Source organism: Streptomyces sp. NPDC051133, from assembly GCF_040682635.1.
Taxonomy (GTDB): domain Bacteria; phylum Actinomycetota; class Actinomycetes; order Streptomycetales; family Streptomycetaceae; genus Streptomyces.
The window spans coordinates 1-55,619 of the sequence record NZ_JBFBBK010000016.1 but is presented as its reverse complement, the minus strand read 5'-3'; the positions used below and the strand labels follow the sequence as shown (position 1 = coordinate 55,619).

Sequence of the window (55,619 nt, the reverse complement as noted above, 5' to 3'; positions counted from 1 at the left end):
GGTCACCGCAGGCGTCGTCGTCACCGCGTGGGTGCTGCCGGAGGTCGTCGCCGGGTTCCTGCTGTACGCGTTCTTCCGGCGGGAGGGGACGCTGAACGCGATCCTGGACTGGCTCCATCTGCCGCGCCAGAACTGGCTGTTCACGCTGCCCGTCCTCGCCGTGTCCTTCGCCAACGTCTGGCGCGGTACGGCGTTCTCGATGCTCGTGTACTCCGCCGCGCTGGACGAGATACCGAGCGAGATCACGGAGGCCGCCGAGGTGGACGGGGCCGGCGGGTGGCGGCGGATGTGGCACATCACCCTGCCGATGATCCGGCGCTCCATCGGCACCAACCTCATGCTCAACACCCTGCAGACGCTCTCCGTCTTCGGGCTGATCTGGGTGATGACCCGGGGCGGCCCCGGGAACAGGAGCCAGACGCTGCCGCTGTTCATGTACGAGCAGGCCTTCCAGAACAGCATGATCGGCTACGGCACGGCGGTCGCCCTGCTCCTGCTGGTCGTCGGCTCGCTGTTCTCCGTGGTGTATCTGCGACTGCTGCGGACGGAGGTGTGACGCAGGCGATGCCCCGCAAGCGTGCCGCCCGGCGGATCGCCGCCGATGTCTCCCTGCTGGTCGTGGCCGCCGCCTTCGCGCTGCCGCTGGCCTGGGTGGTGCTGTCGTCCGTGGACGCGCACGCCGGCCTGCGGGTCAGGGTCCCGGACGGGCTCACCCTGGACAACTTCCACGCGATCCTGACCCCGGACATCACCTACACCCCGCTGCTCAACAGCCTGATCCTGTGCGGCGGCGGCACCGCGCTGACGGTGGTCTGCGCCGCCCTCGCCGCCTATCCGCTCTCCCGCTACCGCTCCCGGCTCAACCGGCCGTTCCTGCTGACGATCCTGTTCGCGACGAGCCTGCCGATCACGGCGATCATGGTGCCCGTGTACGCGCTGTTCGTCCGGGTGAACCTGATCGACACCCTGCAGGGGACGGTGTTCTTCTTCGCCGCCTCCCAGCTGCCCTTCGCCATCTGGCTGATGAAGAACTTCATGGACGGGGTGCCGAAGGAACTGGAGGAGGCGGCCTGGACGGACGGGGCGTCCTCGCTGCAGTCCCTGGTCCGGATCGTGCTGCCGCTGATGGGGCCCGGGCTCGCCGTCGTCACCGTGTTCTCGTTCGTGATGATGTGGGGCAACTTCTTCGTGCCCTTCATGCTGCTGCTCACCCCGGACCAGATGCCGGCCTCGGTCAGCATCAACGACTTCTTCGGCAACCGGGGCATGGTGGCGTACGGGCAGCTCGCCGCGTTCTCCGTCATCTACTCCACGCCCGTGATCCTGCTCTACGTCCTGGTGGCGCGCAGACTGGGCGGCGGTTTCGCCCTCGGCGGGGCGGTGAAGGGGTAACGTGGGGTAACCCCAGGTGACAGGGGTGACACCCAGTGCCACCGGGCGGCGTGGGATCAAGACGTACGAATCTACGATCCGTGATCTCGTTCGAACGGACCGTAGTCATCGACCCCGGACACCCCTACGTTGTGCCGGGTGCGCCCACCCTCTCCCCAGCCGAACCCCTCGGCTCCCCCGTTCAACGCCCCCGCCGCCCGCAGAATCCGTGCCGGGCTCGGCATGGGGCCCGAGCACGTCGCCTACGGCATGCGTGCCTCGTACGGGCTGCCGTACGTCACCCCCGATCTCGTGACCGCCTGGGAACGCGGCACCGTCGCCCCGAGCAACCCCGAACTCACCGCGCTCGCGGGCGTGCTGTGGTGTTCCGCGGGCGAACTCATCGGCCGGCCGCGGACGCTGCGCGAGCACCGCATCGCCCGTGCGCTCGCGCCCGAGGACGTCGCCCGTACCGTCGGACTCGACCTGCGCTCGTACCTGCGCATGGAGGAGAGCGGCAACTGGCGCGGCAACGACCGCCAGGCCGCCGCGCTCGCGGAGATCCTCGACCTGTCGCTGCCCGACTTCGTCGCCGTCACGGGCCGCGAGGAGAAGCTCGCCGAGCTGCTGCGCAGTGCGGTCACCACGCGCTGGCAGGCCTACGTCCGGCCGGTCGGGAAGATCGCCCCGGTGCCGCGGGAGCGCCTGGAGGAGGTGCTCCAGGAACTGCACCAGGACTACCAGGGCCAGATGGTGGCGAGCCTCAGCTGGGGCGGGAACAGCGCGGCCACCGCCTCCAGCGACGCCGGCCGCGAGTTCCTGGGGCAGATCGTGGAGGACTTCTGGGACCGGATCGAACAGCGCACGCCGTAGCGCCCGGCCCGGCCGGCGGCCGGTCCTGGGCCCTGCCCGGTCCTGGGCCCTGCCCGGTCCTGGGCCCTGCCCGGTCCTGGGCCCTGCCCGGCTCCGGGTCGTGTCGCCGAACGACGGGACCCTAGAAGACCGACTCCGCCTCGTCCATCCGGTCCTTCGGCACCGTCTTCAGCTCGGTGACCGCCTCGGCGAGCGGCACCATCACGATGTCGGTGCCGCGAAGCGCGGTCATCCTGCCGAACTCGCCGCGGTGCGCGGCCTCGACGGCGTGCCAGCCGAAGCGGGTGGCGAGGACGCGGTCGTAGGCGGTGGGTACGCCGCCGCGCTGGACGTGGCCGAGGATGACCGGCTTGGCCTCCTTGCCCAGGCGCCGCTCCAGCTCGTAGGCGAGCGCGGTGCCGATGCCCTGGAAGCGCTCGTGGCCGTACTGGTCGATCTCGCCCTTGCCGTAGTCCATCGAGCCCTCGGCGGGGTGGGCGCCCTCGGCGACGCAGATGACGGCGAACTTCTTGCCGCGGGCGAAGCGCTCCTCGACCATCTTCACCAGGTCGGCGGGGTCGAAGGGGCGCTCGGGCAGGCAGATGCCGTGGGCGCCGGCGGCCATGCCGGACTCCAGGGCGATCCAGCCGGCGTGCCGGCCCATGACCTCGACGACCATCACCCGCTGGTGGGACTCGGCCGTGGTCTTCAGGCGGTCCATCGCCTCGGTCGCGACGCCCACGGCGGTGTCGAAGCCGAAGGTGCGGTCGGTGGAGGAGATGTCGTTGTCGATCGTCTTCGGCACGCCGACGACCGGCAGGCCGGCGTCGGAGAGCATCCGGGCCGCGGTCAGGGTGCCCTCGCCGCCGATCGGGATCAGCGCGTCGATGCCGAACTCCTCGACCATGTCGGCGGCCCCCTCGCAGGCCTCGCGCAGCCGGTCGCGCTCCAGCCGGGAGGAGCCGAGGATGGTGCCGCCGCGGGCCAGGATGCCGCTGACGGCGTCCAGGTCGAGGGTGCGGTAGTGGCGGTCGAGCAGACCCCGGTAGCCGTCCTCGAAGCCGATGACCTCGTCGCCGTACTGCGCCACCGCGCGGTGCACGACCGACCGGATCACGGCGTTCAGGCCGGGGCAGTCGCCGCCTGCGGTGAGAACTCCGATGCGCATCGTGCTGTGTCTCCTGCTCGCTGTCGTGTACCGGTGAGCCGGTGTCGATTGTTTCACGTCCACTGGGGCACTGGGCCACTTGACGGGCGCTTTATCCGGAGCCAGGGGTATTGTCAAGAGGGTTCTGCTCACCTCGGTGAGCGATTTTTATGCCAAGCGATATTCATGATTCATGCCAAGCCGATGAGGAACGGAGTGGACACGTGACGCGCAGCGTGTACGTGACCGGGATCGACCGCGGGGACGGCCGCCAGGTCGTGGAGCTGGGGGTCATGGAGCTCCTGACCCGGCAGGTCGACCGGGTGGGGGTCTTCCGGCCGCTCGTCCACGACGGACCCGATCGCCTGTTCGAGTTGCTGCGGGCGCGTTACCGCCTCTCCCAGGACCCCGCGACCGTCTACGGCATGGACTACCACGAGGCGTCCGCGCTCCAGGCCGAGCAGGGCACCGACGAGCTGGTCTCCACGCTGGTCGACCGCTTCCACCTGGTCGCCCGGGACTACGACGTCGTCCTGGTCCTCGGCACCGACTTCGCCGCCACCCAGCTGCCGGACGAGCTGTCCCTGAACGCCCGCCTCGCCAACGAGTTCGCCGCCTCCGTGATCCCGGTGGTCGGCGGCCGCGGGCAGACCACCGAGTCCGTGCTCGCCGAGACCCGCAACGCCTACCGCGCCTACGACGGCCTCGGCTGCGACGTGCTCGCCATGGTCGCCAACCGCGTGGACCGCGAGGACCGCGACGAGATCGCCGAGAAGGCCGCCTCCCGGCTGCCGGTCCCCTGCTACGTCGTGCCCGACGAACCCGCGCTGTCCGCGCCCACGGTCGCCCAGATCGCCCAGGCCCTCGATGCCAAGGTGCTGCTCGGTGACGACTCCGGGCTCGCCCGGGACGCCCTCGGCTTCGTCTTCGGCGGTGCCATGCTGCCGAACCTCCTCGGCGCCCTGACCCCGGGCTGTCTGGTCATCACGCCGGGCGACCGCGCCGACCTGGTCGTCGGCTCGCTGGCCGCGCACAGCGCCGGCACCCCGCCGATAGCCGGTGTGCTGCTCACCCTGAACGAGGTGCCGAGCGACGAGATCCTCACCCTCGCCGCCCGCCTCGCCCCGGGCACCCCGGTCCTCTCCGTGACCGGCAACAGCTTCCCCACCGCCGAGCGGCTGTTCTCCCTGGAGGGCAAGCTGAACGCGGCCACCCCGCGCAAGGCGGAGACCGCGCTCGGCCTGTTCGAGCGGTACGCGGACACCGCCGACCTGGCCCGCCGGGTCTCGGCGCCGAGCAGCGACCGGGTCACCCCGATGATGTTCGAGCACAAGCTGCTGGAGCAGGCCCGCTCCGACAAGCGCCGGGTCGTCCTGCCGGAGGGCACCGAGGAACGCGTGCTGCACGCGGCCGAGGTGCTGCTGCGCCGGGGCGTGTGCGACCTGACCCTGCTCGGGCCCGAGGACCAGATCCGCAAGAAGGCCGCGGACCTCGGCATCGACCTCGGCGACACCCGGCTGATCGACCCGGCCACCTCCGAGCTGCGCGACGCCTTCGCCGAGAAGTACGCCCGGCTGCGGGCCCACAAGGGCGTCACGGTCGAGCTGGCCTACGACGTCGTCTGCGACGTCAACTACTTCGGCACCCTGATGGTCGAGGAGGGCCTGGCCGACGGCATGGTCTCCGGGTCGGTGCACTCCACGGCGGCCACCATCCGCCCGGCCTTCGAGATCATCAAGACCCGGCCGGACTCCTCGATCGTCTCGTCGGTGTTCTTCATGTGCCTGGCCGACAAGGTGCTGGTCTACGGCGACTGCGCGGTCAACCCCGACCCGGACGCGCAGGCGCTCGCCGACATCGCCGTCCAGTCGGCCGGTACGGCGGCGCAGTTCGGGGTGGAGCCGCGGATCGCGATGCTGTCGTACTTCACGGGCACGTCCGGCTCGGGCGCCGACGTCGAGAAGGTGCGCGAGGCCACCGAGCTGGCGCGCGCCCGCCGGACCGACCTGAAGATCGAGGGGCCGATCCAGTACGACGCGGCCGTGGAGCCGTCCGTCGCCGCCACCAAGCTGCCCGGCTCCGAGGTCGCCGGCCAGGCCAGCGTGCTGATCTTCCCCGACCTCAACACCGGCAACAACACCTACAAGGCCGTGCAGCGCTCGGCGGGCGCGATCGCCGTCGGACCGGTCCTGCAGGGGCTGCGCAAGCCGGTCAACGACCTGTCCCGGGGCGCGCTCGTCCAGGACATCGTCAACACCGTCGCCATCACGGCGATCCAGGCCCAGACGCCCGCCAACTGACGTCGCACAGAGAGCTTTCGAACACCGTGGCCAAGACTCGCGCGGCGAACCGCGTCCTCGTCCTCAACTCCGGCTCCTCGTCGGTGAAGTACCAGCTGCTCGACATGAGCGACCGGAGCCGGCTCGCGGTCGGCCTGGTGGAGCGCATCGGCGAGCAGACCTCCCGGCTCAAGCACACCTGCCTCGCCTCCGGCGACACCCGGGAGCACACCGGCCCGATCGCCGACCACGACGCCGCGCTCAAGGCGGTCGCCGAGGAGCTGAGCCGGGACGGGCTGGGCCTGGACTCGCCGGAGCTGGCCGCGATCGGTCACCGGGTGGTGCACGGCGGGATGTTCTTCACCGAGCCCACCGTCATCGACGACGAGGTACTCTCCGAGGTCGAGCGGCTGATCCCGGTCGCCCCGCTGCACAACCCGGCCAACCTCACCGGCATCCGCACCGCCCGGGCCCTGCGCCCCGACCTGCCCCAGGTCGCCGTCTTCGACACCGCGTTCCACACGACGATGCCGGAGTCCGCGGCGCGCTACGCGATCGACCCGAAGATCGCCGACCGGCACCGCATCCGCCGCTACGGCTTCCACGGCACCTCGCACGCGTACGTCTCCCGGGAGACGGCACGGCTGCTCGGCAAGGACCCGTCCGAGGTCAACGTGATCGTGCTGCACCTGGGCAACGGCGCCTCGGCGTCCGCGGTCCAAGGCGGCCGGTGCGTGGACACCTCCATGGGGCTGACGCCTTTGGAGGGGCTCGTGATGGGTACGCGATCCGGTGACCTGGATCCGGCCGTCATCTTCCATTTGGCACGAGTTGGCGGAATGTCCATGGACGAGATCGACACTCTTCTCAACAAGAGGAGCGGTCTGTTCGGTCTGTGCGGGGACAACGACATGCGGGAGATCCGCCGCCGGATCGACGAGGGCGACGAAGAGGCCGCTCTCGCCTTCGACATTTACATTCACCGGCTGCGGAAGTACATCGGCGCCTATTACGCCGTCCTCGGGAAGGTCGACGCGGTCGCCTTCACCGCCGGGGTCGGCGAGAACGCGGCGCCCGTGCGGGAAGCGGCGGTCGCGGGCCTGGAGACGCTGGGCCTCGCGGTCGACCCGGAGCGGAATGCGGTGCACAGCGGCGAGCCCCGGCTGATCTCGCCGGTGTCCGCGCGGGTGGCGGTGGCGGTGGTGCCGACGGATGAAGAACTGGAGATCGCCACGCAGACCTACGCACTGGTCGGAAAGAACAACTGAATAGCAGCACCTGAGCGGTGCGGCACTCATTTGTATCTTCCGCCAGACGGAATATTCCGTAGCGAAACAAACCGATAGGATCGCCCCATGCGCCGTTCGAAAATCGTCTGTACTCTCGGCCCCGCGGTCGACACCCACGAGAAGCTCGTCGCCATGATCGAGGCGGGCATGAACGTGGCCCGGTTCAACTTCAGCCACGGCTCCCACGCCGAGCACCAGGCGCGGTACGACCGCGTCCGTGCCGCGTCCAAGGAGACCGGCCGGCCCATCGGTGTCCTCGCCGACCTGCAGGGCCCGAAGATCCGCCTGGAGACCTTCGCCGAGGGCCCGGTGGAGCTCGAGCGCGGTGACGAGTTCGTCATCACGACCGAGGACGTGCCGGGCGACAAGCAGATCTGCGGTACGACGTACAAGGGGCTGCCGGGCGACGTCTCGCGCGGCGACCAGGTGCTCATCAACGACGGCAACGTCGAGCTGAAGGTCCTGGACGTCGAGGGCCCGCGGGTGAAGACGATCGTCATCGAGGGCGGTGTCGTCTCCGACCACAAGGGCATCAACCTGCCCGGCGCGGCCGTCAACGTGCCCGCGCTGAGCGAGAAGGACGTCGAGGACCTGCGCTTCGCGCTCCGCATGGGCTGCGACATGGTCGCCCTGTCCTTCGTCCGGGACGCCAAGGACGTCGCCGACGTCCACCGCGTCATGGACGAGGAGGGGCGCCGGGTCCCGGTCATCGCCAAGGTGGAGAAGCCGCAGGCGGTGGAGAACATGGAGGACGTCGTCGCGGCGTTCGACGCCGTGATGGTGGCCCGTGGCGACCTCGCCGTCGAGTACCCGCTCGAGAAGGTCCCCATGGTGCAGAAGCGCCTGATCGAGCTGTGCCGGCGCAACGCCAAGCCGGTGATCGTGGCGACCCAGATGATGGAGTCGATGATCACCAACTCCCGTCCGACCCGCGCCGAGGCCTCCGACGTGGCCAACGCGATCCTGGACGGCGCCGACGCGGTCATGCTGTCCGCCGAGTCCTCGGTCGGCGCCTACCCGGTCGAGACGGTCAAGACCATGTCGAAGATCGTCACCGCGGCCGAGCAGGAGCTGCTCTCCAAGGGCCTGCAGCCGCTGGTGCCGGGCAAGAAGCCGCGCACCCAGGGCGGTTCGGTGGCCCGCGCGGCCTGCGAGATCGCCGACTTCCTCGGCGGCCGGGGCCTGATCGCCTTCACGCAGTCCGGTGACACCGCGCGCCGCCTGTCCCGCTACCGCGCGACCCAGCCGATCATCGCCTTCACCACGGACGAGTCCACCCGCAACCAGCTCACCCTGAGCTGGGGCGTGGAGTCGCACATCGTGCCGTTCGTGAACACGACCGACGAGATGGTCGACCTGGTGGACCAGGAGATCGCCCGGCTGGGCCGCTTCGACGCGGGCGACACGGTCATCATCACCGCCGGCTCGCCCCCCGGCGTCCCCGGCACCACCAACATGCTCCGGGTCCACCACCTCGGCACCCAGGGCAACTGACACGCCCCGTAAGGGCGTTGTACGGCGCTGAGGGCGCCCCCTGCGACAGGGGGCGCCCTCAGCTGTGTGCGGCTCCCGGACGGGTCTGTGGGACCGGTCAGCCGGTCGTGTACACGTGCATGCCGGGCACGTGCAGGTTGCCGCCGAACTGGGCCGCCTGGGTCACCTTCACGTTGGTGAAGTAGATCAGCGGGATGTTCAGCGGGGGCGGGCTGTCGGGGCTGAACGTGACCGGGATCAGTCCGAGCAGGTTGCCCGAGATGCTCTCCGTGTACATCACGGTGTCGCCGCCGCGGATGGTGGACGTCGAGCCCTTGGACGCCTGCACGTGGTAGGTCTTCCCGGACTGCTTGTCGTTCACCGTCTGGTGCAGGTCGCCGATGTCCGTGCCGCCGGAGATGACGTACTTCAGCACCTTCTTGGTGGTGCCGCTGGCCGTCTTCACCTCGACGATGCCCTGGTAGTCGGCGCCCTTGAGCAGCAGGGAGCTGGCGTTCAGGTACCACGGATCGTCCGCCACCGGCACCTTGTTGTCGACGCCGCTCACGTCGTCCGTGGCCGCCGGGCAGTCGTCCGGGGCGGTGGACGAACTCGCGGAGGGGCTCGGCGTGACCGAGCCGGCCGCGTCCCCGGCCGCCTTCGCGGTGTCGTCGACCGTCTTGGACACCGTGTCGGTGGTGTTCTTCACCGTGTCCGAGACCGTCTTTCCGGCCTTCGACACCGTGTCCTTGACGGTGTCGGACACCGTGGACCCGGACGACGACGCGGACGTCGGGGAGTCCGGGGACGCGCTCGCCGACGGGGACGCGGAGGGCGCCGGGCTCGCGGACGAGGTGCCGGAGTCCTTGCCGCCGCCGAGGACGCCGCCGAGCGTGTCGCCGATGGTGTCCAGCAGGCCGCCGCTCTTGCTGCTCTCGGACGCGGACGGCGAGGGCGCGGCCGTGTCCCCGGAGCCCGCACCCGAGTCGGACGAGCCGGAGCCCGAGCCGGAGGTCGCGGTCGGCTTCGGAGTGGCCGTGTCGCCGGAACCTGAATCCGGCGAAGGGGCCGTGTCCGAACCCTTGCCGTCCTGGCCGCTCTTGGAGCCGTCGCTCGCCGACGGGGTCGGCGTGGCGGTGTCGCCCTTGCTCTCCGAGGCGGACGGCGACGGCGAGGCCGAGGCGTCCTTGGAGCCGTCCAGCGCCTTGACGCAGTCCTTGTACTCGTCGGCCGTCAGGCTCTTGGCCGTCGTCGACGGCGACGGGCTGCCGCCGCTGTCGGCGAGGGCGAGCGTGGACGTGAAGCCCATGCCCATGAGGACCGCGGTCGGCATCGCCACGGAGGCGATCGCCTTGCCGGCCGGCATGTGGAACCTGGTGAACAGCGGCTTTCTGGGTGCCGCGTGGCGGGGCCCGGTTCTCGTACGGGACTCGTCCACCTCGGTCCCGCAGGTCACCTCGTCAGCCGGCACTGTGCCTCCCGTTCGCCCCGTTGGCCGGGCTCGTTCCTGACAGGTCGTTCTTGCTCACCGGGTCCGTGCCCTGAGGGGGCAGCGGGACGGTCGCGGGAGCACCACCCTCGCCCGGTGCGGCCCCGGCCGGCGGCTGCGGCTGGGAAGACGCGCCCGGCGCCCAGGCCACGGCCATCGCTCCGCCGATGAGGGCGAGGAGAAAGCCCACGACGAAGCCGCCGAAGTTGGACACGGGGATGGACACCAGCGCCAGCAGGATCGCGGCGACGCCGGCGAAGACCCGTACGTGCTTCTGGAACCAGAGGCTGATGCCCAGGACGATGAGCAGCACGCCGATGATCAGGGATCCGGCTCCCGCGGTCGTCGACATCGCCAGCGTCAGATGCCCGAGCTGGAGGTGGGCGTACGGGAAATACATGATCGGAAAGCCGCCGAGCAAGACGAAGAGACCGGCCCAGAACGGACGCGTGCCCCGCCAGGCGCGGAACTGCTGCCTCCGGCGGGTGAACTGGCCGGGTGCGGCGGCAGAGATCTCGGCGCTCATGGAAAGCTCCCTGGTGCGGCGTTGCTGTGGTGGTGATGTGTGCCGCCTGTGAAATGCGGCCGGAGTATGGACGGGCGGGGGCGCCACCGGCTCCCCCGCCCGTCAGCGAGTGCCTAGTAGCACTCGTGCGTACCCGTCTGCAGCGACATGTGAAGTCCGCTGAGCTTGAAGGTACCGGCCGTGGTCGCCCAGGCCGTCTGCTTCACATCGGTCAGCGTGGCCGAGTCAGCCTGCTGGGCGAAGCCGTACGGGTTGGCCTGCTCCTTGCCACCCTTCATGCCGGGACCCTTGGAGGCGTCCTTGCCGGCCACACCGATGTCGATGTTGTTGAAGGTGGCGTCGGCGTTCAGGTCGGCGACGTCGATGTAGAGGTTGTCCGCCTCGACCGGCTTGTCCGCCCCGGCCTTCAGGACCAGGCTGACCGACCCCAGCACCGGAATGTCCGGCGTGACGACGGACTGGCACATGTTGTTGATCGTGGCCTTCTTGAAGGCCGACACCGCGACGGGGTGGGCGGTCTGCTGACCGCTCATGGTGTACCCGCTGTCGATGGCGCCGTACTGCTCGAAGCCCTGACCGACGAGCTTGTCGGCCGAGACCTTGAACGACTGGCCCGACACGCTGAACGACGCGGCGAGAGCGCCCTGCGCGAGGGCGACACCTATGCACGCCGTGGCGGCCACGCTGGGCACCATGACCACAGCGAACCGCTTCCATCTGGTCCCGCCACGCACCTGGGACTCCATATTTCCTCCTTCTCGGACGTACATCTCCTGGCCCGGGCTCGCCCCAGTCGGCGGCTCAGCCGGGCAGGGATGGGAGAAGTGCTACGTCCTCGGGAAGGAGAGCGCCCGAACTCGGAGGCGCGAAATGCGCCCGAATCACCGGCGATCACCCCCGAGCGACAACCACTGGTCGCGCCTGACACGCATCACGCACAACCTTGCTGGACAGGCTTCGCCGGGTGGACGAAGACCCCCCTGCCCAAGAGACGGCGCCACTGCCGCCGGCTCTGCTCGGTGGGGACCCAGAGTCTCCCGTGACCCGACCGGCTGTCGGGGTGCGGGAATGGACCGAGCGTCGCCGATCGTGGTGCATTCTCGCGCCCGGCACAAGGGGGTTCGTTACTGGCTAGTAACGGCCGGATAACCGAGCGACGACCCGCCGGTCTCGGAGCGCGACGCTGGGTGGCAACAAGGGGCAGAGCAAAGCCGTTGATCCCTGGACGAAACCAGACAGATCAACGGCCTCGATTTACTCGGAGTAACAGCAGCCGCGATTACCAAGATTTGGTAAAGCGCGACCGCCCTGACGTCTCGTCGGCAAATCTTTCACCTCGGCATCACAAGCCGTGGCGTTTAACGACTGGTCAGAACAGAGCGCGTGCCAGGGCCCTGCGCGCCCCCACCACACGCGGATCCTCGGATCCGACGACCTCGAACAGCTCCAGCAGCCGCAGCCGCACCGCGTCCCGGTCGTCACCCACCGTGCGCCGCACGGTTTCGATCAGACGCCCGAAGGCGTCCTCGACATGACCGCCCACCAGGTCCAGGTCGGCGGCGGCGATCTGCGCCGTGGCGTCGGCCGGCTTCTCGGCCGCCTCCTGACGCACCTTCTGCGGGTCCATGCCCTGCACCCGCTCCAGCAACTCGGCCTGCGCCAGGCCCAGCTTCGCCTCCGGGTGGGCGGGGTCGTCGGCCAGCACGTTCTTGTAGGCCTGGACGGCGCCGCCCAGGTCGCCGGCGTCCAGCGCCTCGGCGGCGGCGTTCAGGAGCGCCTCGTACGGGCCCACCGGGGCCTGTTCGGCCTCCTGGCCCGGCTGCGCGTCCGGGTCGACGGTCAGACCGGTCAGACCGAAGCGCTCCTCGGCGACCTGCACCAGCTGGTCCAGGGTCTGCCGGATCTGCTGCTCGCCGGCCGCCCCCTGGAACAGCGGCAGCGCCTGGCCCGCGACGACGGCGAAGACCGCCGGGATGCCCTGCACCCCGAACTGCTGCATCAGCATCTGGTTGGCGTCGACGTCGATCTTGGCGAGGAGGAAGCGCCCGTTGTACTCGACGGCCAGCCGCTCCAGGACCGGGCTCAGCTGCTTGCAGGGCTGACACCACTCGGCCCAGAAGTCGATGACGACCGGGACTTCGGCGGAGCGCTGCAGGACGTCGCGCTCGAAGCCCGCCTCATCGACGTCGATGACGAGATCGGCCGGGGAGACTGCTCCCGCGCCGCCGTGCCGGGCGGCTTCGGCGCGCGTCTGCTCGGCCTTGGCCTTGGCCTCCTGGGCCGCCTTCACCGCGGCGAGGTCGACGACGCCGCTCATGGACATGTTCCGTGGCTGCATGCGTCTATCCTCCCCCGTTCCCGCGTCTGAAGGAAAAAGCTCCGTGTGTGGGCGCCGGGTCCCCACCCGCGCCGCGTGATCGCCGCCCGTGTACGTCCCTCACGAGCTTTCGCTACGACTCGTAGCGTAATGCCAGCGGGACCCCTCGCGACACCACCTCCCGGTGATCTCCCTCACGACGGCGCAGATTGCGCCGGTTATGGTCGAGGGATGCAGAGCCGCACCCCCGCCAGCCGTACCGGGCGCCCGCGCAGCGCCGCCGCGGACGCCGCGATCCTGGCCGCGACGCGGCAGGCGCTGGTGGAACTGGGCTGGTCCAAGCTCACCCTGGGAGACGTGGCAACGCGGGCCGGGGTTGCGAAGACGACCCTGTATCGCCGCTGGGCCGGGAAGAACGAGCTGGTCGTGGACGCGGTGGCGGAGCTGTTCGACGAGCTGGAACTCCCCGACCGGGGCAGCCTCGGCGCCGACATCGAGGGCGTGGTGCTGCAGTTCGCCGCCATCCTGGCGCGGCCCGAGTGCAAGAGCGGGCTGATGGCGGTGGTCGCCGAATCGACCCGCGACGACGCCCTGCGCGAGCGCGTCCGCGCCTCGGTCGTGGAGCGTCAGAAACGGCTCGTTCTGGAGGGCAGGGCGCGGGCCCAGTCGCGCGGCGAACTGCCGCCCGAGCCCGACCCGCAGGAGGCGGCCCGCACGGTCGACCTCATCTTCGACGTGGTCGCCGGCGCGGTGGTCCACCGCACCCTGGTCAGCGGCCAGCCGGCGGACGAGGAGTGGGTACGCCGCTTCACGGAGGTCCTCCTGAGCGGACTCGGCGGCACACAGCCGTAGTCGGACCGCACGTCACCGATGCCTGGCATGGTCCGGCCCCGACGCCCGACCCGGGCGAGCCCGATGCCAGGGCGCGGGGCGGCCCTGGTGATCAGCACTGGGCGAGCCCGATGCCCGATGCCGGGTACGGGGGCCCGACACCCGGTTCAGGGCGAACCCGATGCCCCGCACTGTGCAAGCCCCCTGCCCGAAGCCGGCGCGCCCGATGCCCAGTACCGAGTGAGCCCGATACTCAGCGCGGGCGGGCCCGACACCCGGTGCGGGGCGAACCCGATACACGACGCGGACCCGCCCTGTGCCCGGCGCGGACGCACCCGATACCCGACGCGGCCGAGCCCCATACCCCGTACGGAGCACGCTCAATGACGAGGACGGGGCGCGCCCGATGCCCAGTACCGAGCGAGTCCGGATGCCCCGCGCGGGCGCGTCCGATGCCCGATGCGGGCGCGCCGGTACGCGGTACGGGGCCAACCCGAATCCCGCCAGGCGTGCCCGCTATCCGATACGGGCGCGCCCGATGCCCAGTGCGGGGCGAACCCGGTGCCGACGCGAGCGCGCCCGGTGCCCAGTGCGGGGCGAACCCCGTGCCGTCACGGGCGAGCCCGATGACCAGCGCGAGCGCGCCCGATGCCCAGTGCAGGGCGAACCCCGTGTCGGCGCGGGCGGGCCCGATGGCCGGCGCGGGCGCGCCCGGTGCTTGGCGTGGGGCGCGCCCGGGGGCCGGTGCGGGCGGGGGTGTTCAGAAGCCGGCGGGCTCCGTGTATACGCCCCACTCGTCCCGCAGGACCCCGCAGATCTCGCCCAGGGTCGCCTCGGCGCGTACGGCGTCCAGCATGGGCTCGATCATGTTGGAGCCGTCGCGGGCGGCGGCGAGCATGCCGTCGAGCGCGGTGCGCACGGCCGTCTCGTCCCGGGCGGTCCTGCGCTCGGCGAGGACGCGGACCTGCTCCCGCTCCACCTCGTGGCTGACCCGCAGGATCTCCAGGTCCCCGGTGACGGAGCCGGTGGCCACGTTGACGCCGACGACCCGCTTCTCGCCCTTCTCCAGCGCCTGCTGGTAGCGGAAGGCGGACTCGGCGATCTCGCCGGTGAACCAGCCGTCCTCGATCCCGCGCAGGATCCCGGAGGTGATCGGCCCGATCGGGTGCTGCCCGTCCGGGTGCGCGCGCAGGCCCCGCTCCTTGATCTGCTCGAAGATCTTCTCCGCGTCGGCCTCGATCCGGTCGGTCAGCTGCTCGACGTACCAGGAGCCGCCCAGCGGGTCGGCCACGTTGGCGACCCCGGTCTCCTCCATCAGCACCTGCTGGGTGCGCAGCGCGATCTCGGCGGCCTGCTCGCTGGGCAGCGCGAGGGTCTCGTCCAGGGCGTTGGTGTGCAGCGAGTTGGTCCCGCCGAGCACGGCGGCCAGCGCCTCCACGGCCGTACGCACCACGTTGTTGTACGGCTGCTGGGCCGTCAGCGAGACACCGGCGGTCTGGGTGTGGAAGCGCAGCCACTGCGCCTTGTCGGACGTGGCGCCGTAGACGTCCCGCATCCAGCGGGCCCAGATCCTGCGGGCCGCCCGGAACTTGGCGATCTCCTCGAAGAAGTCGAGGTGCGCGTCGAAGAAGAAGGAGAGGCCGGGCGCGAAGACGTTCACGTCGAGCCCGCGCGAGAGCCCCAGCTCCACATAGCCGAAGCCGTCCGCCAGCGTGTACGCCAGCTCCTGCGCGGCCGTCGAGCCGGCCTCCCGGATGTGGTAGCCGGAGACGGACAGCGGCTTGTACGCGGGGATGCCGGCCGCGCAGTACTCCATCAGGTCGCCGATCAGGCGCAGGTGCGGCTCGGGCTGGAAGAGCCACTCCTTCTGGGCGATGTACTCCTTGAAGATGTCGGTCTGGAGCGTGCCGTTGAGGACCGAGGGGTCCACGCCCTGCCGCTCGGCGGCGACCAGGTACATGCAGAAGACGGGGACGGCGGGCCCGCTGATGGTCATGGAGGTGGTGACGTCGCCGAGCGGGATGTCCTTGAACAGGACCTCCATGTCGGCGGCCGAGTCGATGGCGACACCGCAGTGGCCGACCTCGCCGAGCGAGCGCGGGTCGTCGGAGTCGCGGCCCATCAGCGTCGGCATGTCGAAGGCCACGGACAGACCCCCGCCGCCGGCGGCGAGGATCATCTTGTACCGCTCGTTGGTCTGCTCGGCGTTGCCGAACCCGGCGAACTGGCGGATGGTCCAGGTGCGCCCGCGGTATCCGGTCGGATGGAGCCCGCGCGTGTAGGGGTACTCCCCGGGCCAGCCGATCCGCTCGAATCCCTCGTACGTGTCACCCGGCCGGGGCCCGTACACCGGCTCCACGGGATCGCCGGAGAGCGTGGTGAAGTCTGCGTCGCGCTTGCGCGCGGCGTCGTAGCGGGCCTGCCAGCGGCGGCGGCCCTCGTCGATGGCGTGAGCGTCCATACCCTCGAATTTACTTGGACGTCCTAGTAAATGTCGATGGCGGACCGCCGTACGGCATCCGTACGGCGGTAAAACCTCAGACCTCGGCGACGGCCGGGGCCTGGCCGGCGGCCCTGGCGTCCAGCTCGTGGCTGATCTTCCGCTCGACGAAGAAGGCTGCGGTCGGGATCGTGCCCGCGAGCAGCACCCACAGCTGCTTGCCGACCGGCCACTTCGCCTTGGATCCCAGGTCGAAGGCGAAGACCAGGTAGATCACGTAGAGCCAGCCGTGGGCGATGGCGACGACCCGGGTGAAGTCCGCGGCGCCGTCGATGTGGAGCCCGTACTTCGCGATCATGCTCAGGCACAGCAGCACCAGCAGGACACCGGTGGTGTAGGCCATGACGCGGTAGCGGGTCAGCACGCTCTTTTTCATGCCAATGAGCGTAACCACCCGTTCCGGCAGATCTTGGACCGGGTCACTCGTCGTCGAAGTCGTGTGCCGCGATCCGCAGCGGACGCAGCATCGCGAAGATCTCCGCGCACTCCTCCGCGTCGTACACCCCGAGCCCGAAGTCCATGCCCATCAGGTCGCGGGTGGCCGCGTCGACCACCTCGCGGCCCTTGTCCGTGATGACGGCGAGCGTGCCGCGCCCGTCGTTGGGGTTGGGCCGCTTGGCGACGAGCCCGGACCTCACCAGCCGGTCCACGGTGTTCGTCACCGAGGTGGGGTGCACCATCAGCCGCTCCCCGATCTTGGACATGGGCAGCTCACCGGCCTTGGAGAAGGTCAGCAGCACCAGCGCCTCGTAGCGGGCGAACGTCAGCCCGTACGGCTTGACCACCGCGTCCACCTCGGCGAGCAGGATCTGCTGGGCCCGCATGATCGAGGTGATCGCGGCCATGGACGGCACGTTTCCCCAGCGCTGCTTCCAGAGCTCGTCGGCACGGGCGATGGGGTCGAAGGGGAGGCTGAGAGGCTTGGGCACGTCATGAGACCCTACCGGCCGGTCATATGCCGGTCAGCCCCGTCTCGGCTTTCGGTCACCGGGTGGCTCCCGCGCGGCTCCCCGGTCACCGGGTGGCTCCCGCGCGGCTCCCCGGCCGCCGGGTGGCCGCCGCGGGGCTCCCCGGCCGCCGCGCTGCTCGCGCGCGGCTTCCCCGTCGCCCGGGCCGCGAGCGCGAGGCCGCAGCAGCACAGGGTGCCCAGGGCCCCGGCGCCCACGACGGCCGTGCGCACCCCGGTGACCTGGGCCGCCACCCCCGCCAGCGCCATGCCCACGCCCTGGCCGGTCATCAGCCCCGCGGTCAGCACGGTCATGGCCCGCCCCCGCAGTTCCTCCGGCACGGCCCGCACGAACCACTGGTCCAGGCCCAGCGTGTACGCCGAGCAGGCCCCGGACACCAGCAGGAGCAGCAGCGACCCGGTGAGCCCGGGGCTCAGGGCGTAGCCGAGGTACGGCAGCACGATGAGGCAGAGCAGGGGGAGCGCGATGCGTTCCCGGGAGGCGGGCCCCAGCCGGGCGCCGGCGAACAGCTCCCCTGCCACCGTGCCGACGGGCAGGGCGCTCATCAGCAGGCCGAGAGCGGTGGAGCCGCCGCCGAGCCGGTCGGCGTACGGCGCGGCCAGCGCCTCGGGGACGACGGCGAACGCCGCCGGGACCCAGGAGAGGAGCAGCAGGACGCGGATGCGCCGGTCGGCGAACAGCTGCCGGAGGCCGGCCGGGGCGTCCGCGCGGTCCCGGGCGCGGGCGGGGCGGTGCCGGGTGCCGCAGCGCAGCAGGACCGCCGAGGCGAGGAAGGTGCAGACGGTGATCAGCAGGGCGTGGCGCGGGGCGACGGCGGTCAGGAGCAGCCCGCCGAGGCCGTAGCCGACGAGCAGGGCGCTCTGGGCGACGATCCGCAGCAGGGAGCGGCCGAGCACGAACAGGTCCCCGTCGCCGAGGACGTCGGCGAGGGTGGCCATGCGGGTGCCGGCGAAGACCGGCGAGACCACGGCGAGACAGGCGCGCAGGGCGAGCAGGACGCCGATGCCCATCCCGGGGACCGTCATCAGCGCCACGCAGCCCGCGCACACCAGGTCGCAGCCGACCAGCACCCGCCGGGCGGGGAAGCGGTCGGCGACCGGGGCGAGCAGGGTGCCGCCGACGGCGTACGGCAGGAAGCCCAGCGCGAAGGTGAGCGCGCTCAGCAGGGGTGAGCCGGTGAGGTCGTAGACGAGCACGGACAGCGCGATCTCGCTGACGATCATGCCGAGCATGGACATCAGGTGGGCGGCGAAGACGGCCCGGAACTCGGGCACGGCGAAGAGGCGGCCGTAACCGGCGGACGCCGGAGCCTGGGGCGGTGCGGACATGGCAGGCAGCGTGCCCGGCGCGGACGGCAGGCCCGTAGAGTTTCGGCTGCAGCCGAATCTTCGCGGGCTTCTTTTCGTGGCCACGGTCTTCCGGGAGGTGCGCGTGCCGTCTCGTCTGCGCTTCGGGGACGACGACTTCCTGCGCTGCCGGTTCGCTCTCTCGCCGATCTGGGAGACGCAGGAGGCGGTGCGCACCCTGAAGCGGCCGGACCGGCACGGGTACCACGTGCCCTGGCTGCGGCGGATCCGGGACGCTGCGGCGGAGCTGGACCTGACGCCGCTGTGGCTGCTGATGCCGCGGCGGGGACACTCGCCGGACTGGCTGGGGCCGCCGCCGATCGGGCCGGCCGCCACCTTCGAGGAGGAGATCGCGGCCGTGCGGGCGTCCGACCCGGAGGCGGCCCGCGAGGACACCGCCCGCTCACTGGCCTGCACACCGGGTGCGCTGGAGTCGGCGCTGGGGCGGGCGTGGCTGGCGGACCCGGCGCGGATGGTGCGGGAGCTGGCGGACGCCATGGAGGAGGCCTGGCGGGTGCTGGTCGAGCCGGACTGGCACCGGCTGCGGGGCCTGCTGGAGGCGGACGTGGCCTACCACTCGCGGCGGCTGGCCGAGGTGGGCCTCGGCACCCTGCTGCCGGAGCTGGACCGGCGGCTGTCCTGGGACGGCCGCACGCTGACGCTCGCGCTGGGGATCGAGTACGTGCGCGACCTCGGCGGCCAGGGGCTGGTGCTGATGCCGAGCGTGTTCTCGTGGCCCGAGGTGATCACCGGCTTCGAGCCCCCGTGGCAGCCGACGGTGGTCTATCCGGCCCGGGGCATCGCCGGTCTGTGGACCGAGCCGGGCACCCGGACTCCGCGGCGGCTGGTACGGCTGCTGGGCCGCAACCGGGCGGCGGTACTGGCCGCGCTGGACGAACCGGCGACGACGACGGCGCTGGCGCACCGTCTGGCCCTCGCCCCGTCCTCGGTCTCGGCCCATCTGGGGGTCCTGCGCGAGGCGGGCCTGCTCACCGCCCGCCGGTACGGCCACCAGGTGCTGTACGAGAGGACACCGCTGGGGATGGCACTGGCGGCGGGACAGCCGGCCTGAGGGGCCGGCCGGGCGGCTACCGCGCCAGGTACCGCTCGACCGTCTCCACCTTGGAGGTGAGCCCGTCGCTCACGCCGGGGCGGATGTCCGCCTTGAGGACGACGGAGACCCGCGGCGCACGCGCCTCCACCGCGGCGACGGCACGCCTGACGACGTCCATGACCTCGTCCCACTCGCCCTCGATGCTGGTGAACATCGCGTCGGTGCGGTGGGGCAGGCCCGACTCGCGGACCACGCGGACGGCGTCGGCGACGTACTCCCCCACGTCCTCGCCGACGCCGAGCGGCGTCACGGAGAAGGCGACGATCATGCGTTCACGACCCCTTCCTTGCGGGCGCGGGCCGCGATGACCGCGTCCTCGGCCTCGCGGCGCAGGGCCCGCTCGATGATGAAGCCGCCCCCCGGAATGATCGAGTACGCGAAGTAGAGCGCGGCCTTGCCCTTGGCCCACTTGGTGCGGTTCCAGGCGTCCGCCCAGAAGAGCACGTAGAGGATGAACAGCACGCCGTGGATCGGACCGAGCACCCGGGCCACATCGACGCCGGGGTCGATCACGTACTTGATGAAGGTGCAGGCCGCCAGAATGATCCAGGAGACGCCCTCCGGCACGGAGATCAGACGGAGGCGGCGGATGGCGGATGCTGTCTTGAGGTCCACGGGTCACCTTCGGTGGGAGAGGCGTCCACGGTTTGTGAACGCAAGCACAAGCGTTGCCCCATTGTGGCAAACGACGGCCTTAGGGGTCCGCTCAGGGTCGCTCTCCACCCACGGGCCCTGTTCGGTCCACCCGCCCCGCCGCTACTTTCGCTGCGTGGCGATGTTCCGACTCCAGGGCAGCAAGGTGCTCGCCGTCGACATGACCGGGGACGCCGTGAAGGCGAAGAACGGCTCGATGGTCGCGTACGACGGGCAGATGGCCTTCAAGAAGCTGAGCGGCGGCGGCGAGGGGCTGCGCGGGATGGTGACCCGGCGGCTCACCGGTGAGCAGATGACGGTGATGGAGGTGAAGGGGCAGGGGACCTGCTGGTTCGCGGACCGGGCGTCCGAGATCAACCTGGTCGCCCTCCGGGGGGACAAGCTCTACGTCGAGTCGAGCAATCTGCTCGCGACGGACGCCGGGCTCAGAACGGGCACGACGTTCACCGGGCTGCGCGGTGCCTCGCAGGGCAACGGGCTGTTCACGACCACCGTCGAGGGGCACGGACAGGCGGCGATCATGTCCGACGGGCCGGCGGTGGTGCTCCGGGTCAGCCCGCAGTACCCACTGATCGTCGACCCGGGCGCCTACATCGCCCACCAGGGTGATGTCCGGCAGTCCTTCCAGTCCGGTGTGACGTTCCGCACCCTCTTCGGGGAGGGCGGCGGTGAGGCCTTCCAGATCCGCTTCGAGGGGGACGGCCTGGTCTACGTGCAGCCGAGCGAGCGGAACACGATCGCGGGGGATCTGTAGGGATGGCGTTCCGGGAGATCAATTCCAAGATGGTCGAAGCGGCCGTGGTGCCGGGGCAGCGCCTGTTCAGTCAGCGCGGGGCGATGCTCGCCTACCGGGGGGACGTGTCCTTCACGCCCAGCGTCCAGGGCGGCCAGGGCGGGCTGATGTCCATGATCGGGCGCCGGGTGGCGGGCGAGGCGACCCCGCTGATGACCGTCGAGGGCAGCGGCACCGTCTTCTTCGGGCACGGCGGCCACCACATCCATGTCATCGACCTGTCCGGCGACACCCTCTACGTGGAGGCCGACCGCCTGCTCGCCTTCGAGGGCACGCTGCGGCAGGGCACGATGTTCATGGGCTCGCAGGGCGGGGTCATGGGCCTGGTCCGGGGCCAGGTCACCGGGCAGGGGCTGTTCACCACGACGCTCCAGGGTCACGGCTCCGTCGCCGTGATGGCGCACGGCGGCGTCTTCGAGATCCCGGTCACCCCGCAGCGCCCGGTCCATGTCGACCCCCAGGCCTACGTCGCCCACCACGGCGACGTCCGCAACCGGCTGTCCAGCGCGCTCGGCTGGCGCGACATGGTGGGGCGCGGCTCCGGGGAGGCCTTCCAGCTGGAGCTGAGCGGCAGCGGCACGGTGTACGTCCAGGCGTCGGAGGAGAAGCTGTGAGCGCGTACGGAGGCACGTACGGAGCGCCGGGCGGCCCGGTGGTGCACGACCCGATGACCCTGCCCGCCGACGACAACGTGAACAAGTACACGTTCTGCGTGGAGCTCAAGGGCGGGGAGTGGTTCCTGCAGAAGGGGAAGATGATCGCCTACTACGGGGCGATCGAGTTCAACGGCATCGGGCACGGCCGACTCGACCGACTTGTCCGTACCTCGTTCCATTCGCCACTGCACGCGAGCGACTGGGTCGTGGCGGCCGGCTCGGGCAAGATGCTGCTCGCCGACCGGGCCTTCGACGTCAATTCCTACGACCTGGACGACGGGAACTTGACCATTCGCGCGGGCAATCTGCTCGCTTTTCAGCCAAGTCTCGCGCTGAAGCAATCGATCGTGCCGGGTTTTCTGACCCTTATCGGAACCGGAAAGTTTGTGGCCGCATCTAACGGTCCGGTGGTGTTCATGGAACCTCCGATCCGGGTCGACCCTCAGGCGCTCGTCGGGTGGGCCGACTGCCCGTCACCCTGTCATCACTACGACCATGGGTACCTGACGGGTGTACTGGGCGGTCTACGTGCGATGACGGGCCTCGGCGGGGTTTCCGGGGAGGAGCACCAGTTCGAGTTCGTGGGCGCCGGGACCGTGCTGCTGCAGTCGACGGAAACCCTGATGGCCGAGCCGGACACGGGGATGATTCCGGCGGAGCCGGGGGTGCCCGGTGGTGGCGGAACGAGACCGGTCGGACACGGTCCGCAATCGTCGGGCGCACCGCGCCTTCCCGGACAGCTGGGAGACCTCCAGCGTCGCTTCGGGCTGTGAGCGGTAGTCTGCGGAGTGTGACATCGAACGCGTGCGCACAGTCACACCATCCGAAGTAGTTCGCCATTCAACTTCTTAGGTAGACTTCATTCATGGAGACCGAGACGGCCACGCGCTGGCTGACCGATGCGGAGCAGTGCGCCTGGCGCACCCACCTGGAGGTCAACAGGCTGTTGACGTACCAGCTGGAGAAGGATCTGCAGCCGTTCGGCCTGACGATGAACGATTACGAGATCCTGGTCAATCTCTCCGAGTCCGAGGACTTCCGGATGCGGATGAGCGACCTCGCCTCCGCGACCCTGCAGTCCAAGAGCCGGCTCTCGCACCAGATCACGCGGATGGAGAACGCGAACCTGGTGCGCCGCGAGAACTGCGAGTCGGACCGGCGGGGGTTGTACGCCGTACTGACCGACCACGGCATGGAGACGATGCAGAAGGTCGCGCCGCACCACGTGGCATCGGTGCGGCGGCACTTCATCGACCTGCTGTCACCGGAGGCCCTGACCGAGTTGGACAAGGGCCTGAAGCCGATCGCCGAGCACCTGAGGGGACAGCGGGGGCGTCCCTAGCTCCGTTCGCCTGCCCAGAAGGCCTCGGCCGGGCGGTCCGGCGCTCCGGACCGCCCGGGCGGGGTGCCTCCGGCCGAAGGGGCGTGGGCTGCCGCCCGGCCTGCCCGCCACCGCACCGCTGACAGCGCGGGCAGCAGGGCCGCGCCGCCCGCGAGGGCGAAGCACGCCCACAGCGGCAGACGGCCGATCAGCAGCCCCGCCACCAGCGCTCCCCCGGAGCTTCCCGCGTTGACCCCCATGTTCACCCAGGCCCCGGCCCGGGTGCGGGCGTCGGCCGGCACCGTCTCGTCGGCCAGGAGGTAGGCCGTCGTCAGCGCCGGGGCGAGGAACGCCCCGGCGACGGCCACCGCCACGGTGAGCGTCCACAGGTTCGGCGCCAGGCCGGCCGCCGCCACCGTCAGCCCCAGCGCGAGCGCGAGGAGGACCAGACGCTCGCGGGCCGCCATCCGCCAGGGCACCGCCCCGTTCACCAGCCCGCCCACGGCGCTGCCCGCCGAGAGCGCCCCCAGCACCCACGGGACCGTGCCGGGATCGTAGGCGTGCGCGACGGCGAAGGCCATCGTCAGCAGGTCCACCCCGCTGAGGGCCAGTCCCACGCCGAGGGCCACCGCCACCGGCGTGGCGAGTCCCCGTACTCCCCCGCGACGCTCCGCGCGCGACGCGGGCCGCGGACCCGGCATCACCGGTGACATGACGAAGGCACAGGTGCCGGCCACGATCAGGAACGCGCTCAGCAGGATGCCGGCCGCCGGGTGCGCGAAGGCCGTCAGCGCGCCGATCAGGACCGGGCCCAGGACGTAGAGCAGTTCCTCCGCGACCCCGTCGAGGCCGTACGCGCGGCGCAGCAGGTCCCGGTCCGGGAGCAGTTCGGCCCACAGGGCGCGCATGGTCGGCCCCAGGGGCGGCGCGCACGCCCCGGCGAGCGCCGCCGTGGCCGCGAGGGCCGCCGGCGGTAGGGCGGGGCGCCAGGTCAGGGCCGCCAGGACGCACAGCAGGGTGCCGTAGAGCACCGACATCGGCAGCAGGGCACGGCGGGGGCCGTGACGGTCGATCAAGGACGCCTTGGCCGGCATCAGGAAGACCGAGGTGGCGCCGAACAGGGACATCACCACGCCGGACACCGCGTAGGAGCCGGTGGCGCGGGTGACGGAGAGCAGCACGGCGAGGGAGACCGTGCCGTAGGACAGCCGGGCGGTCAGGGCGGAGACGAAGGTGCGGCGCGCGTGCGGGACGCGCAGGACGGCGGCGTACGAGGGCCGCACAGGAGCATGCGTGGACATGCGGATGTTCCTCTGGGTGGGAGGCGGAAGAGGGGACACCGAAGGACGCGAGGGCCTGTCGTCGGCCTCGCGGTCCGGTGTGCGCTCTACGCCACGGAGAGGAACATGCCGGTCAAGTTAGCAGCGGCACGCCGGATCGGCGAGCCCTCGGCCGTGCGTGCTCTCAGCCCTCCGTCAGGCCCGCGACCAGTTCGTCCGCCGCCCGGTACGGGTCGAGTTCGCCGGCGACGATCCGCTCCGCGAGCGCGCTGAGGCGGCGGTCGCCGTGCAGGTCGCCGATGCGCTCGCGCAGGGCCGTGACCGCGATGGTCTCCACCTCACGGGCCGCCCGGGCCCGGCGGCGCTCGGCGAGGACGCCGCGCTCCTCCATCCAGGCGCGGTGCTTCTCCAGTGCCTCCACGACCTCGTCGACGCCCTGGGCGCGGGCCGCGACCGTCTTCACGATCGGCGGGCGCCAGTCGCCGGCACCGCGGGCCTCCCCCAGGCCCAGCATGTGGTTCAGCTCGCGGGCGGTGGCGTCGGCGCCGTCCCGGTCCGCCTTGTTGACGACGTACACGTCGCCGATCTCCAGGATGCCCGCCTTGGCCGCCTGGATGCCGTCGCCCATGCCGGGGGCCAGAAGGACGACGGAGGTGTCCGCCTGCGAGGCGATCTCGACCTCCGACTGGCCCACGCCGACGGTCTCCACCAGGATCACGTCGCAGCCCGCCGCGTCGAGGACGCGGATGGCCTGGGGCGCCGCCCAGGCGAGGCCGCCCAGGTGACCCCGGGTGGCCATCGAGCGGATGTAGACGCCGGGGTCGGAGGCGTGGTCCGACATCCGGACCCGGTCACCGAGCAGGGCGCCGCCCGAGAAGGGGGACGACGGGTCGACGGCCAGGACGCCGACCCGTTTGCCCTGTTTGCGGTACGCGGTGACGAGCGCGGAGGTGGAGGTCGACTTGCCGACGCCGGGCGAGCCCGTCAGACCGACCACGTACGCGTTGCCGGTCAGCGGGGCCAGCGCCGCCATGACCTCCCTGAGCTGCGGGGACGCCCCCTCCACAAGGGAGATCAGCCGGGCCACGGCCCGCGGCCGGCCTTCCCTGGCCTGGTCCACCAGAGAGGAGACGTCCTGCATCACAACTCCGTTCGCTCGTGAGAAGTAGGGCTCAGGCCTTCGGTACCCGGACGATCAGGGCGTCGCCCTGGCCGCCGCCACCGCACAGCGCGGCCGCGCCGACCCCGCCGCCGCGCCGCTTGAGCTCGAGCGCCAAGTGGAGCACGAGACGCGCGCCGGACATGCCGATCGGGTGGCCCAGCGCGATCGCACCGCCGTTCACGTTCACCTTTTCGGTGGACACGCCGAGGTCCTTCATCGACTGCACGGCGACCGCGGCGAAGGCCTCGTTGATCTCGATGAGGTCCAGGTCGGAGACCTCCAGGCCGTCCTTCTTCAGGGCGTGCCGGATGGCGTTGGACGGCTGGGACTGCAGGCTGTTGTCCGGGCCGGCCACGTTGCCGTGCGCGCCGATCTCGGCGAGCCATTCCAGGCCCAGCTCCTCGGCCTTGGCCTTGCTCATGACGACCACGGCCGCGGCGCCGTCGGAGATCTGCGAGGAGGAGCCGGCGGTGATCGTGCCGTCCTTGGCGAAGGCCGGGCGGAGCTTGCCCAGGGACTCGGCGGTGGTGTCGCCGCGGATGCCCTCGTCCTTGCTGAACAGCACCGGGTCGCCCTTGCGCTGCGGGATCTCCACCGGGGTGATCTCGGCCTCGAACAGGCCGTTCTTCTGCGCGGCGGCGGCCCGCTGGTGGGACAGGGCCGCGATCTCGTCCTGCTCGGGGCGGTTGATGCCGAGGCGGGTGTTGTGCTTCTCCGTGGACTCGCCCATGGCGATGCCCTCGAAGGCGTCGGTCAGGCCGTCGTAGGCCATCGCGTCGAGCATCTGCACCGCGCCGTACTTGAAGCCGTCGCGGGACTTCGGCAGCAGGTGCGGCGCGTTGGTCATGGACTCCTGGCCGCCCGCCACGACGATGTCGAACTCGCCGGCGCGGATCAGCTGGTCGGCCAGCGCGATGGCGTCGAGGCCGGACAGACACACCTTGTTGATGGTGAGCGCCGGGACGCTCATCGGGATGCCGGCCTTGACCGCCGCCTGGCGCGCCGGGATCTGGCCCGCGCCGGCCTGCAGCACCTGGCCCATGATCACGTACTGCACCTGGTCGCCGCCGATCCCCGCACGGTCGAGGGCGGCCTTGATCGCGAAGCCGCCGAGGTCGGCTCCGGAGAAGGACTTGAGGGAGCCCAGGAGTCGTCCCATGGGCGTACGCGCGCCCGCGACGATCACCGAGCTGTTCGTTCCAGAAGGCATGAGCTGCGATCCCCTTACCGGCCTGCCCAGGCCGAGGAGTGAACGAGGGTTTACTTCGAATGTACTGATGGCACTCCGTGCCGTCATCGGCCCGTCGGTGTGATCGCGCGCACGTTGCGTAACCATCTGATGAGCGCTGCACTGAATCCATGCTGACGCGAATCGACCACATCGGGATCGCCTGCCACGACCTCGACGCCACCGTCGAGTTCTACCGGGCCACGTACGGCTTCGAGGTGTTCCACACCGAGGTCAACGAGGAACAGGGCGTGCGCGAGGCCATGCTCAAGATCAACGAAACCTCGGACGGCGGTGCCTCCTACCTCCAGCTGCTGGAGCCGACCCGCGAGGACTCCACCGTCGCCAAGTGGCTCGCGAAGAACGGCGAGGGCGTGCACCACATCGCCTTCGGTACGGCGGATGTGGACGCCGAGTCCGCGGACATCCGGGACAAGGGCGTACGCGTCCTGTACGACGAGCCACGGCGCGGTTCCATGGGGTCGCGGATCACCTTCCTGCACCCCAAGGATTGCCACGGTGTCCTGACAGAACTCGTCACTTCGGCCCCTGTTGAGTCGCCCGAGCACTGACCCCCGTACATAAGGGCCGGTAGGGTTGGGGGCGGTCGTCTCCCAAACCGGGGCGACCGCATGCCGGGGTCCGGGTTTCGGGGGACGAGCGTCGGGGCAGCAGCCCGTGCTCCGCCGTTGATCTGACACCATTCCCCGGGGGGCCCCGTCCGGCGGATGGACGGAGCTCGTAGGAGAAGCTGACCAGGGGACGGATGGGACCGCGCAGTGCGGGGCTACGAGAGCCAGGAGCGAGAGCCGGCGGCTGACGTCGACCACCTCTCTCGGTTCGAGGCCGAGATGAAGCGGCTGAAGACCGAGCGGGAAAAGGCGATCCAGCACGCCGAGGACCTCGGCTACCAGGTCGAGGTGCTGCGCGCCAAGCTGCACGAGGCGCGCCGCACCCTGATGACCCGGCCCGCCTTCGACGGCGGTGACATCGGCTATCAGGCCGAGCAGTTGCTCCGTAATGCCCAGGTGCAGGCCGACCAGCTGCGCCAGGACGCCGAGCGGGAGCTGAGCCAGGCCCGCGCGCAGACCCAGCGCATCCTCCAGGAGCACGCCGAGCAGGCCGCCCGGCTCCAGGCCGAGCTGCACCAGGAGGCGGTGACCCGCCGCCAGCAGCTGGACCAGGAGCTCGCCGAGCGCCGCGCCACCGTCGAGTCGCACGTCAACGAGAACGTGGCCTGGGCGGAGCAGCTGCGCGCCCGCACCGAGCAGCAGGCCCGCCGGCTGCTGGACGAGTCCCGCGCGGAGGCCGAACAGTCCCTGGCCGCCGCCCGCGCGGAGGCCGAGCGGCTGACCCGGGAGGCCCGGGAGCGGCTGCAGGCCGACGCCGAGTCCGCCCGCGCCGAGGCCGAGCAGCTCCTGCGCCGTGCCCGCACGGACGCCGAGCGGCTGCTGAACGCCGCCTCCACCCAGGCCCAGGAGGCCACCGAGCACGCCGAGCAGCTGCGCACCGACGCGGTCGGCGAGTCGGACGCCGCGCGCCGGCAGGCTGCCGAGCTGAGCCGGGCCGCCGAGGAGCGGATGACGGCGGCCGAGGAGGCGCTGCGCAAGGCGCAGGCCGAGGCCGAGAAGGTGCAGACGGAGGCCAAGGAGGCCGCCGCCAAGGCCCTCGCGAGCGCCGAGGCCGCGGGCGAGGCACGGACCCGGACCGCCAAGGAGCAGGTCGCCCGGCTGGTGGAAGAGGCCACCAAGGAGGCCGAGAACACCAAGACCGAGGCCGAGCAGCTGGTCGCGGACGCGCGGACCGAGGCCGAGCGGATCGTCACCGAGGCCTCCGAGAAGGCCCGCACGATCACCGCCGAGGAGACGGCCGGCCAGCTGTCCAAGGCGGCCAAGACCGCCGAGGACGTGCTGAACAAGGCGTCGGAGGACGCCCAGAAGACCACCAGGGCCGCCGCCGAGGAGGCCGAGCGGATCCGCACGGAGGCCGAGGCCGAGGCGGACCGGCTGCGCGCCGAGGCGCACGACATCGCCGAGCAGCTCAAGGGCGCGGCGAAGGACGACACCAAGGAGTACCGCGCCAAGACGGTCGAGCTGCAGGAGGAGGCCCGCCGCCTGCGCGGCGAGGCCGAGCAGCTGCGCGCCGACGCGGTCGCCGAGGGCGAGTCGATCCGCGCCGAGGCCCGCCGCGAGGCGGTCGCGCAGATCGAGGAGGCGGCCAAGTCCGCCGAGGAGCTGCTGGCCAAGGCCAAGGCGGACGCCGACGAGCTGCGGCAGAAGGCCACGTCGGACAGCGAGAAGGTGCGCACCGAGGCCATCGAGCGGGCCACCGGCCTGCGTCGGCAGGCCGAGGAGACCCTGGACCGCACCCGCAAGGAGGCCGAGCGGCTGCGCGCCGAGGCCGACGAGCGGGCCGAGACGGTCCGGGCGGACGCCGAGAAGGCCGCGCGCGAGCTGCGCGAGGAGACCGAGAAGGCCGTCGAGGCCCGCCGGGCCGAGGCCGCCGAGGAGCTGACCCGCCTCCAGACGGACGCGCAGGACCGCCTCACGTCCGCCGAACAGGCGCTGACCGACGCTCGCGAGGAGGCCGCCCGGATCCGCCGGGAGACCGCCGAGGAGAGCGAGCGGCTGCGCGCGGAGGCCGCCGAGCGGATCCGTACGCTCCAGCAGCAGGCCGAGACCGAGGCCGAACGGCTGCGCGACGAGGCAGCGGCCGACGCGTCCGCCTCCCGCGCCGAGGGCGAGGCCATCGCCGTACGGCTGCGCAGTGAGGCCGCCGCCGAGGCCGAGCGGCTGAGGACCGAGGCGCAGGAGACCGCCGACCGGGTCCGTGCGGAGGCCCAGGCCGCCGCCGAGCGGCTCGGCGCCGAGGCGTCCGAGACGCTGGCCGCCGCCCAGGAGGAGGCCGTCCGGCGCCGCCGCGAGGCCGAGGAGACCCTCGGTGCCGCGCGGGCCGAGGCCGACCAGGAGCGCGAGCGGGCCCGCGAGCAGAGCGAGGAGCTGCTGGCCTCCGCCCGCAAGCGGGTGGAGGAGGCGCAGGCCGAGGCCGTCCGGCTGGTCGAGGAGGCCGACCGGCGCGCCGGCGAGATGGTCTCCGCCGCCGAGCAGCACGCCCAGCAGGTGCGGGACTCCGTCACCGGGCTGCACGAGCAGGCGCAGGAGGAGATCGCCGGGCTGCGCTCGGCCGCCGAGCACGCGGCGGACCGTACGAAGCGGGAGGCCGAGGAGGAGGCGGAGCGGGTCCGCGCCGACGCCTACGCCGAGCGGGAGCGGGCGAGCGAGGACGCCTCGCGGATCCGGCGCGAGGCGAACGAGGAGACCGAGGCCGCCAAGGCGCTGGCCGAGCGGACCGTCGGCGAGGCCATCGCGGAGGCCGAGCGGCTGCGTTCGGACGCCTCCGAGTACGCCCAGCGGGTGCGTACCGAGGCCTCCGACGCGCTCGCCGAGGCCGACCAGGCGGCCTCCCGTACCCGGGCGGACGCCCGCGAGGACGCCAACCGCATCCGCTCCGACGCGGCGACGCAGGCGGACACCCTCATCACCGAGGCCCGTAACGAGGCCGAGCGGCTGCAGACCGAGACGGTCGCGGAGGCCGACCGGGTGCGCACCGAGGCGCTCACCGAGGCGGAGCGGCTCCAGACGGAGACCGTCGCCGAGGCCGAGCGGGTGCGCACGGAGTCCCTCGCCGAGGCGGACCGGGTCCGCGCGGAGGCCCTGGCGGCCGCCGAGCGGCTCGTCGGGGAGGCCACCGGCGACGCCGAGCGGCTGCGTGCCGAGGCCGCCGAGACCGTGGGCTCGGCCCAGCAGCACGCCGAGCGGGTGCGGGCCGATGCCGAGCGGCTCAAGACGGACGCGCAGGCGGAGGCCGAACGGCTGGTCAACTCCGCGCGCGAGGAGGCCGAGCGGACCCTGGACGAGGCCCGCAAGGACGCCAACAAGCGGCGCTCGGAGGCGGCCGAGCAGGTCGACACGCTCATCACGGAGACCACGGCCGAGGCCGACAAGCTGCTCACCGAGGCACAGGCGCAGGCCCTGAAGACCACGGCGGACGCCGAGTCGCAGGCCGACACGATGGTCGGCGCGGCCCGTGCGGAGGCCGAGCGGATCGTCTCCGAGGCGACGATCGAGGGCAACTCCTCGGTGGAGAAGGCCCGCACGGACGCCGACGAACTGCTGGTCGGCGCCCGCCGGGACGCGACGGCCATCCGGGAGCGCGCGGAGGAGCTGCGCGACCGGATCACCTCCGAGATCGAGGAGCTGCACGAGCGGGCCCGCCGCGAGGCCGCCGAGACGATGAAGTCCACCGGCGACCGCTGCGACGCGCTGATCAAGGCCGCCGAGGAGCAGCTGGCCAAGGCGCAGGCGAAGGCCAAGGAGGTCCTCTCCGACGCCGACTCCGAGGCGGGCAAGGTCCGGATCGCCGCCGTCAAGAAGGCCGAGGGGCTGCTGAAGGAGGCCGAGCTGAAGAAGGCCTCCCTGGTCAAGGAGGCCGAGGAGCTGAAGGCCGAGGCGATCCGGGAGGCCCGGCGCACGGTCGAGGAGGGCAAGCGCGAGCTGGAGATCCTGGTGCGCCGGCGCGAGGACATCAACGCCGAGATCTCCCGGGTCCAGGACGTGCTGGAGGCGCTGGAGTCCTTCGAGGCACCCGGCGCCGGCAAGGACGGCGGAGTCAAGGCGGGCGCGAGCGTGGGCGCCCCCCGATCGGGTGGCAAGCCGTCGGACGGCTAGCGAGCGGATCACGTTCCGGTGCCTTCTGGGGGCTTTGCCCGAGTAATTGGCAAGCCGTCCGCCGGTCAGCCACTCAAAAGAGGTGCCATTCTCCAGATCAAAACCGTATCCGCTCGATGACACACCGCTTCGGCCCCTAGGATTCCCCTTATCACCTCACCGGTCTCATTCGACAGGAACCCCATGAGCGACACTTCCCCCTACGGCTTCGAGCTTGTGCGGCGTGGGTACGACCGCGCTCAGGTGGACGAACGTATCTCCAAGCTCGTCTCCGACCGTGACAGCGCTCTCGCCCGGATCACCGCCCTGGAAAAGCGCATCGAGGAGTTGCACCTCGAAACGCAGAACGCCCAGGCCCAGGTCACCGACGCGGAGCCGTCGTACGCGGGTCTCGGCGCGCGGGTCGAGAAGATCCTGCGCCTGGCCGAGGAAGAGGCCAAGGAGCTGCGTGAGGAGGCCCGGCGGGCGGCCGAGCAGCACCGCGACCTCGCCGAGTCGGCGGCCCAGCAGGTCCGCAACGACGCCGAGTCGTACGCGGCCGAGCGCAAGTCCAAGGCCGAGGACGAGGGCGTCCGGATCGTCGAGAAGGCCAAGGGCGAGGCCTCCCAGCTGCGTGCCGAGGCGCAGAAGGACGCGCAGTCCAAGCGCGAGGAGGCGGACGCCCTCTTCGAGGAGACCCGCGCCAAGGCCGCTCAGGCCGCCGCCGACTTCGAGACGAACCTGGCCAAGCGCCGCGAGCAGTCCGAGCGCGACCTGGCCTCGCGTCAGCAGAAGGCCGAGAAGCGCCTCGCCGAGATCGAGCACCGCGCCGAGCAGCTCCGCCTGGAGGCGGAGAAGCTGCGCACCGACGCCGAGCGCCGCGCCCGCCAGACGGTGGAGACGGCCCAGCGCCAGGCCGAGGACATCGTGGCCGACGCCAACGCCAAGGCCGACCGCATCCGCTCGGAATCCGAGCGCGAGCTCGCCGCGCTGACCAACCGCCGCGACTCGATCAACGCCCAGCTGACGAACGTCCGCGAGATGCTGGCGACCCTGACCGGTGCGGCCGTGGCCGCCGCCGGCACGACGGGCGAGGACGAGCCGATCTCCCGGGGCGTTCCGGCGCAGCAGTCCCGGTAGTTCCGGCAGCCGTACGGCATCGTGAGGGGCGGCGGGCCCTGGTCCCGCCGCCCCTTTCGTGTGCGCGGACCCCGGGGCCGTTGCCGCCGGCCCCCGCGGCCGTAGCCTGGCGGAAGGAGCACGGGTTCCGGCCGCCGGGGCGCGCCGGATGCGCGTGCGCACGGTCCGGCCCTGGAAGTGGTCCCCATGCGCGTCACCGACCGGTCCCTGGAGGACGCCGTTCTCGACCTGCTCGACCGCAGGGCGCCGCGTGCCTCGGTCTGCCCCTCGGAGGTGGCCCGCGCGGTCCACGGGACCGGCGACGAGGGGTGGCGGGAGCTGATGGAACCCGTCCGCCGGGCCGCGGCCCGGCTCGCGGCGCGCGGCCGGGTGGAGATCACCCGGCGCGGGGTTCCCGTCGATCCCGCCGAGGCCGGCGGACCCATCCGGATCCGCCGGCCCGCCTGAGGCGCGGCGGGGTCGGCCGGGCGGGGGCGCGCCGTGCCCCGTGTCCCGGCCCCGCGCCCGAGTGGCGGGCCCCCGGCGGCGGTCCTAGCGTGGCCGCATGATCGAGTTGGAAGGGCTGACCAAGCGGTACGGCGAGAAGGTGGCGGTCGACGGGCTCACCTTCTCCGTGCGCCCCGGCGTGGTGACCGGCTTCCTCGGGCCCAACGGGGCCGGGAAGTCCACGACCATGCGGATGATCCTCGGGCTCGACCATCCCACCGCCGGCGACGTCCGGATCGACGGCAGACACTACGACCAGCTCACGGACCCCCTGACGTACGTCGGGGCCCTGCTCGACGCCAAGGCCGTGCACGGCGGCCGGAGCGCCTACAACCATCTGCTCTGCCTCGCGCAGAGCAACGGGATTCCGCACCGCCGGGTGGACGAGGTGCTGGAGACCGTGGGCCTGACCAGCGTGGCCCGCAAGAAGGCCAAGGGGTTCTCGTACGGCATGGGGCAGCGGCTGGGGATCGCGGGGGCGCTGCTGGGCGATCCGCGGATCCTGATGTTCGACGAGCCGGTCAACGGGCTCGACCCCGAGGGCATCCACTGGATCCGGAACCTGATGAAGTCGCTGGCCGCGCAGGGGCGGACCGTGTTCGTCTCCAGCCATCTGATGAGTGAGATGGCGCTGACCGCCGACCATCTGGTGGTCATCGGTCAGGGGCGGCTGCTCTCGGACTCCTCCATGGCCGACTTCATCCGGCACAACGCGCGGTCGTACGTGCGGATCCGCACCCCGCAGCGCGAGCGGCTGCTGGACGTGCTGCACGCGGACGGCATCACCGTCGTCGAGACGGGCGGCGGGGCGCTGGACGTGGAGGGCGGCAAGGCCGAGCACATCGGCGAGCTGGCCGCGCGGAACGGGATCGTGCTGCACGAACTGAGCCCGCAGCAGGCTTCTCTGGAGGAGGCGTTCATGCAGCTGACGGCGGAGTCGGTGGAGTACCACGCCCATGCCGGGCCCGCGCCGGACCGGCAGGACTGGGGCGCCGGCTGGAAGGAGGCCTGAGGGATGGCCGCAGTGCAGGTGATCCGGTCCGAGTGGACCAAGATCAGGTCCGTGGCGTCCACCGTCTGGACGCTGTCGCTGGCGGTGGTCGTCACCCTCGCCCTGGGCACGCTCCTGTCCGCCCTGACCAGGAACCAGTTCCAGGACATGCCCCTGCGGGAGCGGCTCACCTTCGACCCCGTGGTCATCAGCTTCGCGGGCATGGCCCTGGGCCAGCTCGCCCTGATCGTGTTCGGGGTGCTGGTCGTCTCGAACGAGTACAGCACCGGCATGATCCGGGTCTCGCTGGCCGCCGTACCGCGGCGCGGCACCTTCCTCTTCACCAAGGTCGCCGTGGCCGGCGCGCTCGCCCTGGCCGTCGGCATGGCCACGAGCTTCGCCACGTTCTTCCTCGGGCAGGCGATGCTCGGCCCGCTCGGCGCCCGGATCGGTGACCCCGGGGTGCTGCGCGCGGTGATCGGCGGCGGCCTCTACATGATGCTCATCGCGCTGTTCTCCATGGGCGTCGCCGCGATGCTGCGCTCGCCGATGCTCTCGCTCGGCATCCTGATGCCGTTCTTCTTCCTGATCTCCAACATCCTCGCCAACGTCGACGCGACGAAGCGGATCGGCCGCTATCTGCCCGACCAGGCCGGCAGCCGGATCATGCAGGTGGTGCCGGGACTCGGTGACGACACCCCCTACGGCCCCTGGGGCGGGCTCGGGATCATGGCGCTGTGGGTGGCCGCGGCGCTCGCCGGCGGCTACGCGGTGCTCAGGAAGCGCGACGCATAGCTTTACTCCCTCTTGGGCGGAACCGTCAGCGCCTCGATATCCTCCTAACCCTTACGGGGGCGTGTGCCCCGCTGTCCTGAACCTTTCGATGGGTGCGGAGCATGATCGAGGCTGTCGGCCTGACCAAGCGCTACGGCGACAAGACCGCCGTGTACAACCTTTCCTTCCAGGTGCGGCCGGGTGCCGTGACCGGCTTCCTCGGGCCGAACGGCTCGGGCAAGTCGACCACCATGCGGATGATCCTGGGGCTGGACAATCCCACGTCCGGCGCGGTCACCATCGGCGGCTACCCGTACCGCAAGCTGCCCAACGCCCCCCGCCAGGTCGGCGCGCTGCTCGACGCCAAGGCCGTGCACGGCGGCCGGAGCGCCCGCAGCCACCTGCTGAGCCTCGCCCAGCTGTCGGGCATCCCGGCCCGGCGCGTGGACGAGGTGCTCGGGGTGGTCGGCCTCCAGGACGTGGCCAAGAAGCGGTCCAAGGGGTTCTCGCTCGGCATGGGCCAGCGCCTCGGCATCGCCGCCGCCCTGCTCGGCGACCCGCAGGTGCTGCTGTTCGACGAGCCGGTCAACGGCCTCGACCCCGAGGGCATCCTCTGGGTCCGCAACCTGATGAAGGCGCTCGCGGCCGAGGGCCGTACGGTCTTCGTCTCCTCCCACCTGATGAGCGAGATGGCGCTGACCGCCGACCACCTCATCGTGATCGGGCGCGGCCAGCTGCTCGCCGACATGAGCGTGAAGGACTTCATCTCCGCCAACTCCGCCGACTTCGCGCGTGTGCGCACCCCGGACACCGAGCCGCAGCTGCGCGAGAAACTGTCCTCCGCGCTCACCGAGGCGGGCGGCCACGTGCTCCCCGAGCAGGACGGCGCGCTGCGGGTGACCGGGCTGCCGCTGCCCCGGATCAGCGACCTGGCCCACGAGGCCGACGTCCGGCTGTGGGAGCTGTCGCCGCACCAGGCCTCGCTGGAGGAGGCGTACATGCGGATGACGCAGGGCGCGGTGGACTACCGCTCGACGGTGGACCAGAGGGCGGGTCTGCAGCAGCCGCTGCCGGCCGGCGCCCAGCCGCCCGTGCCGGTGCCCGGTCAGGGCCAGCCCGGCTGGTACGCCCCTCCGCCGCCCCAGCAGGGCGGGCAGCCGTTCGCGATGCCGCAGCCGCCCGCGGGGCCGTACGGCGGCCCGCAGCCGGGCCCGTACGGCGCCCAGGGCGTCCCCGCTGCCCCCGGCGCCCCCGCGGCTCCGGGTGCGTCCGCGGCGCCGGGTACCGCCAACCAGTACGCCCAGCAGGCCCCTGCCGCCCCGCAGGGCGCCCCGGCCCCGCAGGCACCGGCGGCCCCGCAGGCACCGGCGGCCCCGGCCGGCCCGCCGCCCGCCGCCGCTCCCCCGGCCCCGGCCGCCGCTCCCGCTCCCGCTCCCGCCTCCGCCCCCGCCGACCTGACCAAGCCCGAGGACGCCCGATGAGCACCCACCAGCCCCCGATGCCGCAGGCACCGGCCGCGCCCGACTGGCAGGCGGCGCCCGGCGGTTCGTACCCCGGTTACACCTCGCCGATCCCGGTCGTGCGCACCCACCTCGGGCACGCGCTCGCCTCCGAGTGGACGAAGATCAAGTCGGTGCGGTCGACGATGTGGACGCTCGGCGTCTTCGTGCTCCTCGTCGTCGGCATCGGCCTGCTCGCCGGAGCGGTGGTCAAGTCCCACAGCTCCTCGGAGAGCATGTCCGGCCAGAACGCGCTCCAGCTCGGCTTCTTCGGCCTGCTCCTCGGCAGCATGTGCATCATCACGCTCGGCGTGCTGACCACGGCCTCCGAGTACGGCACCGGCATGATCCGTACGACGATGACCGCGTGCCCGAGCCGGGTGCGGGTGCTCGCCGCCAAGTCGATCGTGTTCTTCGCCCTCGCCTTCGTGGTCACGCTGGTCACGTCCGGCCTGGTGGCGATGGTCCAGGTGTCCATGCTGGACGGGGTCGGCGGCGCCGAGACGCCGTCGGGCGGCGAGTGGATGAAGGCGACGCTCGGCATCAGCCTCTACATCGCGCTGCTCGGACTGTTCTCGCTGCTCATCGGTTCGGTCATCCGACACTCCGCGGGCGCCATCACCATCATGATCGGCGCGGTGCTGGCCCCGCTGGTGATTGCCCTGTTCATGGCCTCGGAGTCGCTGTCCAAGGTGCGGGAGTGGCTGCTGGAGTACTCCATCCCGAGCCAGATGAGCGTCTTCTACGACAACTCGCTGTCCCACTCCGGCCCCACCGGCTGGGACCCGCTGTGGATCATGCTCGGCCTGACGGCGGCCGCGTTCGCCGGCGCCTTCGCGCTGCTGCAGAACCGGGACGTGTAGCCGCTCGGCGGCCTGTCAGAACCTCGGCGCGTTACGGGACCGCTGCACCCGCGTGGTGCGGCGGTCCTTCGCGTTCCAGCACGCCTTGTGCCAGTGCCGGCGGTCGTCGACGCCCGCGTGCTCCGGCCAGGCGACCACGTGCGGGACGCCGGAGGGGATCATCTGGTCGCAGCCCGGGCAGCGGTAGGTCTTGCCCTCCGCGCTGGCCCCGGCGACGTGGCGCACGTTCCAGTCCTCGCCCTGCCACGCCTCGGACGACTGCCAGCCGCCGTACCGGCCGGCGCGATCGTCCTCGGCGCTGCGGTCCGACGATCCTGCTGCCTTCGGTCGGTTGCGGCGCGGGGACACGGGACACCTCTCGGGGCTGTACAGGAAGCACGGGCTGCTTCCAGCCTACGCGCCGCCGGGAGGGGTACGCGTAGGGAACCAACCCGCACAAGTCGCCCTTGAGGGCGCCCCATTCTGCAGACAATCCGCAAATCTCTCCGCCAGGCCGTGTCCTGGGCACGTGTCAGACGGTTATGCCGGGTGGGGGAGCTCCGGGTCGGAGCCAAGGAAGCAGGAAATGCGATGTACCTAGGAAGTTTTGTGCTGGCCGCCCAGTTCCCGGGCCAGGGTCCCGCGGAGGCCCTGCACCGGGCGGTCCGCTCGGCCGAGGTGGCCGAGCAGGCCGGACTGGACTCGGTGTGGCTGGCCGAGCACCACTTCGTGCCGTACGGCACCTGTCCGTCCGCGGTCACCCTGGCCGCCCAGCTGCTCGGCCGCACCCGCCGCATCCGGGTCGGTACGGCGGTCAGCGTACTGCCCACCGCGCACCCGGTCGCCCTCGGCGAGCAGGCCGCGCTGCTGCATCTGACGAGCGGCGGGCGCTTCACGCTGGGCGTGGGGCGCGGCGGCCCGTGGGTGGACCTGGAGGTGTTCGGCGCGGGCCTGGACGCTTACGAACACGGATTCCCGGAGTCGCTCGATCTGCTGCTGCGCTGGCTGCGCGAGCCGTCCGTGGCGGCCGACGGCGAGCGGTTCTCCTTCCGTGAGGTGCCCGTCGTGCCCCGCCCGTCGGAGGCGCTGACGGACGCCCCGGGACCCGAGGTCGTGGTCGCCTGCACCTCCCCGGCGAGCGTGCGGCTCGCCGCCGAGCGCGGGCTGCCGATGCTGCTCGGGATGCACGTGGGGGACGAGGAGAAGGCGGAGATGGTCGCCCTGTGGCGGCGGCACGCCCGCGCGGCGGGCCGGCCGGCCGAGGAGATCGCGGGCGCCGCCCATGTCTCGGCCGGGGTCTGCCAGCTCGCCGACCGGCGCACGGACGCGGTGGAGACGCTCATGAAGGCGATGCCGGGCTGGCTGAAACAGGGCCTGGAGGCGCATGTGACGGTCGACGGCCGGACGCGGTCGATGCGCGACCCGCACGCCTACACGGAGCTGCTGTGCGGGCTGCACCCGGTCGGCACCCCGCGGCTGGCGGCCGACCGGCTCGCGGCCACCTCCGAGCGCACCGGCATCACCCGCTTCGCCCTGCTCACCGAGGGCTCGGGCGACCTCGCCGCCACGGAGGAGAACCTGCGCCGCCTGGGCGCGGAGGTGCTGCCCCAGGTGCGCTGAACCGTCACGGCCGGCACGGCCGCCTGGGGGGCTTGCCGCCCCAGTACTGGATGCACCTCCCCCGGGTGGAGCGGCAAGCGAGCGGCTCGTCGGCGGCACCGACGGCAGTGCGTCAGCAGTCCCGGAGCTCCGGCGACTGGTTCAGCAACTGGTTGCGCACCGACGTGAAGCGGGCCAGCGTCTCGTCCACCGAGGCGTCCGTCGGGAACACCGCCACCCGGTGGCAGTTCTGGAAGGCCAGCCGCACGCCGAAGTGCCGCTGCAGCGCGCCGCGGATGGCGTCACTCGCCAGCGCGCGCAGCAGCTGACCGCGTGCCTGCTCGTTGGGCGGGGGCGTCTGGTTGTCGGCGAAGGGGCCGCCGTCGACCTTCAGCTGGGCCACCAGGGAGCTGATCATCTCCCACGCGTAGGGCAGGGAGGTCCGGACGCAGTCGACGAATGCTGCTTCGTCGACCTCGCCTCGCTCGGCCTGTTCGAGTAGGGCCGGTGAGACGTCGAGCGACATGGGTTCTCCTCTCGCACCCCCGAAGAGCAGGGGTTGCACGGACAGGTAGGGGAGTTCGCGATTTCGAACACGCTCAGTACAGGGACCGCAACCTCCCGTTCTCTACGGTAGGCAACGGTCGGTGACCACACCAGCAGAATGCGTATATGGAACGGTCCCGTTACGCCCACAATCGGCCAGGGATGAACAAGAGTTTCCAGGGACAATTGGGGCGTTCCCCGGGGAGCGGGATGGGCGAATCGCGCGCACCGCGGGGCGTCGAGTAGCGTTGCCGACCATGCGTCTCGTCATTGCCCGATGCTCGGTCGACTACGCCGGCCGGCTCACCGCCCACCTGCCCTCGGCGCCGCGCCTGATCCTGGTCAAGGCGGACGGCAGCGTCTCCATCCACGCCGACGACCGGGCCTACAAGCCCCTCAACTGGATGTCCCCGCCCTGCACGCTGAAGGAGGGCGCGGGCGACGACGAGGGCGTGTGGACCGTCGTCAACAAAGCGGGCGAGAAACTGATCATCACGATGGAGGAGATCCTCCACGACTCCTCGCACGAACTGGGCGTGGACCCCGGTCTGATCAAGGACGGCGTGGAGGCGCACCTCCAGGAGCTGCTCGCCGACCGCATCGAGACGCTCGGCGACGGGTACACCCTGATCCGCCGCGAGTACATGACCGCGATCGGCCCGGTGGACATCCTGTGCCGGGACGCCGACGGCGGGACGGTGGCGGTCGAGATCAAGCGCCGGGGTGAGATCGACGGCGTCGAGCAACTCACGCGCTACCTGGAGCTGTTGAACCGCGACCCGCACCTCGCGCCGGTCCGCGGTGTCTTCGCGGCCCAGGAGATCAAGCCCCAGGCCCGCGTCCTCGCCACGGACCGGGGCATCAACTGCCAGGTCCTGGACTACGACGCCATGCGCGGCATCGAGGACGACAAGCTCCGCCTCTTCTGAGACCCCCCTCTCGCCTCGGCGCCCCGCTCCGCACTGCCGCGAGCGGGGCGCTCCGCTGTCAGGGGGCCGTCACATCACCGTGCCGGCCATGTCCGGGGACCCCGACCCCGCCCCGCTGCTCTGCGGTGCCGCCGCGGAGCTGCTGGACGCCGCCGGGCCGCTCGCCGTGTCCGTCGTGGCCGGGGACGAGGACGTTCCGGACGACGGCGAGCTGGACGACGGATCCGGGGACGTCGACGGGCTCGACGACGGGGACTTGGACGGCGTCGGGGACTTGGACGGCGTCGGGGACGGCGACTTCGTCGGCTTCGTCGGCTTCGACCCGGACGGGGCCGGTGTCGTGTGCCCACCGCCCGGATGCCTCGTGGCGCTCGGGTCGGCGGAAGGCCCGGCGGTGGCCGGCGGCGTGGGGTCGTCCGTCGTGCCGTAGGTGCCGTCGGGTCCCGGGTCGGTCGCGGCGGGGACGGCCCCGCCCGAGCCGGTCCCGCTCCCGCCCGTGTCCTTCTTCGGGTCCGCTCCCAGGCTGCCGTCGTCCGTGCCCTGGCTGGCCGACGGGTTGACGTCGACCTTCCCGGCCGGGTTCCGGTCCGCGTTCTCCTGGGACGTCATGCCGAGGGTGACGACCGTGCCCAGCACCGCGGCGAGCAGCGCGCCCGAGCCGGCGGCCACCATGTTCCGGCGGGCCAGCCGGCGGAAGCCGACCCGCTGTACGGCCGCCGCCGGGACCACCTGTGTGACGACGGGCTCGCCGAGCGGCGCGTACGGCGGCGGAGCCGACTCCTCGTGCCACGCCTCCGGCAGCTCCTCGCCCGCCGTCGCCGGCGGCCCGGGCACCTCGCCCGCGCGGTCGGCGACCAGCGCCAGGGCACGGCGTCCGGCGACGGTGCCCCGCTTGTCGGCGAGGGCACCGCGCAGCCCGATGGACGCCTCCAGCTCGGAGCGGGCCCGGTCGAGCTGTCCGCCGCACAGCGCCAGGACACCCAACTCGTGGTGAAAATAGGCCTGTTCATGCACCTCGCCGGCCAGCCGCGCGGCTTCGGCGCCGGAGCGCAGGGACCGCTCCCAGGCGCCCCAGTTCAGCCCCGCGGCGAACGCGGGCGCGGCCGTGCGGGCCAGCCGTACCGCGTCGGCCTCCTCGCCCTCGACGGGCGGCAGGGTCCCGGGGAGGATGCCGGTGAGCGCGGCCAGCACCGCGTCGGCCTCCGCGCACACCCGCTCCGGGGTGACCGAGGGGTGACCGGTCCACCAGGCGTAGTGCCGGCCGGCGGTGCGGGCCTGGTCCTCGGCGTCGTCGGCGTATCCCGCGGCCTCCAGCTGGGTCAGGACACCGGCCGCGAGCCGGTAGCGGGAGCCGACCGGGGAGACCAGCCCACAGCCCGCCAGCTCACCGAGGGCGGCGTCCGCGTGGGTGTCGCCGACGAGCGCGGGCAGGTGCGCCTGGTGCGGCACCTCGCCGCCGAGCGCGACCGCGAAGCGCAGGGTGGCCCGGGCGGAGCCGCTGAGCCGGGAGGCGAGCAGCGGGGCGGGCGCGGCGGCCTCGCCGAGGGAGGGCAGCGGCACCCCCTCGGCAGGCTCGACGGGCGGCTCCACGGGCGGCCGTACGTCCTCGAAGACGCCGTACTCGTCCACCGCCCCGGCGCCGGCCCGCAGCTCGTCGCGCTGCCGCAGCAGGGCACCGGCCTGGACGAACCTGAGCGGCAGCCCCTCGGACTCGAACCACAGGTCGCCGGCCCAGTTGGCCTCGTCCTCGGTCAGCACCCGGCCGACGGTCCGCTCCAGGATCTCCACGCCGGCGGCGCGGTCGAGACCGCTGAGGAAGACCTCCTCGACGTCGGCGTCGGCGGAGGGCGCGGGGACGTCCGGGGTGACGGCGAGCAGGAAGGCGCACTCGGGGGTGGCGTCGAGCAGCTCGTCGAGGGCGGCGCCGCCGAACTCGAGGTCGTCCAGGACGACGACCGCGCCGATCTCCCGGACGTGAGCGAGCAGTTCGTCCCGTCCCGGGCGGTGGTGCGGGGCGTCGTGGACGGCGTGGAACAGGTCGTGCAGGACGTCGCCCACGGTGCGGTGGAAGCCGTTCAGGCGCACCACGCCGTCGGGGGCGAGGTCCAGGCAGTCCTCGGCGACCAGGTCGAGCAGGGCGGTGCGGCCGGACCCGCCGGGGCCGGACAGCCGCACGGAGCGGCCCCTGGCCAGCAGCCGGACCAGACGCTCGCGTTCGTCCTGGCGTTCCAGCAGGGACAGCGCCGGCTGGGCGGGGCCGGGCGGCACCGGCGGCCGGGCGGCCCGCTCGGCGTCGGCGCGCTCGGCCGCGGTGCGCTTACGGGGCCTGCCCGGGCGCTCGGCCGGCGGGCAGAGCTCTATCTCGCTGCCGTCGACGGGGTTGACCGTCAGCAGGAGGTCGCCGGAGACGAGCTGCGCCGTGCGGGCGACCGCGGGCACGGCGTGGCCGAAGTCGGAGGTCAGGGATTCCCGGGGCGGGCGGCGGCTGTGCGCCTGGCCGTGCTCCTCGGGTCCCGGGTTGATCGGGTCCATAGGTTCAAGCCCCCCAAAAGCGTCGTGTGCCCGTGTTCCGGCCCCTCCCGGCCTTGTCGCACACCGCGCTGTCGCTTCTGGTCCGGGCCCGCTCCCGAGGGTTGGAGACAGCAGGCGACCGAACCCTAAACCTTCAGTCAGTATCTCCGACAGGGTGGGGTGCCGTGCGGCCCGAGACGTCACAGTCCGGTGAGGATTGCCCTTCACGGGCGGTTCGGCGGCTGCGCCCGGGTCTCCCCCGTCGCCCGGTTCACACCTGATCGGGGCGTCACACCCCGGCGTCACACCCCGGCGTCACACCCTGGGGAGGGACTCCACTCCGATGCCACCCTCGATGGCGAGGATGCGGTGCAGCCGGGTGGCCACCAGCAGGCGCTGCATCTGGAGCGGGACGCCGCGCAGCACCAGACGGCGACCGCAGCGGCCGGCCCGCCGGTGGGCCCCCATGATCACACCGAGTCCGGTGGCGTCCCAGGAGTCCAGTTCGGACAGGTCGAGCACCAGGTCGCCGACTCCGGTGTCGACGGCCGAGTGCAGGGCCGTACGGGCGTCCGCCGCGCTGCGGACGTCGAGGCGGCCCCCGACGACCAGCTCGGCATGGTCGCCCCTGATGTACATATGCGCTCCCCGTTGAGTGCGGTTGGCGTACTCGGTGACGGTGCTGTGCAACGTCTGACTGTGTGAGTGCCGGTGCGGTTGCTGCTTGTAAGCGAACCGATACCGAATTCACCCCTGAGAGTGATACCCCCGGGGTGAATGTCCGGCGTATGTACGTACGGGTGGTTCTCAGTACGTGTAGAAGCCCTGCCCGCTCTTGCGGCCGATGTCACCGGCGTCCACCATCCGGCGCATCAGCTCCGGCGGAGCGAACTTCTCGTCCTGGGACTCGGTGTAGATGTTGCCGGTGGCGTGCAGCAGGATGTCCACGCCGGTCAGGTCCGCGGTGGCGAGCGGGCCCATGGCGTGACCGAAGCCCAGCTTGCAGGCGAGGTCGATGTCCTCGGCCGTGGCGACGCCGGACTCGTACAGCTTGGTCGCCTCCACCACGAGGGCGGAGATGAGGCGGGTGGTCACGAAGCCCGCGACGTCCCGGTTGACGACGATGCAGGTCTTGCCGACGGACTCGGCGAACGCCCGCGCGGTGGCGAGGGTTTCGTCGCTGGTCTTGTAGCCGCGGACCAGCTCGACGAGCTGCATCATCGGCACCGGCGAGAAGAAGTGGACACCGACGACCCGCTCGGGGCGCTCGGTGGCCGCCGCGATCTTGGTGATCGGGATGGCGGAGGTGTTGGACGCGAGCACGGTGTCCTCGCGCACGATCTTGTCGAGCGCGCGGAAGATCTCGTGCTTGACCTCCAGCTTCTCGAAGACGGCCTCGACGACGATGTCGACGTCGTCGGCGGCGTCCAGGTCGGTCGTCGCGGTGATCCGGGCCAGGGCGGCCTCGGCGTCGTCCGCCGCCAGCTTGCCCTTGCTCACGAACTTGTCGTACGACGCCTTGATGCCGTCGGTGCCACGCCTCAGTGCCTCGTCGGTGACGTCCCGCAGGACGACGTCCCAGCCCGCCTGTGCGGCGACCTGAGCGATACCGGACCCCATGAGACCGGCGCCGATGACGGCCAGCTTCCGTGCCACTGACGACTCCCTTGAACGCTCTCCAAGTCTGCTTCTTCGGCGGACCATAGCGCTCCGGAGCGGCTGTGTGAGCGGTAAGTAATGCGCGTCACGTCTCATCTGACGGACATCACACCGGCAGTGGCGGGGGCCACCCAATTGGGCTCGTTTCCGGCGCCGTTCGAACGATGTCCGCGTGGCCCCTTTTTCACCCGATGGGTTGAGGCGCCGCGTGTGTTCCGGGCCATACGCTGCATGTCCGATTCGCTCCACATTGACCATGGAGGGTGGGCCATGCCGGCGCGAAGGGTGGTCACGGGACGCAGCCAGGAGCCCCGGCGGCGGTACGCGGAGGAGCTGCGCCGGCTCCGCACCTCCCGCGGGCTGAGCCTGCGCGCACTGGCCGACGCGGTGGGGTGGGATCCCTCCCTCTTCAGGAAACTGGAGAGCGGGGAGACTTCGGGCAGCCCCGAGGTCGCCGAGGCGCTGGACCGGTACTACGGCACACCGGGACTGCTGCTGGCGATGTGGGAGCTGGCCGTGGGGGATCCGACGCAGTTCAGGGAGCAGTACCGGCGGTACATGGTCCTGGAGTCCGAGGCGGTGAGCCTGTGGCACTACTCGGTGAGCGCGCCGCCGGGCCTGCTGCAGACGGCCGGGTACGCGCGCGAGGCGCTCGCGGCGGGCTGGATCAAGGAGCATGAGCTGGACCAGCAGATCGAGGCACGCCTGGGACGGCGCCAGCTGCTGGAGACCGAGCACCCTCCGCTGTTCCGCGTCATCCTCTCCGAGGCGGTGCTGCGCACGGCGCTGCGCGACACCGGAGCGTGGCGTGAGCAGTTGGAGCACTTGGTGGAGGCATCCGAGCGCCCGAACATCACCCTCCAGGTGCTGCCGTTCAGCGCCGGGCCCCATGGCCTGACGAACACCGCCGTCATGTTTCTCAGGCTCGCGGACGGCCGCACGGTGGCCTACTCCGAGAACGACCTGCGCGGCGAACTTGTCGAAGAAAACTCCTCAGTTGAGCTGCTGCAGCGTAGGTACGATGCGATGCGCGACCTCGCGCTGTCCCCGGCGGAGTCGCGCAAGTTCATCCTGCGGAGGCTGGAGGAAATGCCGTGCGAGACATCGACCTGAGCGGTGTGACCTGGCGCAAGAGCAGCCACAGCAACACGAGCGGCGGCGAGTGCCTCGAAGTCTGCGACAGCATCCCCGCCGCCGTCCCCGTCCGGGACAGCAAGTCCCCCGACGGCCCGGTCCTCCTCGTCGCACGCGGCCCGTGGTCGTCGTTCGTCACGGCCGTCGGCAGCGGAGCCTTCCGCTAACCCGTGCGCACCGCATAGCCGAGGACCGGCTCGCTCAGCAGGTCCTCGATGTCGTCCAGCAGCGCGAGCACCTCCCGCGAGACCTCGCCCGGATCGCGGCCCTTGACCATCTCGCGTGCGATGACCTCCATGACCGTGCCGTGCACCCAGCTGATCTGACCGGCCATCAGCTGGGGCAGCTCGTCGTGGTCGCCGGCTCCGGTCTCCTCCCGCAGCGCCTGTTCCAGGTTGGCCTGGACCTCCTGGGAGATGGCCCACAGGCGGGAGCGCAGGGCGGGGGCGTCCTCGATGACCTGACGGAACCGGGCGTAGCCGGGCATCAGGCCGATCCGCGGGGAGACGGCCGTGACCTCCTCGCGCAGTTCGCGCAGGACCGCGGCGGCGGCCGACTCCCCCTCGGGCCGGCCGCGGACCCAGCGGGCGAGGCGGTCGGCGACGCCGGCCGAGCGGTCGAGGAAGAGGTCTTCCTTGGCCGGGAAGTAGTTGTAGACGGTGTTGACGGAGACGTTCGCCGCGTCGGCGATCTCCGCGACCGTCACGGCCTCGAAGCCCCGCTCCAGGAACAGCCCCGTGGCGACGTCCGAGATGTACTGCCGGGTCTGCCGCTTCTTCCGTTCCCTCAGCCCTTCCGCCATGCCCGCATCCTATCTTCGCTGGAGCGGATGAAAACTTGGGGTCATTGCAAAATTTAGGGGACTCTGTTTTTCTGTCGGCATGACAGCAGTCATCAGCGCGGCGGGACTCGCCCGCACCTTCCAGACGAAGACCGGGCCCGTGGAGGCCGTACGCGGGATCGACCTGAGAGTCCGGGAAGGCGAGATCCTCGGCTTCCTCGGGCCCAACGGCGCCGGCAAGACGACCACCCTGCGGATGCTCACCACCCTGCTGCGGCCGACCGGCGGCGCGGCCACCGTCGCCGGGCACGACCTGGCGACGGATCCGGCCGGAGTGCGCGCGGTGAGCGGGTATGTCGCCCAGTCCGGCGGGGTCGATCCGCAGATCACCGTGCGGGAGGAACTGGTCACCCAGGGCCGCATGTACCGCCTGCCGAAGGCCGAGGCGGTCCGGCGCGCCGAGGAGCTGGCCGCCGAGCTGGACCTCGCCGGTCTGCTCGACCGCAGGACCGGTGCCCTCTCCGGTGGCCAGCGGCGCCGGCTGGACATCGCGATGGCGCTCACCCACCGCCCGAAGGTGCTGTTCCTGGACGAGCCGACGACCGGCCTCGACCCCGGCAGCCGCGCCGACCTGTGGGCGCTGGTCCGGCGGCTGCGCGACGAGCACGGCACCACGGTCTTCCTGACCACCCACTACCTGGACGAGGCCGACGCGCTCGCCGACCGCCTGGTGATCGTCGACGGCGGCACGGTCGCCGCCGAGGGCACGCCGGGCGCGCTGAAGCTGGCGTACGGCGGCTCGCTCGACGCCACGCTCCAGGACGCCTTCCTCGCCGTCACCGGCCGCGGGCCGGTCCCGGCCGACTCCGCCCCCGTGGCCGTCTGAGACCCGTAACCGCGCCGGACCCACAGGACCCATCCACAGGACACAGAGACAGATGCTTCTTCACGACACGGGCCTCGTCTACGGCCGCTATCTGCGCCAGTCGCTGCGCTCCCGCTTCGCCCTGCTCTTCGGAGCGCTGACACCCCTGCTCTACCTGGTCTTCTTCGGCCCCCTGCTCACCGGCCTGCCCCTGGGCGGCGGGGGCAGCTCCTGGCAGGTGCTGGTACCCGGCCTGCTGCTGCAACTCGGCCTGTTCGGTGCGCTGTTCGCCGGGTTCATGGTCATCCTCGAGAACGGGCAGGGGGTGCTGGAGCGGATGCGGGTGACCCCGGTCAGCCGGCTCGCCCTGCTGCTCGGCCGGGTGCTGCGCGACGCCACGGTGTTCGTCTTCCAGGCGGTGCTGCTGGTGCTGGCCGCGCTGGTGATGGGGCTGCGCGCACCGGTCGGCGGGATCCTGATCGGCTTCGCGTTCGTCGCCCTGCTCACCGCCTCCCTGGCCTCGCTGTCGTACGCGGTGGGGATGCGGGTCCGCACCCCGCAGGAGTTCGGCCCGCTGATCAACATGGTGTCGATGCCGTCGATGCTGCTGTCCGGCCTGATGCTCCCGATGAGCCTCGCACCGGCCTGGCTGGACGTGCTCTCGCACTTCGTGCCGTTCCGCTATCTGGTGGACGCGATGCGGGACGCGTACGTCGGCCGGTACACCACGGCGCACATGCTCTACGGCGCCCTCGTCGCCGTCGCCTTCGCGGGAGTCACCGTGACAGTGGGCACACGTGTGTTCCGCCGGGCCGGGGCGTAACTACGCTGGTCACATGGTCAATCTGACGCGCATCTACACCAGGACCGGGGACAAGGGCACCACCAACCTGGGCGACATGAGCCGGGTGCCCAAGACCGACCTCAGGATCTCCGCCTACGCGGACGCCAACGAGGCCAACGCGGTGCTCGGCACCGCGATCGCGCTGGGGGGCCTGGACGAGGATGTCGTGCAGGTCCTCACCCGGGTCCAGAACGACCTGTTCGACGTGGGCGCGGACCTGTCGACACCGGTGGTGGAGAACCCGGAGTTCCCGCCGCTTCGGGTGGAGCAGTTCTACATCGACAAGCTGGAGGCGGACTGCGACCGCTTCAACGAGCGGCTGGAGAAGCTGCGGTCCTTCATCCTGCCCGGCGGCACCCCGGGCGCGGCCCTGCTCCACCAGGCCTGCACGGTCGCGCGCCGGGCCGAGCGCTCGACCTGGGCGGCCCTGGAGGTCCACGGCGACGCGATGAACCCCCTCACCGCGACCTACCTGAACCGCCTGTCGGACCTGCTGTTCATCCTGGCCCGCACGGCGAACAAGGAGGTCGGGGACGTGCTGTGGGTGCCGGGCGGGGAGCGGTAGGACCGCCCGGCGGCGGTCAGGCGCCGGTGCGGCCGTCGGCCATCTCGCGCAGGATGTCGAGGTGGCCGTTGTGCCGGGCCGTCTCCTCGATGAGGTGCAGCAGGATCCAGCGCAGGTCGGGCGCGCTGCCGTCGTCCCGCTTGCGCCGGGCCCCGGTGTCGAGTCCGTGCGCGGCGATCAGCTCGTTGTGCCGGGCGCAGTCCTCGGCGTACTCCTGGAGCAGCCGGGACAGCGGGACGTCGACGGCGATGCGCATCTCGCGGTCGGGGTCCTCGTCGGTCCAGGGGCCTTCGTCCTCCTCCCCGAGGAAGACGACCCGGAACCAGTAGTACTCGACCCAGCGCAGGTGGCTGATCAGGCCGCTCAGGGTCATCAGCGGCGAGCCGGGCAGCGGGGCCTTGCGGGCGTCGTCGTCGGAGAGTTCCTCGCACTTGGCGCGCGCGGTGGCGCGGACGTAGTCGAGGAAGGTGGTCAGCTGGGTGCGCTCGTCCCAGGCGGGAGGCGTGTCCGTGCGTGTCATCGCCGGGATGATCTCCCGGCGTCCGCACGGGTGTCGAGCGATTTCTTCGGGAACAGCGTGTAGCTGCCGGCGATGATCACGTTGATGCCGATCACCCACAGCAGGCGCAGTTGCCACTGGCGCAGCGGGCCGCTGCCGCCGGCGGGGCCGACGTACCAGACGGCCGCCTGGAGCAGGGCGAGGGCGACCGCGCAGGCCAGTGTCCAGCGGCCCGCGACCTTCCATTCGTGGACGGCGCGGGCCGTGCCGTAGCGCGGCGGCTTCGGCGGGGGCGGGCCGCCGGCGAAGCGGTGCGCGATCCGGGCGTCGGCCCACCGGATCGTCGAGTGGCCGAGCCCGACGGTGAAGCCGATGTAGACGGCGGCCAGGCCGTGCCGCCAGTCCGGCCGCGCGCCGTTCCTCAGGTCCACCGCCGTCACGACGAACAGCACGACCTCCAGCAGCGGCTCGCACAGCAGCAGCGCCAGTCCGGTGCGCGGCATCCGCAGGGCGTACCGGAAGGCCAGTCCGGCCGCCAGCAGCACCCAGAACGCCACCTCACAGGCGACGACCAGTCCGACGATCACGGTTCGCTCCCCTCGCTCACCCTCAAGGCTCCCGGCGGCCGGCGCGCGGGGCGTCGTCGGCGCGGTCGAATCCGCGGTAAACGAAAGGTGCAGTCCCGGACCGTACCCGGGGACCACGCCGGCCACGGCGGGGCCGTGTTGGATGGGTGCATGGCTCTCGCGCTCCCCCGCCCCCACCGTGACGACGTACGGATCGCCGTGGGCGGACTGCTCGGCGGGGTGCTGCTGTGGGCGCTCGGCCTCCATCCGCGCGTGCCCTCGGCCCCGGTCGTGCTGTGCGCGGCGCACTGGGCCCCGCTGGTGCCGCTGGCGGTGACGGCCGCCTGCGAGCCGTTGCGCCGCACCCGGCCCCGCTTCGCGCTGCTGGTCGGCACGCTCGCGCTGACCGCCGACACGGTGACGGTCGGCAACATCGCCACGGTGGTGCTGTACACCGACCTCATGTACGCGGCCGTCCTGTACGGCACCCCGGCATCCGCCCGCCGCATCCCGTGGATCACCGGGCTGCTGACGGTGCTCGGCGGGGTCGTACCGGCCGCACTCTGGCGCGACCCGGCAGCGCTGCTGATCGGTGTGGGCGTCGGGGTCGTCGCACTGGCGCCCGCCGCGACCGGATGGGTGGTGCGAGACCACCGTGACGCCGCCGAGACCGCCCGGCTGCGCGCCGAACAGACCGCGCTGCTGGCGGAGATGGACCGGGTGCAGGCGGTCACCGCGGAACGGGCACGCATGGCACGGGAGTTGCACGACATGGTCGCCAACCACCTGTCGGCGATCGCCATCCACTCCACCGCCGCGCTGTCGATCGACGACCCCCGGACCTCGCGGGACGCCCTTACCGTGATCCGGGAGAACAGCGTGGACGGGCTGGCCGAGATGCGACGCCTGATCGGCATTCTGCGCGACAGCGGCGGCGGCCTGGAGCCGGCCGCCACCCCCACCCTCGACGGTCTGGCGACCCTGGTCGAGGGCGCCCGCACCAACGGCCTGACCATCCGCCTCGACGCAGACCACGGCCAGGTGCCCGCGCCGGTGGAGCTGGCCGCCTACCGGATCGTGCAGGAGTCGCTGACCAACGCCCTCAAGCACGCGGCACCGGGACCCGTGCGGGTCTGTCTGCGACAGGCCGAACGCACCCTGCACGTCCAGATCACCAGCCCCTACCGGCGCGGCGACGGCCCGCGTGCTCCCGGCTCGGGCTCCGGTCTCACCGGGATGCGCGAGCGGGCGGCGCTGCTCGGCGGTGACTTCACGGCCGGGCCCGTGGCCGGCCTGTGGAGCGTTCGTGCCACGCTTCCCCTCACCGGAACCGAAGGAGACCGCCCGTGATCCGTGTCCTGGTCGCCGAGGACCAGTCCGCCGTACGGGCCGGGCTGGTCCTCATCCTGCGCAGCGCGCCCGACATCGAGGTGGTGGGGGAGGCGGAGGACGGTGTGCGGGCCGTCGAGCTGGTGCGGGAGCTGAGGCCCGACCTGGTGCTGATGGACGTTCAGATGCCGCGCCTCGACGGGGTGTCGGCGACCCGGCAGATCGTCGCGGAGCGGCTCGCGGACGTCCTCGTGCTGACCACCTTCGACCTGGACGAGTACGTGTTCGGCGCGCTGCGCGCGGGCGCGTCCGGGTTCCTGCTGAAACACACCGACGCCCGGGGTCTGCTGGAGGCCGTGCGGACGGTGGCGCGCGGGGAGGGGATCGTCGCACCGGCCGTCACACGGCGACTGCTCGCCGAGTTCGCCGCGGCGCCCCGGCGGGAGGAGAGGGCCGACCCGGCCGTCCTCGGCAGCCTCACCCGGCGCGAGCGCGAGGTGCTGTCCTGCGTCGGGCAGGGGCTGTCCAACGCGGAGATCGCCGAGCGGCTGGAGATGGCGGAGGGCACGGTCAAGTCGCACGTCAGCCGGCTCCTGGGCAAGCTGGATCTGCGCAGCCGGGTCCAAGCCGCCGTACTGGCGCAGGAGTTGAAGATCTAGGGGGAACGACAGGGGCCGCACAGGAGAATTGGTCCAGACCTATTGACCCGTGGTCCAGACCTTCCTACTCTCGCAGCACCGTGGGCGTGAAGGCTCAGTCATGCCCCTGTCACCCACCCCTACCGAGGGAGGCGCAGCATGCGCTTCAGACACAGAGCCGCGGCAGGGTTCGCGACCCTGTTGCTCCCCCTGGCCGGCCTCGTCGGTCTCGCGAGTCCCGCCCAGGCCGCGACCAACGCGACCGCGAGCTTCACCAAGACCAGCGACTGGGGTACCGGCTTCGGCGGTCAGTGGACCGTCAAGAACACCGGTACCAGCAGCATCAGTTCCTGGACCGTCGAGTGGGACTTCCCCTCCGGCACGTCCGTCACCTCCGCGTGGGACGCGGACGTCACGAACTCCGGCACCCACTGGACCGCCAAGAACAAGTCCTACAACGGCACCATCGCCCCCGGTGCCTCCGTCTCGTTCGGCTTCAACGGCGCGGGCCCCGGCTCCCCGTCCAACTGCAAGCTGAACGGCGACAGCTGCGACGGCACGACCGTCCCCGGTGACGCGGCCCCCTCCGCCCCCGGCACCCCGACCGCCTCCAATATCGCCGACACCTCGGTGAAGCTCTCCTGGAGCGCGGCCACCGACGACAAGGGCGTCAAGAACTACGACGTGCTCCGTGACGGCAAGGTCGTCGGCACCGTGACGACGACGTCGTACACCGACACCGGCCTCACCGCCGGCACCGACTACTCCTACACCGTGCAGGCCCGCGACACCGCCGACCAGACCGGCCCGGTCAGCGGCGCGGTCAAGGTGCACACCACCGGTGGCGGTACCACTCCCCCGCCCAGCGGCGACAAGGTCAAGCTCGGCTACTTCACCGAGTGGGGCATCTACGGCCGCAACTACAACGTCAAGAACCTGGTGACGTCGGGCAGCGCCGCCAAGATCACGCACATCAACTACGCGTTCGGCAACGTCACCAACGGCCAGTGCGCCATCGGCGACTCCTACGCCGACTACGACAAGGCCTTCACCGCCGACCAGTCGGTGAGCGGCGTGGCCGACACCTGGGACCAGCCGCTACGCGGCAACTTCAACCAGCTGCGCGAGCTGAAGGCCAAGTACCCGAACCTGAAGGTGCTGTGGTCCTTCGGCGGCTGGACCTGGTCCGGCGGCTTCGCGCAGGCGGCGGCCAACCCGACCGCCTTCGCGCAGTCCTGCTACAACCTGGTGAAGGACCCGCGCTGGGCCGATGTCTTCGACGGCATCGACATCGACTGGGAGTACCCGAACGCCTGCGGTCTCTCCTGCGACACCAGCGGGGCCGCCGCCTTCAAGAACGTGATGGCCGCGCTGCGCGCCAAGTTCGGCTCCTCCGCCCTGGTCACCGCGGCGGTCACGGCCGACGGCTCCTCCGGCGGCAAGATCGAGTCCGCGGACTACACAGGTGCCTCCCAGTACGTCGACTGGTACAACGTGATGACGTACGACTTCTTCGGCGCCTGGGACGCGCAGGGCCCGACCGCCCCGCACTCCCCGCTCACCTCGTACTCCGGCATCCCGAAGGCGGGCTTCACCACCGCCGACGCGATGGCCAAGTACAAGGCGGCCGGCGTCCCCGCGAGCAAGCTCCTGATCGGCATCGGCTTCTACGGCCGCGGCTGGACCGGCGTCGCCCAGGACGCCCCGGGCGGCACGGCCACGGGCCCGGCGGCCGGCACCTACGAGCAGGGCATCGAGGACTACAAGGTGCTGAAGTCGTCCTGCCCGGCCACCGGCACCGTCGCCGGCACGGCGTACGCCCACTGCGGCAGCAACTGGTGGTCGTACGACACCCCCGCCACCATCGCCTCCAAGATGAGCTGGGCGAAGTCGCAGGGGCTGGGCGGTGCGTTCTTCTGGGAGTTCAGCGGCGACACCGGCAACGGTGAGCTGGTGAACGCCATCAGCAGCAACCTGTAGTCGGGCACATCAGAGCCACATTCGCTCCCCCTCGGCTTCGTCTGGGGGAGAGTGAATGTGGCTACGCCACATTCACTCGCTGTCCGGGCGGGGCTGCTTCCAGCCACGCGAGGAATCCGGTCAGCGCGTCTTCGCTCATCGCGAGTTCGAGGCGGGTGCCCCGATGGGTGCAGGCGAGGACCACCGCGTCGGACAGCAGCGCCAGCTCCTCCTCGCCCTCGGGCAGCCGGCGCCCCGCCACCTCGATGGCGGCGCGCTCCAGGGTGCGGCGCGGGCGGAAGCCGTAGGAGAAGACCCGGTACCACTCGATGCGGTCGCCGTTGTAGCGGGCGACCCCGTAGGACCAGCCCTTGCCACCGGTGTCCGGTTTCTCGGGCACGTCCCAGCGCAGCGAACAGTCGAAGGTGCCGCCGGAGCGCTGGATCAGCCTGCGGCGCAACCCGAACAGGAACAGTCCCACCACCACGAGCGCGACCACGATCCCGCACACAGTCAGAGCGAGGACCATCGGCACCGACCTCCTCGTCTCCCAGGCAGTAGCACTGCACTTGTCGTTGAGTAATGAAACTGGAAAAACACCCACATCTGCCTCAGCCGCGACCGGCACCGGATTGCTCCGGGCCGGCCGCGGCTGAGTGACGTCAACGTACCGCGCGACTGGGTCAGCGGGCCGTCGCAGCACGCAGGCGGACATCCGCGCGGCGCTCGGCGGCGGCGTCGCCCTCCGCCTTCGCGCGCTCCAGCTCCCGCTCCGTGCGCTGGACATCGATCTCGTCCGACAGCTCGGCGATCTCGGCCAGCAGGGACAGCTTGTCGTCCGCGAACGAGATGAAACCGCCGTGCACCGCGGCGACGACCGTTCCACCTTCACTCGTACGGATGGTCACCGGGCCCGACTCCAGCACACCGAGCAGCGGCTGGTGACCGGGCATGACGCCGATGTCGCCGGACGTGGTGCGCGCGACGACCAGGGTGGCCTCACCGGACCAGACCTGGCGGTCGGCGGCGACCAGCTCGACGTGCAGCTCAGCAGCCAAGGGTGGCTCCTCGGGTCACCACCCGGCAGGGGTGCCGGGTGTTGGGGTCAATTCTAAGGGGCGTGAGTGAGGGGGCGGGACGCGCCCGCCCCCTCAGACGAACTCAGGGAGTTCAGGAGACGCCGAGCTCCTTGGCGTTGGCCTTGAGGTCCTCAATGCCACCGCACATGAAGAACGCCTGCTCGGGGAAGTGGTCGTACTCGCCGTCGCAGATCGCGTTGAACGCGGCGATCGACTCCTCCAGCGGCACGTCCGAGCCGTCCACGCCGGTGAACTGCTTGGCGACGTGGGTGTTCTGGGACAGGAAGCGCTCCACGCGACGGGCACGGTGGACGACGAGCTTGTCCTCCTCGCCAAGCTCGTCGATACCGAGGATCGCGATGATGTCCTGCAGGTCCTTGTACTTCTGCAGGATGTTCTTCACGCGCATGGCCGCGTTGTAGTGGTCCGCGGCGATGTACCGCGGGTCCAGGATCCGGGACGTCGAGTCCAGCGGGTCCACGGCCGGGTAGATGCCCTTCTCCGAGATCGGACGGGACAGAACCGTCGTCGCGTCGAGGTGGGCGAAGGTGGTGGCCGGGGCCGGGTCGGTCAGGTCGTCCGCGGGGACGTAGATCGCCTGCATCGAGGTGATCGAGTGACCACGGGTCGAGGTGATGCGCTCCTGGAGGAGACCCATCTCGTCGGCCAGGTTCGGCTGGTAGCCCACCGCGGAGGGCATACGGCCGAGCAGGGTCGACACCTCGGAACCGGCCTGCGTGAAGCGGAAGATGTTGTCGATGAAGAACAGCACGTCCTGCTTCTGGACGTCACGGAAGTACTCGGCCATGGTCAGGCCGGCCAGCGCGACGCGCAGACGGGTGCCCGGGGGCTCGTCCATCTGGCCGAAGACCAGCGCGGTCTTGTCGATGACGCCCGAGTCGGACATCTCCTCGATGAGGTCGTTGCCCTCACGGGTGCGCTCACCGACACCGGCGAACACGGAGACACCGTCGTGGTTGTTGGCGACGCGGTAGATCATCTCCTGGATGAGCACCGTCTTGCCGACGCCGGCACCACCGAACAGACCGATCTTGCCGCCCTTGACGTACGGGGTCAGCAGG

The 55,619-nt window shown here is 71.5% G+C and carries 55 protein-coding genes (1 of these 55 running past the window's edge); 30 read left to right on the top strand and 25 right to left on the bottom strand.

The window, feature by feature from the left end:
- The 3 genes from AB0N17_RS18255 to AB0N17_RS18245 all read left to right on the top strand — a co-directional run.
- On the top strand, positions 1 to 556 hold the 3' portion of the coding sequence (locus tag AB0N17_RS18255) for a sugar ABC transporter permease (protein WP_366012352.1). It extends 320 nt beyond the left edge of the window; only the last 556 of its 876 coding nucleotides appear in the window; its start codon lies off the left edge, out of view; the stop codon is at positions 554 to 556.
- Between the two features lie 8 nt (positions 557 to 564).
- A complete protein-coding gene (locus AB0N17_RS18250) occupies positions 565 to 1,392 on the top strand; it encodes a carbohydrate ABC transporter permease (RefSeq protein WP_366012351.1) in 828 nt (275 codons plus the stop codon).
- Between the two features lie 138 nt (positions 1,393 to 1,530).
- Positions 1,531 to 2,244, top strand: a complete 714-nt coding sequence (locus AB0N17_RS18245) for a helix-turn-helix transcriptional regulator (RefSeq protein ID WP_366012350.1) — start codon at positions 1,531 to 1,533, stop codon at positions 2,242 to 2,244.
- A 121-nt stretch (positions 2,245 to 2,365) separates the two neighbouring features.
- Here the strand turns inward: AB0N17_RS18245 and AB0N17_RS18240 are convergent, their stop codons facing one another.
- Positions 2,366 to 3,391 carry an ATP-dependent 6-phosphofructokinase gene (locus tag AB0N17_RS18240; RefSeq protein WP_361477299.1) on the bottom strand — a complete coding sequence of 342 codons (1,026 nt, stop codon included), beginning with the start codon at positions 3,389 to 3,391 and terminating at the stop codon, positions 2,366 to 2,368.
- Positions 3,392 to 3,594: 203 nt separating this feature from the next.
- Between AB0N17_RS18240 and pta the strand changes: the two genes are divergently transcribed.
- The 3 genes from pta (at position 3,595) to pyk (ending at position 8,432) form a co-directional block, all read left to right on the top strand.
- On the top strand, positions 3,595 to 5,670 hold the full coding sequence (gene pta, locus AB0N17_RS18235; RefSeq protein WP_366012349.1) for a phosphate acetyltransferase: 2,076 nt from the start codon (positions 3,595 to 3,597) through the stop codon (positions 5,668 to 5,670).
- Positions 5,671 to 5,696: 26 nt separating this feature from the next.
- Positions 5,697 to 6,917 carry an acetate kinase gene (locus AB0N17_RS18230; protein WP_366012346.1) on the top strand — a complete coding sequence of 407 codons (1,221 nt, stop codon included), beginning with the start codon at positions 5,697 to 5,699 and terminating at the stop codon, positions 6,915 to 6,917.
- Between the two features lie 87 nt (positions 6,918 to 7,004).
- Positions 7,005 to 8,432 (top strand): pyruvate kinase, encoded by a 1,428-nt coding sequence (gene pyk / locus AB0N17_RS18225; protein ID WP_366012344.1) that lies wholly within the window; start codon positions 7,005 to 7,007, stop codon positions 8,430 to 8,432.
- Between the two features lie 97 nt (positions 8,433 to 8,529).
- Here the strand turns inward: pyk and AB0N17_RS18220 are convergent, their stop codons facing one another.
- From AB0N17_RS18220 to AB0N17_RS18205, 4 genes are all read right to left on the bottom strand, one after another.
- Entirely contained in the window at positions 8,530 to 9,882 is a 1,353-nt protein-coding gene (locus AB0N17_RS18220) for a hypothetical protein (protein WP_366012343.1), read from the bottom strand.
- Positions 9,872 to 10,426: a DUF6114 domain-containing protein gene (locus AB0N17_RS18215; protein WP_366012342.1), complete on the bottom strand. Its 555-nt coding sequence runs from the start codon at positions 10,424 to 10,426 to the stop codon at positions 9,872 to 9,874. Before AB0N17_RS18215 ends, AB0N17_RS18220 begins: the two co-directional genes overlap by 11 nt.
- A gap of 113 nt (positions 10,427 to 10,539) precedes the next feature.
- Entirely contained in the window at positions 10,540 to 11,172 is a 633-nt protein-coding gene (locus tag AB0N17_RS18210) for a DUF6230 family protein (protein ID WP_366012341.1), read from the bottom strand.
- A 623-nt stretch (positions 11,173 to 11,795) separates the two neighbouring features.
- Complete coding sequence (locus AB0N17_RS18205) at positions 11,796 to 12,764, bottom strand: tetratricopeptide repeat protein (protein ID WP_366012340.1); 969 nt, start codon at positions 12,762 to 12,764, stop codon at positions 11,796 to 11,798.
- 210 nt (positions 12,765 to 12,974) lie between these two features.
- Between AB0N17_RS18205 and AB0N17_RS18200 the strand changes: the two genes are divergently transcribed.
- Positions 12,975 to 13,595 carry a TetR/AcrR family transcriptional regulator gene (locus AB0N17_RS18200; RefSeq protein ID WP_366012339.1) on the top strand — a complete coding sequence of 207 codons (621 nt, stop codon included), beginning with the start codon at positions 12,975 to 12,977 and terminating at the stop codon, positions 13,593 to 13,595.
- 739 nt (positions 13,596 to 14,334) lie between these two features.
- Here the strand turns inward: AB0N17_RS18200 and AB0N17_RS18195 are convergent.
- From AB0N17_RS18195 to AB0N17_RS18180, 4 genes are all read right to left on the bottom strand, one after another.
- Positions 14,335 to 16,035: a methylmalonyl-CoA mutase family protein gene (locus tag AB0N17_RS18195; protein ID WP_366012338.1), complete on the bottom strand. Its 1,701-nt coding sequence runs from the start codon at positions 16,033 to 16,035 to the stop codon at positions 14,335 to 14,337.
- Positions 16,036 to 16,111: 76 nt separating this feature from the next.
- Positions 16,112 to 16,450: a DUF3817 domain-containing protein gene (locus AB0N17_RS18190; RefSeq protein WP_366012337.1), complete on the bottom strand. Its 339-nt coding sequence runs from the start codon at positions 16,448 to 16,450 to the stop codon at positions 16,112 to 16,114.
- A 43-nt stretch (positions 16,451 to 16,493) separates the two neighbouring features.
- Positions 16,494 to 17,003 carry a MarR family transcriptional regulator gene (locus AB0N17_RS18185; RefSeq protein WP_366012336.1) on the bottom strand — a complete coding sequence of 170 codons (510 nt, stop codon included), beginning with the start codon at positions 17,001 to 17,003 and terminating at the stop codon, positions 16,494 to 16,496.
- A gap of 11 nt (positions 17,004 to 17,014) precedes the next feature.
- Positions 17,015 to 18,370 (bottom strand): MFS transporter, encoded by a 1,356-nt coding sequence (locus tag AB0N17_RS18180; protein ID WP_366012335.1) that lies wholly within the window; start codon positions 18,368 to 18,370, stop codon positions 17,015 to 17,017.
- 103 nt (positions 18,371 to 18,473) lie between these two features.
- On the opposite strand from AB0N17_RS18180, the gene AB0N17_RS18175 reads away from it, so the two are divergent.
- Positions 18,474 to 19,460 carry a DUF5937 family protein gene (locus AB0N17_RS18175; RefSeq protein ID WP_366012334.1) on the top strand — a complete coding sequence of 329 codons (987 nt, stop codon included), beginning with the start codon at positions 18,474 to 18,476 and terminating at the stop codon, positions 19,458 to 19,460.
- 16 nt (positions 19,461 to 19,476) lie between these two features.
- On the opposite strand, the gene AB0N17_RS18170 is transcribed toward AB0N17_RS18175, so the two are convergent.
- Positions 19,477 to 19,770, bottom strand: a complete 294-nt coding sequence (locus AB0N17_RS18170; RefSeq protein WP_366012333.1) for an MTH1187 family thiamine-binding protein — start codon at positions 19,768 to 19,770, stop codon at positions 19,477 to 19,479.
- Complete coding sequence (locus AB0N17_RS18165) at positions 19,767 to 20,117, bottom strand: DUF3817 domain-containing protein (RefSeq protein WP_366012332.1); 351 nt, start codon at positions 20,115 to 20,117, stop codon at positions 19,767 to 19,769. The genes AB0N17_RS18170 and AB0N17_RS18165 overlap by 4 nt, the downstream gene beginning before the upstream one ends.
- Positions 20,118 to 20,277: 160 nt before the next feature.
- Here AB0N17_RS18165 and AB0N17_RS18160 point away from each other — a divergent pair, with 160 nt between their 5' ends.
- The 4 genes from AB0N17_RS18160 (at position 20,278) to AB0N17_RS18145 (ending at position 22,947) form a co-directional block, all read left to right on the top strand.
- On the top strand, positions 20,278 to 20,910 hold the full coding sequence (locus tag AB0N17_RS18160) for an AIM24 family protein (RefSeq protein ID WP_366012460.1): 633 nt from the start codon (positions 20,278 to 20,280) through the stop codon (positions 20,908 to 20,910).
- Positions 20,911 to 20,912: 2 nt separating this feature from the next.
- A complete protein-coding gene (locus AB0N17_RS18155) occupies positions 20,913 to 21,563 on the top strand; it encodes an AIM24 family protein (protein WP_366012331.1) in 651 nt (216 codons plus the stop codon).
- Between the two features lie 53 nt (positions 21,564 to 21,616).
- On the top strand, positions 21,617 to 22,378 hold the full coding sequence (locus tag AB0N17_RS18150) for an AIM24 family protein (protein WP_366012459.1): 762 nt from the start codon (positions 21,617 to 21,619) through the stop codon (positions 22,376 to 22,378).
- A 92-nt stretch (positions 22,379 to 22,470) separates the two neighbouring features.
- Entirely contained in the window at positions 22,471 to 22,947 is a 477-nt protein-coding gene (locus AB0N17_RS18145; RefSeq protein WP_366012330.1) for a MarR family transcriptional regulator, read from the top strand.
- Here AB0N17_RS18145 and AB0N17_RS18140 read toward each other — a convergent pair.
- The 3 genes from AB0N17_RS18140 to AB0N17_RS18130 all read right to left on the bottom strand — a co-directional run bounded on the left by AB0N17_RS18140 (position 22,944) and on the right by AB0N17_RS18130 (position 26,578).
- On the bottom strand, positions 22,944 to 24,227 hold the full coding sequence (locus AB0N17_RS18140) for an MFS transporter (RefSeq protein WP_366012329.1): 1,284 nt from the start codon (positions 24,225 to 24,227) through the stop codon (positions 22,944 to 22,946). The genes AB0N17_RS18145 and AB0N17_RS18140 overlap by 4 nt on opposite strands.
- A 163-nt stretch (positions 24,228 to 24,390) precedes the next feature.
- On the bottom strand, positions 24,391 to 25,347 hold the full coding sequence (meaB, locus tag AB0N17_RS18135; RefSeq protein WP_366012328.1) for a methylmalonyl Co-A mutase-associated GTPase MeaB: 957 nt from the start codon (positions 25,345 to 25,347) through the stop codon (positions 24,391 to 24,393).
- Between the two features lie 31 nt (positions 25,348 to 25,378).
- Positions 25,379 to 26,578: an acetyl-CoA C-acetyltransferase gene (locus AB0N17_RS18130; protein WP_366012327.1), complete on the bottom strand. Its 1,200-nt coding sequence runs from the start codon at positions 26,576 to 26,578 to the stop codon at positions 25,379 to 25,381.
- A gap of 149 nt (positions 26,579 to 26,727) precedes the next feature.
- Here AB0N17_RS18130 and mce point away from each other — a divergent pair, with 149 nt between their 5' ends.
- The 8 genes from mce (at position 26,728) to AB0N17_RS18090 (ending at position 37,055) form a co-directional block, all read left to right on the top strand.
- Positions 26,728 to 27,168 (top strand): methylmalonyl-CoA epimerase, encoded by a 441-nt coding sequence (gene mce, locus AB0N17_RS18125; protein WP_366012326.1) that lies wholly within the window; start codon positions 26,728 to 26,730, stop codon positions 27,166 to 27,168.
- Between the two features lie 207 nt (positions 27,169 to 27,375).
- Positions 27,376 to 31,323 (top strand): polarized growth protein Scy, encoded by a 3,948-nt coding sequence (gene scy / locus AB0N17_RS18120; RefSeq protein ID WP_366012325.1) that lies wholly within the window; start codon positions 27,376 to 27,378, stop codon positions 31,321 to 31,323.
- 183 nt (positions 31,324 to 31,506) lie between these two features.
- On the top strand, positions 31,507 to 32,442 hold the full coding sequence (locus AB0N17_RS18115) for a cellulose-binding protein (protein WP_366012324.1): 936 nt from the start codon (positions 31,507 to 31,509) through the stop codon (positions 32,440 to 32,442).
- Positions 32,443 to 32,628: 186 nt separating this feature from the next.
- Complete coding sequence (locus AB0N17_RS18110) at positions 32,629 to 32,889, top strand: DUF3253 domain-containing protein (RefSeq protein ID WP_366012323.1); 261 nt, start codon at positions 32,629 to 32,631, stop codon at positions 32,887 to 32,889.
- A gap of 97 nt (positions 32,890 to 32,986) precedes the next feature.
- On the top strand, positions 32,987 to 33,940 hold the full coding sequence (locus AB0N17_RS18105; protein WP_366012322.1) for an ATP-binding cassette domain-containing protein: 954 nt from the start codon (positions 32,987 to 32,989) through the stop codon (positions 33,938 to 33,940).
- A gap of 3 nt (positions 33,941 to 33,943) precedes the next feature.
- Positions 33,944 to 34,714, top strand: a complete 771-nt coding sequence (locus tag AB0N17_RS18100) for an ABC transporter permease (RefSeq protein ID WP_366012321.1) — start codon at positions 33,944 to 33,946, stop codon at positions 34,712 to 34,714.
- Between the two features lie 101 nt (positions 34,715 to 34,815).
- Complete coding sequence (locus AB0N17_RS18095; RefSeq protein ID WP_366012320.1) at positions 34,816 to 36,174, top strand: ABC transporter ATP-binding protein; 1,359 nt, start codon at positions 34,816 to 34,818, stop codon at positions 36,172 to 36,174.
- Positions 36,171 to 37,055 (top strand): ABC transporter permease, encoded by an 885-nt coding sequence (locus AB0N17_RS18090; protein ID WP_366012319.1) that lies wholly within the window; start codon positions 36,171 to 36,173, stop codon positions 37,053 to 37,055. The genes AB0N17_RS18095 and AB0N17_RS18090 overlap by 4 nt, the downstream gene beginning before the upstream one ends.
- 15 nt (positions 37,056 to 37,070) lie before the next feature.
- Here AB0N17_RS18090 and AB0N17_RS18085 read toward each other — a convergent pair whose 3' ends face one another.
- Entirely contained in the window at positions 37,071 to 37,403 is a 333-nt protein-coding gene (locus tag AB0N17_RS18085) for an ATP/GTP-binding protein (RefSeq protein ID WP_366012318.1), read from the bottom strand.
- A gap of 222 nt (positions 37,404 to 37,625) precedes the next feature.
- Here AB0N17_RS18085 and AB0N17_RS18080 point away from each other — a divergent pair, with 222 nt between their 5' ends.
- Positions 37,626 to 38,654 (top strand): LLM class flavin-dependent oxidoreductase, encoded by a 1,029-nt coding sequence (locus AB0N17_RS18080; protein ID WP_366012317.1) that lies wholly within the window; start codon positions 37,626 to 37,628, stop codon positions 38,652 to 38,654.
- A gap of 112 nt (positions 38,655 to 38,766) precedes the next feature.
- Here AB0N17_RS18080 and AB0N17_RS18075 read toward each other — a convergent pair whose 3' ends face one another.
- Positions 38,767 to 39,159: an SCO5389 family protein gene (locus AB0N17_RS18075; RefSeq protein ID WP_366012316.1), complete on the bottom strand. Its 393-nt coding sequence runs from the start codon at positions 39,157 to 39,159 to the stop codon at positions 38,767 to 38,769.
- Between the two features lie 277 nt (positions 39,160 to 39,436).
- Here AB0N17_RS18075 and nucS point away from each other — a divergent pair, with 277 nt between their 5' ends.
- Positions 39,437 to 40,108 carry an endonuclease NucS gene (gene nucS, locus AB0N17_RS18070; protein WP_366012314.1) on the top strand — a complete coding sequence of 224 codons (672 nt, stop codon included), beginning with the start codon at positions 39,437 to 39,439 and terminating at the stop codon, positions 40,106 to 40,108.
- Between the two features lie 69 nt (positions 40,109 to 40,177).
- Here nucS and AB0N17_RS18065 read toward each other — a convergent pair whose 3' ends face one another.
- From AB0N17_RS18065 to AB0N17_RS18055, 3 genes are all read right to left on the bottom strand, one after another.
- Positions 40,178 to 42,640: an ATP-binding protein gene (locus AB0N17_RS18065; RefSeq protein ID WP_366012312.1), complete on the bottom strand. Its 2,463-nt coding sequence runs from the start codon at positions 42,638 to 42,640 to the stop codon at positions 40,178 to 40,180.
- Between the two features lie 294 nt (positions 42,641 to 42,934).
- Positions 42,935 to 43,258, bottom strand: a complete 324-nt coding sequence (locus tag AB0N17_RS18060; protein WP_366012458.1) for an STAS domain-containing protein — start codon at positions 43,256 to 43,258, stop codon at positions 42,935 to 42,937.
- Between the two features lie 168 nt (positions 43,259 to 43,426).
- The gene (locus tag AB0N17_RS18055; RefSeq protein ID WP_366012311.1) at positions 43,427 to 44,275 is read right to left on the bottom strand and encodes a 3-hydroxyacyl-CoA dehydrogenase family protein; all 849 of its coding nucleotides are present in this window, start codon (positions 44,273 to 44,275) and stop codon (positions 43,427 to 43,429) included.
- 273 nt (positions 44,276 to 44,548) lie between these two features.
- Between AB0N17_RS18055 and AB0N17_RS18050 the strand changes: the two genes are divergently transcribed.
- Together AB0N17_RS18050 and AB0N17_RS18045 are read left to right on the top strand one after the other, a co-directional pair.
- Entirely contained in the window at positions 44,549 to 45,391 is an 843-nt protein-coding gene (locus AB0N17_RS18050) for a helix-turn-helix transcriptional regulator (protein ID WP_366012309.1), read from the top strand.
- Entirely contained in the window at positions 45,373 to 45,579 is a 207-nt protein-coding gene (locus AB0N17_RS18045) for a DUF397 domain-containing protein (protein WP_366012307.1), read from the top strand. The genes AB0N17_RS18050 and AB0N17_RS18045 overlap by 19 nt, the downstream gene beginning before the upstream one ends.
- On the opposite strand, the gene AB0N17_RS18040 is transcribed toward AB0N17_RS18045, so the two are convergent.
- Positions 45,576 to 46,214, bottom strand: a complete 639-nt coding sequence (locus AB0N17_RS18040; RefSeq protein WP_366012306.1) for a TetR/AcrR family transcriptional regulator — start codon at positions 46,212 to 46,214, stop codon at positions 45,576 to 45,578. The two genes, AB0N17_RS18045 and AB0N17_RS18040, sit on opposite strands and share 4 nt — an antisense overlap.
- 79 nt (positions 46,215 to 46,293) lie before the next feature.
- On the opposite strand from AB0N17_RS18040, the gene AB0N17_RS18035 reads away from it, so the two are divergent.
- The 3 genes from AB0N17_RS18035 to AB0N17_RS18025 are packed head-to-tail and all read left to right on the top strand — an operon-like array spanning position 46,294 to position 48,467.
- Positions 46,294 to 47,079, top strand: a complete 786-nt coding sequence (locus AB0N17_RS18035) for an ATP-binding cassette domain-containing protein (RefSeq protein WP_366012305.1) — start codon at positions 46,294 to 46,296, stop codon at positions 47,077 to 47,079.
- A gap of 52 nt (positions 47,080 to 47,131) precedes the next feature.
- A complete protein-coding gene (locus AB0N17_RS18030) occupies positions 47,132 to 47,881 on the top strand; it encodes an ABC transporter permease (protein WP_366012304.1) in 750 nt (249 codons plus the stop codon).
- Between the two features lie 13 nt (positions 47,882 to 47,894).
- Entirely contained in the window at positions 47,895 to 48,467 is a 573-nt protein-coding gene (locus AB0N17_RS18025) for a cob(I)yrinic acid a,c-diamide adenosyltransferase (RefSeq protein ID WP_366012303.1), read from the top strand.
- 16 nt (positions 48,468 to 48,483) lie between these two features.
- Here the strand turns inward: AB0N17_RS18025 and AB0N17_RS18020 are convergent, their stop codons facing one another.
- On the bottom strand, positions 48,484 to 48,987 hold the full coding sequence (locus AB0N17_RS18020) for a DinB family protein (protein WP_366012302.1): 504 nt from the start codon (positions 48,985 to 48,987) through the stop codon (positions 48,484 to 48,486).
- Positions 48,984 to 49,553, bottom strand: a complete 570-nt coding sequence (locus tag AB0N17_RS18015; RefSeq protein ID WP_366012300.1) for a hypothetical protein — start codon at positions 49,551 to 49,553, stop codon at positions 48,984 to 48,986. Before AB0N17_RS18015 ends, AB0N17_RS18020 begins: the two co-directional genes overlap by 4 nt.
- A gap of 150 nt (positions 49,554 to 49,703) precedes the next feature.
- On the opposite strand from AB0N17_RS18015, the gene AB0N17_RS18010 reads away from it, so the two are divergent.
- The 3 genes from AB0N17_RS18010 (at position 49,704) to AB0N17_RS18000 (ending at position 53,479) form a co-directional block, all read left to right on the top strand.
- The gene (locus AB0N17_RS18010) at positions 49,704 to 50,882 is read left to right on the top strand and encodes a histidine kinase (protein WP_366012299.1); all 1,179 of its coding nucleotides are present in this window, start codon (positions 49,704 to 49,706) and stop codon (positions 50,880 to 50,882) included.
- Complete coding sequence (locus AB0N17_RS18005) at positions 50,879 to 51,520, top strand: response regulator transcription factor (protein WP_366012298.1); 642 nt, start codon at positions 50,879 to 50,881, stop codon at positions 51,518 to 51,520. Before AB0N17_RS18010 ends, AB0N17_RS18005 begins: the two co-directional genes overlap by 4 nt.
- Positions 51,521 to 51,658: 138 nt before the next feature.
- Positions 51,659 to 53,479 (top strand): glycoside hydrolase family 18 chitinase, encoded by a 1,821-nt coding sequence (locus AB0N17_RS18000; RefSeq protein ID WP_366012297.1) that lies wholly within the window; start codon positions 51,659 to 51,661, stop codon positions 53,477 to 53,479.
- A gap of 61 nt (positions 53,480 to 53,540) precedes the next feature.
- Here AB0N17_RS18000 and AB0N17_RS17995 read toward each other — a convergent pair whose 3' ends face one another.
- The 3 genes from AB0N17_RS17995 to atpD all read right to left on the bottom strand — a co-directional run.
- Complete coding sequence (locus AB0N17_RS17995) at positions 53,541 to 53,987, bottom strand: DUF2550 domain-containing protein (RefSeq protein WP_366012296.1); 447 nt, start codon at positions 53,985 to 53,987, stop codon at positions 53,541 to 53,543.
- Positions 53,988 to 54,141: 154 nt separating this feature from the next.
- On the bottom strand, positions 54,142 to 54,516 hold the full coding sequence (locus AB0N17_RS17990) for a F0F1 ATP synthase subunit epsilon (RefSeq protein WP_361255905.1): 375 nt from the start codon (positions 54,514 to 54,516) through the stop codon (positions 54,142 to 54,144).
- 112 nt (positions 54,517 to 54,628) lie between these two features.
- Positions 54,629 to 55,619, bottom strand: a 991-nt coding sequence (gene atpD, locus AB0N17_RS17985; protein WP_366012295.1) for a F0F1 ATP synthase subunit beta, incomplete at its 5' end; no start/stop codon positions are given.

Coding starts and splice junctions, on each gene's coding strand:
- AB0N17_RS18250 (WP_366012351.1), top strand. CDS start 565: ATGCCCCGCAAGCGTGCCGCCCGGCGGATCGCCGCCGATGTCTCCCTG.
- AB0N17_RS18240 (WP_361477299.1), bottom strand. CDS start 3,391: ATGCGCATCGGAGTTCTCACCGCAGGCGGCGACTGCCCCGGCCTGAAC.
- pyk (WP_366012344.1), top strand. CDS start 7,005: ATGCGCCGTTCGAAAATCGTCTGTACTCTCGGCCCCGCGGTCGACACC.
- AB0N17_RS18215 (WP_366012342.1), bottom strand. CDS start 10,426: ATGAGCGCCGAGATCTCTGCCGCCGCACCCGGCCAGTTCACCCGCCGG.
- AB0N17_RS18210 (WP_366012341.1), bottom strand. CDS start 11,172: ATGGAGTCCCAGGTGCGTGGCGGGACCAGATGGAAGCGGTTCGCTGTG.
- AB0N17_RS18205 (WP_366012340.1), bottom strand. CDS start 12,764: ATGCAGCCACGGAACATGTCCATGAGCGGCGTCGTCGACCTCGCCGCG.
- AB0N17_RS18200 (WP_366012339.1), top strand. CDS start 12,975: ATGCAGAGCCGCACCCCCGCCAGCCGTACCGGGCGCCCGCGCAGCGCC.
- AB0N17_RS18195 (WP_366012338.1), bottom strand. CDS start 16,035: ATGGACGCTCACGCCATCGACGAGGGCCGCCGCCGCTGGCAGGCCCGC.
- AB0N17_RS18190 (WP_366012337.1), bottom strand. CDS start 16,450: ATGAAAAAGAGCGTGCTGACCCGCTACCGCGTCATGGCCTACACCACC.
- AB0N17_RS18180 (WP_366012335.1), bottom strand. CDS start 18,370: ATGTCCGCACCGCCCCAGGCTCCGGCGTCCGCCGGTTACGGCCGCCTC.
- AB0N17_RS18170 (WP_366012333.1), bottom strand. CDS start 19,770: ATGATCGTCGCCTTCTCCGTGACGCCGCTCGGCGTCGGCGAGGACGTG.
- AB0N17_RS18160 (WP_366012460.1), top strand. CDS start 20,278: ATGTTCCGACTCCAGGGCAGCAAGGTGCTCGCCGTCGACATGACCGGG.
- AB0N17_RS18155 (WP_366012331.1), top strand. CDS start 20,913: ATGGCGTTCCGGGAGATCAATTCCAAGATGGTCGAAGCGGCCGTGGTG.
- AB0N17_RS18150 (WP_366012459.1), top strand. CDS start 21,617: ATGACCCTGCCCGCCGACGACAACGTGAACAAGTACACGTTCTGCGTG.
- AB0N17_RS18145 (WP_366012330.1), top strand. CDS start 22,471: ATGGAGACCGAGACGGCCACGCGCTGGCTGACCGATGCGGAGCAGTGC.
- AB0N17_RS18140 (WP_366012329.1), bottom strand. CDS start 24,227: ATGTCCACGCATGCTCCTGTGCGGCCCTCGTACGCCGCCGTCCTGCGC.
- meaB (WP_366012328.1), bottom strand. CDS start 25,347: ATGCAGGACGTCTCCTCTCTGGTGGACCAGGCCAGGGAAGGCCGGCCG.
- AB0N17_RS18130 (WP_366012327.1), bottom strand. CDS start 26,578: ATGCCTTCTGGAACGAACAGCTCGGTGATCGTCGCGGGCGCGCGTACG.
- mce (WP_366012326.1), top strand. CDS start 26,728: ATGCTGACGCGAATCGACCACATCGGGATCGCCTGCCACGACCTCGAC.
- AB0N17_RS18115 (WP_366012324.1), top strand. CDS start 31,507: ATGAGCGACACTTCCCCCTACGGCTTCGAGCTTGTGCGGCGTGGGTAC.
- AB0N17_RS18110 (WP_366012323.1), top strand. CDS start 32,629: ATGCGCGTCACCGACCGGTCCCTGGAGGACGCCGTTCTCGACCTGCTC.
- AB0N17_RS18105 (WP_366012322.1), top strand. CDS start 32,987: ATGATCGAGTTGGAAGGGCTGACCAAGCGGTACGGCGAGAAGGTGGCG.
- AB0N17_RS18100 (WP_366012321.1), top strand. CDS start 33,944: ATGGCCGCAGTGCAGGTGATCCGGTCCGAGTGGACCAAGATCAGGTCC.
- AB0N17_RS18095 (WP_366012320.1), top strand. CDS start 34,816: ATGATCGAGGCTGTCGGCCTGACCAAGCGCTACGGCGACAAGACCGCC.
- AB0N17_RS18090 (WP_366012319.1), top strand. CDS start 36,171: ATGAGCACCCACCAGCCCCCGATGCCGCAGGCACCGGCCGCGCCCGAC.
- AB0N17_RS18080 (WP_366012317.1), top strand. CDS start 37,626: ATGTACCTAGGAAGTTTTGTGCTGGCCGCCCAGTTCCCGGGCCAGGGT.
- AB0N17_RS18075 (WP_366012316.1), bottom strand. CDS start 39,159: ATGTCGCTCGACGTCTCACCGGCCCTACTCGAACAGGCCGAGCGAGGC.
- nucS (WP_366012314.1), top strand. CDS start 39,437: ATGCGTCTCGTCATTGCCCGATGCTCGGTCGACTACGCCGGCCGGCTC.
- AB0N17_RS18065 (WP_366012312.1), bottom strand. CDS start 42,640: ATGGACCCGATCAACCCGGGACCCGAGGAGCACGGCCAGGCGCACAGC.
- AB0N17_RS18060 (WP_366012458.1), bottom strand. CDS start 43,258: ATGTACATCAGGGGCGACCATGCCGAGCTGGTCGTCGGGGGCCGCCTC.
- AB0N17_RS18050 (WP_366012309.1), top strand. CDS start 44,549: ATGCCGGCGCGAAGGGTGGTCACGGGACGCAGCCAGGAGCCCCGGCGG.
- AB0N17_RS18040 (WP_366012306.1), bottom strand. CDS start 46,214: ATGGCGGAAGGGCTGAGGGAACGGAAGAAGCGGCAGACCCGGCAGTAC.
- AB0N17_RS18035 (WP_366012305.1), top strand. CDS start 46,294: ATGACAGCAGTCATCAGCGCGGCGGGACTCGCCCGCACCTTCCAGACG.
- AB0N17_RS18030 (WP_366012304.1), top strand. CDS start 47,132: ATGCTTCTTCACGACACGGGCCTCGTCTACGGCCGCTATCTGCGCCAG.
- AB0N17_RS18025 (WP_366012303.1), top strand. CDS start 47,895: ATGGTCAATCTGACGCGCATCTACACCAGGACCGGGGACAAGGGCACC.
- AB0N17_RS18020 (WP_366012302.1), bottom strand. CDS start 48,987: ATGACACGCACGGACACGCCTCCCGCCTGGGACGAGCGCACCCAGCTG.
- AB0N17_RS18010 (WP_366012299.1), top strand. CDS start 49,704: ATGGCTCTCGCGCTCCCCCGCCCCCACCGTGACGACGTACGGATCGCC.
- AB0N17_RS18000 (WP_366012297.1), top strand. CDS start 51,659: ATGCGCTTCAGACACAGAGCCGCGGCAGGGTTCGCGACCCTGTTGCTC.
- AB0N17_RS17995 (WP_366012296.1), bottom strand. CDS start 53,987: ATGGTCCTCGCTCTGACTGTGTGCGGGATCGTGGTCGCGCTCGTGGTG.